General features: G+C 55.9%; 54 protein-coding genes (1 of these 54 running past the window's edge). 36 read left to right on the top strand and 18 right to left on the bottom strand.

Features of this window, described 5'->3' with window-relative positions; all coding sequences use genetic code 11:
• The 4 genes in view from fmt to FPT12_RS17005 are tightly spaced (at most 55 nt apart) and all read left to right on the top strand, a layout consistent with a single transcriptional unit that may run on beyond the window.
• Positions 1 to 204 carry the end of a methionyl-tRNA formyltransferase gene (fmt, locus tag FPT12_RS17020; RefSeq protein ID WP_145017678.1) on the top strand. Its footprint begins 756 nt before the window's first position, so 204 of the gene's 960 nt are visible here — the last part of the coding sequence; its start codon lies beyond the left edge, outside the window; the stop codon is at positions 202 to 204.
• Positions 201 to 1,511, top strand: a complete 1,311-nt coding sequence (rsmB, locus tag FPT12_RS17015; protein WP_145017676.1) for a 16S rRNA (cytosine(967)-C(5))-methyltransferase RsmB — start codon at positions 201 to 203, stop codon at positions 1,509 to 1,511. The genes fmt and rsmB overlap by 4 nt, the downstream gene beginning before the upstream one ends.
• 23 nt (positions 1,512 to 1,534) lie before the next feature.
• Positions 1,535 to 2,908: a Trk system potassium transporter TrkA gene (gene trkA, locus FPT12_RS17010; protein ID WP_054594890.1), complete on the top strand. Its 1,374-nt coding sequence runs from the start codon at positions 1,535 to 1,537 to the stop codon at positions 2,906 to 2,908.
• Positions 2,909 to 2,963: 55 nt separating this feature from the next.
• Positions 2,964 to 3,278, top strand: coding sequence for a tetratricopeptide repeat protein (locus tag FPT12_RS17005; protein ID WP_145017674.1), 315 nt, complete (start codon positions 2,964 to 2,966; stop codon positions 3,276 to 3,278).
• 16 nt (positions 3,279 to 3,294) lie between these two features.
• On the opposite strand, the gene FPT12_RS17000 is transcribed toward FPT12_RS17005, so the two are convergent.
• The 3 genes from FPT12_RS17000 to tag all read right to left on the bottom strand — a co-directional run bounded on the left by FPT12_RS17000 (position 3,295) and on the right by tag (position 5,108).
• Complete coding sequence (locus FPT12_RS17000) at positions 3,295 to 3,534, bottom strand: PilZ domain-containing protein (RefSeq protein WP_054594888.1); 240 nt, start codon at positions 3,532 to 3,534, stop codon at positions 3,295 to 3,297.
• 71 nt (positions 3,535 to 3,605) lie between these two features.
• Positions 3,606 to 4,493: a lysophospholipid acyltransferase gene (locus FPT12_RS16995; RefSeq protein WP_145017672.1), complete on the bottom strand. Its 888-nt coding sequence runs from the start codon at positions 4,491 to 4,493 to the stop codon at positions 3,606 to 3,608.
• Between the two features lie 51 nt (positions 4,494 to 4,544).
• Entirely contained in the window at positions 4,545 to 5,108 is a 564-nt protein-coding gene (tag, locus tag FPT12_RS16990) for a DNA-3-methyladenine glycosylase I (RefSeq protein ID WP_145017670.1), read from the bottom strand.
• Between the two features lie 81 nt (positions 5,109 to 5,189).
• On the opposite strand from tag, the gene glyQ reads away from it, so the two are divergent.
• From glyQ to FPT12_RS16970, 4 genes are all read left to right on the top strand, one after another.
• A complete protein-coding gene (gene glyQ / locus FPT12_RS16985; protein WP_031319418.1) occupies positions 5,190 to 6,143 on the top strand; it encodes a glycine--tRNA ligase subunit alpha in 954 nt (317 codons plus the stop codon).
• On the top strand, positions 6,140 to 8,194 hold the full coding sequence (gene glyS, locus FPT12_RS16980) for a glycine--tRNA ligase subunit beta (protein WP_145017668.1): 2,055 nt from the start codon (positions 6,140 to 6,142) through the stop codon (positions 8,192 to 8,194). Before glyQ ends, glyS begins: the two co-directional genes overlap by 4 nt.
• A 4-nt stretch (positions 8,195 to 8,198) precedes the next feature.
• Complete coding sequence (gmhB, locus tag FPT12_RS16975; RefSeq protein ID WP_178098794.1) at positions 8,199 to 8,738, top strand: D-glycero-beta-D-manno-heptose 1,7-bisphosphate 7-phosphatase; 540 nt, start codon at positions 8,199 to 8,201, stop codon at positions 8,736 to 8,738.
• 63 nt (positions 8,739 to 8,801) lie between these two features.
• Positions 8,802 to 9,572 (top strand): 1-acyl-sn-glycerol-3-phosphate acyltransferase, encoded by a 771-nt coding sequence (locus FPT12_RS16970; protein WP_145017664.1) that lies wholly within the window; start codon positions 8,802 to 8,804, stop codon positions 9,570 to 9,572.
• Positions 9,573 to 9,749: 177 nt separating this feature from the next.
• Here FPT12_RS16970 and FPT12_RS16965 read toward each other — a convergent pair whose 3' ends face one another.
• Positions 9,750 to 12,056, bottom strand: a complete 2,307-nt coding sequence (locus FPT12_RS16965) for a CHASE2 domain-containing protein (RefSeq protein WP_145017662.1) — start codon at positions 12,054 to 12,056, stop codon at positions 9,750 to 9,752.
• 18 nt (positions 12,057 to 12,074) lie between these two features.
• Positions 12,075 to 13,079, bottom strand: coding sequence for a FecR domain-containing protein (locus tag FPT12_RS16960; RefSeq protein WP_371922571.1), 1,005 nt, complete (start codon positions 13,077 to 13,079; stop codon positions 12,075 to 12,077).
• A 904-nt stretch (positions 13,080 to 13,983) separates the two neighbouring features.
• On the opposite strand from FPT12_RS16960, the gene FPT12_RS16955 reads away from it, so the two are divergent.
• A complete protein-coding gene (locus FPT12_RS16955) occupies positions 13,984 to 14,703 on the top strand; it encodes a response regulator transcription factor (RefSeq protein ID WP_145017658.1) in 720 nt (239 codons plus the stop codon).
• Positions 14,704 to 14,825: 122 nt separating this feature from the next.
• Here FPT12_RS16955 and FPT12_RS16950 read toward each other — a convergent pair whose 3' ends face one another.
• From FPT12_RS16950 to dnaA, 5 genes are all read right to left on the bottom strand, one after another.
• Positions 14,826 to 15,155, bottom strand: coding sequence for a hypothetical protein (locus FPT12_RS16950; protein ID WP_145017656.1), 330 nt, complete (start codon positions 15,153 to 15,155; stop codon positions 14,826 to 14,828).
• Positions 15,156 to 15,462: 307 nt separating this feature from the next.
• Positions 15,463 to 17,880 carry a DNA topoisomerase (ATP-hydrolyzing) subunit B gene (gyrB, locus tag FPT12_RS16945; RefSeq protein ID WP_019694408.1) on the bottom strand — a complete coding sequence of 806 codons (2,418 nt, stop codon included), beginning with the start codon at positions 17,878 to 17,880 and terminating at the stop codon, positions 15,463 to 15,465.
• A gap of 4 nt (positions 17,881 to 17,884) precedes the next feature.
• Positions 17,885 to 18,988, bottom strand: a complete 1,104-nt coding sequence (recF, locus tag FPT12_RS16940; RefSeq protein WP_019694407.1) for a DNA replication/repair protein RecF — start codon at positions 18,986 to 18,988, stop codon at positions 17,885 to 17,887.
• Between the two features lie 20 nt (positions 18,989 to 19,008).
• Entirely contained in the window at positions 19,009 to 20,112 is a 1,104-nt protein-coding gene (gene dnaN, locus FPT12_RS16935; RefSeq protein ID WP_044460382.1) for a DNA polymerase III subunit beta, read from the bottom strand.
• Positions 20,113 to 20,151: 39 nt separating this feature from the next.
• Positions 20,152 to 21,669, bottom strand: coding sequence for a chromosomal replication initiator protein DnaA (gene dnaA / locus FPT12_RS16930; RefSeq protein WP_145017654.1), 1,518 nt, complete (start codon positions 21,667 to 21,669; stop codon positions 20,152 to 20,154).
• A gap of 565 nt (positions 21,670 to 22,234) precedes the next feature.
• Between dnaA and rpmH the strand changes: the two genes are divergently transcribed.
• The 25 genes from rpmH to FPT12_RS16805 all read left to right on the top strand — a co-directional run bounded on the left by rpmH (position 22,235) and on the right by FPT12_RS16805 (position 49,032).
• The gene (rpmH, locus tag FPT12_RS16925; RefSeq protein ID WP_003213577.1) at positions 22,235 to 22,369 is read left to right on the top strand and encodes a 50S ribosomal protein L34; all 135 of its coding nucleotides are present in this window, start codon (positions 22,235 to 22,237) and stop codon (positions 22,367 to 22,369) included.
• A 16-nt stretch (positions 22,370 to 22,385) separates the two neighbouring features.
• On the top strand, positions 22,386 to 22,787 hold the full coding sequence (gene rnpA / locus FPT12_RS16920) for a ribonuclease P protein component (RefSeq protein ID WP_031319651.1): 402 nt from the start codon (positions 22,386 to 22,388) through the stop codon (positions 22,785 to 22,787).
• Positions 22,780 to 23,025 (top strand): membrane protein insertion efficiency factor YidD, encoded by a 246-nt coding sequence (gene yidD / locus FPT12_RS16915; protein ID WP_052966011.1) that lies wholly within the window; start codon positions 22,780 to 22,782, stop codon positions 23,023 to 23,025. The genes rnpA and yidD overlap by 8 nt, the downstream gene beginning before the upstream one ends.
• A gap of 2 nt (positions 23,026 to 23,027) precedes the next feature.
• Positions 23,028 to 24,710, top strand: a complete 1,683-nt coding sequence (gene yidC, locus FPT12_RS16910; RefSeq protein WP_145017652.1) for a membrane protein insertase YidC — start codon at positions 23,028 to 23,030, stop codon at positions 24,708 to 24,710.
• Between the two features lie 79 nt (positions 24,711 to 24,789).
• A complete protein-coding gene (gene mnmE, locus FPT12_RS16905; protein WP_145017650.1) occupies positions 24,790 to 26,160 on the top strand; it encodes a tRNA uridine-5-carboxymethylaminomethyl(34) synthesis GTPase MnmE in 1,371 nt (456 codons plus the stop codon).
• A gap of 605 nt (positions 26,161 to 26,765) precedes the next feature.
• Positions 26,766 to 28,658 (top strand): tRNA uridine-5-carboxymethylaminomethyl(34) synthesis enzyme MnmG, encoded by a 1,893-nt coding sequence (mnmG, locus tag FPT12_RS16900; protein WP_145017649.1) that lies wholly within the window; start codon positions 26,766 to 26,768, stop codon positions 28,656 to 28,658.
• A gap of 5 nt (positions 28,659 to 28,663) precedes the next feature.
• Entirely contained in the window at positions 28,664 to 29,299 is a 636-nt protein-coding gene (gene rsmG, locus FPT12_RS16895) for a 16S rRNA (guanine(527)-N(7))-methyltransferase RsmG (protein WP_178098792.1), read from the top strand.
• Positions 29,300 to 29,317: 18 nt separating this feature from the next.
• On the top strand, positions 29,318 to 30,115 hold the full coding sequence (locus FPT12_RS16890) for a ParA family protein (protein WP_019694399.1): 798 nt from the start codon (positions 29,318 to 29,320) through the stop codon (positions 30,113 to 30,115).
• A 9-nt stretch (positions 30,116 to 30,124) separates the two neighbouring features.
• A complete protein-coding gene (locus FPT12_RS16885) occupies positions 30,125 to 30,997 on the top strand; it encodes a ParB/RepB/Spo0J family partition protein (protein WP_103314861.1) in 873 nt (290 codons plus the stop codon).
• Between the two features lie 148 nt (positions 30,998 to 31,145).
• Positions 31,146 to 31,553, top strand: a complete 408-nt coding sequence (locus FPT12_RS16880) for a F0F1 ATP synthase subunit I (RefSeq protein WP_123427104.1) — start codon at positions 31,146 to 31,148, stop codon at positions 31,551 to 31,553.
• Between the two features lie 16 nt (positions 31,554 to 31,569).
• Positions 31,570 to 32,439: a F0F1 ATP synthase subunit A gene (gene atpB / locus FPT12_RS16875; RefSeq protein WP_054594856.1), complete on the top strand. Its 870-nt coding sequence runs from the start codon at positions 31,570 to 31,572 to the stop codon at positions 32,437 to 32,439.
• A gap of 133 nt (positions 32,440 to 32,572) precedes the next feature.
• The gene (gene atpE / locus FPT12_RS16870) at positions 32,573 to 32,830 is read left to right on the top strand and encodes a F0F1 ATP synthase subunit C (protein ID WP_019694395.1); all 258 of its coding nucleotides are present in this window, start codon (positions 32,573 to 32,575) and stop codon (positions 32,828 to 32,830) included.
• Positions 32,831 to 32,888: 58 nt separating this feature from the next.
• Positions 32,889 to 33,359, top strand: coding sequence for a F0F1 ATP synthase subunit B (locus FPT12_RS16865; RefSeq protein ID WP_054594855.1), 471 nt, complete (start codon positions 32,889 to 32,891; stop codon positions 33,357 to 33,359).
• Positions 33,360 to 33,371: 12 nt separating this feature from the next.
• Positions 33,372 to 33,908, top strand: coding sequence for a F0F1 ATP synthase subunit delta (locus FPT12_RS16860; RefSeq protein WP_145017645.1), 537 nt, complete (start codon positions 33,372 to 33,374; stop codon positions 33,906 to 33,908).
• Between the two features lie 21 nt (positions 33,909 to 33,929).
• Positions 33,930 to 35,474, top strand: coding sequence for a F0F1 ATP synthase subunit alpha (gene atpA, locus FPT12_RS16855; protein WP_145017643.1), 1,545 nt, complete (start codon positions 33,930 to 33,932; stop codon positions 35,472 to 35,474).
• Between the two features lie 50 nt (positions 35,475 to 35,524).
• On the top strand, positions 35,525 to 36,385 hold the full coding sequence (atpG, locus tag FPT12_RS16850) for a F0F1 ATP synthase subunit gamma (RefSeq protein ID WP_145017641.1): 861 nt from the start codon (positions 35,525 to 35,527) through the stop codon (positions 36,383 to 36,385).
• Positions 36,386 to 36,412: 27 nt separating this feature from the next.
• The gene (gene atpD / locus FPT12_RS16845; protein ID WP_145017639.1) at positions 36,413 to 37,792 is read left to right on the top strand and encodes a F0F1 ATP synthase subunit beta; all 1,380 of its coding nucleotides are present in this window, start codon (positions 36,413 to 36,415) and stop codon (positions 37,790 to 37,792) included.
• 45 nt (positions 37,793 to 37,837) lie between these two features.
• Positions 37,838 to 38,263 (top strand): F0F1 ATP synthase subunit epsilon, encoded by a 426-nt coding sequence (locus FPT12_RS16840; RefSeq protein ID WP_145017637.1) that lies wholly within the window; start codon positions 37,838 to 37,840, stop codon positions 38,261 to 38,263.
• 117 nt (positions 38,264 to 38,380) lie between these two features.
• Positions 38,381 to 39,748 (top strand): bifunctional UDP-N-acetylglucosamine diphosphorylase/glucosamine-1-phosphate N-acetyltransferase GlmU, encoded by a 1,368-nt coding sequence (glmU, locus tag FPT12_RS16835; RefSeq protein ID WP_145017636.1) that lies wholly within the window; start codon positions 38,381 to 38,383, stop codon positions 39,746 to 39,748.
• A 204-nt stretch (positions 39,749 to 39,952) separates the two neighbouring features.
• Entirely contained in the window at positions 39,953 to 40,729 is a 777-nt protein-coding gene (locus FPT12_RS16830; RefSeq protein ID WP_145017634.1) for a DeoR/GlpR family DNA-binding transcription regulator, read from the top strand.
• 1 nt (position 40,730) lies between these two features.
• Positions 40,731 to 42,563 (top strand): glutamine--fructose-6-phosphate transaminase (isomerizing), encoded by a 1,833-nt coding sequence (glmS, locus tag FPT12_RS16825; RefSeq protein ID WP_145017632.1) that lies wholly within the window; start codon positions 40,731 to 40,733, stop codon positions 42,561 to 42,563.
• A gap of 282 nt (positions 42,564 to 42,845) precedes the next feature.
• Positions 42,846 to 43,703, top strand: coding sequence for a TnsA endonuclease N-terminal domain-containing protein (locus FPT12_RS16820; protein WP_145017630.1), 858 nt, complete (start codon positions 42,846 to 42,848; stop codon positions 43,701 to 43,703).
• Complete coding sequence (locus FPT12_RS16815; protein ID WP_145017628.1) at positions 43,700 to 45,868, top strand: Mu transposase C-terminal domain-containing protein; 2,169 nt, start codon at positions 43,700 to 43,702, stop codon at positions 45,866 to 45,868. Before FPT12_RS16820 ends, FPT12_RS16815 begins: the two co-directional genes overlap by 4 nt.
• Positions 45,865 to 47,337: an ATP-binding protein gene (locus FPT12_RS16810; RefSeq protein WP_145017626.1), complete on the top strand. Its 1,473-nt coding sequence runs from the start codon at positions 45,865 to 45,867 to the stop codon at positions 47,335 to 47,337. The genes FPT12_RS16815 and FPT12_RS16810 overlap by 4 nt, the downstream gene beginning before the upstream one ends.
• Before the next feature lie 18 nt (positions 47,338 to 47,355).
• The gene (locus FPT12_RS16805; RefSeq protein ID WP_145017624.1) at positions 47,356 to 49,032 is read left to right on the top strand and encodes a TnsD family Tn7-like transposition protein; all 1,677 of its coding nucleotides are present in this window, start codon (positions 47,356 to 47,358) and stop codon (positions 49,030 to 49,032) included.
• Between the two features lie 62 nt (positions 49,033 to 49,094).
• Here the strand turns inward: FPT12_RS16805 and FPT12_RS16800 are convergent, their stop codons facing one another.
• From FPT12_RS16800 to FPT12_RS16780, 5 genes are all read right to left on the bottom strand, one after another.
• Positions 49,095 to 50,783 (bottom strand): TnsD family Tn7-like transposition protein, encoded by a 1,689-nt coding sequence (locus FPT12_RS16800; RefSeq protein WP_145017622.1) that lies wholly within the window; start codon positions 50,781 to 50,783, stop codon positions 49,095 to 49,097.
• A gap of 169 nt (positions 50,784 to 50,952) precedes the next feature.
• The gene (locus tag FPT12_RS16795) at positions 50,953 to 51,081 is read right to left on the bottom strand and encodes a hypothetical protein (protein WP_371922572.1); all 129 of its coding nucleotides are present in this window, start codon (positions 51,079 to 51,081) and stop codon (positions 50,953 to 50,955) included.
• A gap of 141 nt (positions 51,082 to 51,222) precedes the next feature.
• Positions 51,223 to 51,849: a hypothetical protein gene (locus FPT12_RS16790; protein WP_145017620.1), complete on the bottom strand. Its 627-nt coding sequence runs from the start codon at positions 51,847 to 51,849 to the stop codon at positions 51,223 to 51,225.
• 7 nt (positions 51,850 to 51,856) lie between these two features.
• The gene (locus FPT12_RS16785) at positions 51,857 to 52,894 is read right to left on the bottom strand and encodes an ImmA/IrrE family metallo-endopeptidase (RefSeq protein WP_145017618.1); all 1,038 of its coding nucleotides are present in this window, start codon (positions 52,892 to 52,894) and stop codon (positions 51,857 to 51,859) included.
• A gap of 30 nt (positions 52,895 to 52,924) precedes the next feature.
• A complete protein-coding gene (locus FPT12_RS16780) occupies positions 52,925 to 53,290 on the bottom strand; it encodes a hypothetical protein (protein WP_145017616.1) in 366 nt (121 codons plus the stop codon).
• A gap of 86 nt (positions 53,291 to 53,376) precedes the next feature.
• On the opposite strand from FPT12_RS16780, the gene FPT12_RS16775 reads away from it, so the two are divergent.
• Positions 53,377 to 54,030, top strand: coding sequence for a sce7726 family protein (locus FPT12_RS16775; RefSeq protein WP_145017614.1), 654 nt, complete (start codon positions 53,377 to 53,379; stop codon positions 54,028 to 54,030).
• Between the two features lie 151 nt (positions 54,031 to 54,181).
• Here FPT12_RS16775 and FPT12_RS16770 read toward each other — a convergent pair whose 3' ends face one another.
• Positions 54,182 to 55,210: a hypothetical protein gene (locus tag FPT12_RS16770; RefSeq protein ID WP_145017612.1), complete on the bottom strand. Its 1,029-nt coding sequence runs from the start codon at positions 55,208 to 55,210 to the stop codon at positions 54,182 to 54,184.
• 184 nt (positions 55,211 to 55,394) lie between these two features.
• Between FPT12_RS16770 and FPT12_RS16765 the strand changes: the two genes are divergently transcribed.
• Positions 55,395 to 55,751 carry an isoprenylcysteine carboxylmethyltransferase family protein gene (locus tag FPT12_RS16765; RefSeq protein ID WP_306108841.1) on the top strand — a complete coding sequence of 119 codons (357 nt, stop codon included), beginning with the start codon at positions 55,395 to 55,397 and terminating at the stop codon, positions 55,749 to 55,751.
• A 194-nt stretch (positions 55,752 to 55,945) separates the two neighbouring features.
• On the opposite strand, the gene FPT12_RS16760 is transcribed toward FPT12_RS16765, so the two are convergent.
• Positions 55,946 to 56,308: a copper-binding protein gene (locus FPT12_RS16760; RefSeq protein ID WP_145017610.1), complete on the bottom strand. Its 363-nt coding sequence runs from the start codon at positions 56,306 to 56,308 to the stop codon at positions 55,946 to 55,948.
• On the bottom strand, positions 56,305 to 57,671 hold a 1,367-nt coding region (locus FPT12_RS16755; RefSeq protein ID WP_145017607.1), incomplete at its 5' end, for an efflux RND transporter permease subunit. The genes FPT12_RS16755 and FPT12_RS16760, both read right to left, overlap by 4 nt.

Genomic DNA, 57,671 nt, shown 5'->3' with positions numbered 1-57,671 from the left:
CGCGCCGAAGGCAAGGGCGCACCAGGCGAGATCCTCGGCGCCAGCAAGGACGGCTTGATCGTCGCCTGCGGTGAACAGGCGCTGTGCCTGACACGTCTGCAATTGCCCGGTGGCAAGGCGCTGAATTTCAGCGACTTGTTCAACAGCCGTCGTGAGAAATTTGCCGTTGGCACCGTCCTGGGCCAAGCGGTGGACGCCCAATGAACCCGCGTCTGGCCGCCGCCAAGGCCCTGGCCGCCGTCCTCAACGGCAAGGCTTCGCTGAACAGTTCGTTGCCGACACAACTGGACAAGGTCGAAGACCGTGATCGCGGCTTCACCCAGGACCTGGCCTTCGGTACCGCCCGCTGGCAACCGCGCTTGTCGGCACTGGCAGCCAAGCTGCTGCAAAAGCCTTTCAAAGCCGCCGATGCTGACGTCGAAGCGCTGCTGCTGGTCGGCCTTTACCAGTTGCTGTACACCCGTGTCCCGGCCCATGCCGCCATCGGTGAAACCGTGGGCTGCGCCGACAAGCTGAAAAAACCGTGGGCCAAAGCCCTGCTCAACGCCGTGCTGCGCCGCGCCCAACGTGAAAGTGAAGCCCTGCTGGCCGAGCTTGAGCACGATCCGGTGGTGCGCACCGCCCACCCGCGCTGGCTGCAAAAATCCCTCAAGGCGTTCTGGCCTGAGCAATGGGAAGCCATTTGCGCCGCGAACAACGCGCACCCGCCGATGATTTTGCGGGTCAATCGTCGTCATCATACCCGCGATGCCTACCTCGCCTTGCTGAGCGATGCCGGTGTCGCGGCCAAGCCGTGCGTGTTTAGCCGTGACGGCATCGTGCTCGACACGCCGGGCGATGTGCGCCAGCTGCCGGGTTTCGCCGAAGGCTGGATCAGCGTGCAGGACGAAGCCGCGCAACTGGCGGCGGACCTGCTGGACCTCGCGCCGGGCCAACGGGTGCTCGACGCCTGCTGCGCACCGGGTGGCAAGACCTGCCACATCCTCGAAGTCGAGCCAGAACTGGCCGGCGTGGTAGCCGTGGACCTGGAAGCCAAGCGTCTGGTGCGCGTGCGGGAAAACCTTGAGCGGCTGGGCCTCAGCGCCGAATTGATCGCCGCCGACGGCCGCGACACTCAAGCGTGGTGGGACGGCAAGCCGTTCCAGCGGATCCTGCTCGACGCGCCCTGCTCGGCGACCGGCGTGATTCGCCGGCACCCGGACATCAAACTGACCCGCCAGCCAGATGACATCGCTGCGCTCGCGGTGCTTCAGGGTGAACTGCTCGACGCGATGTGGCCGACCCTCGACGTCGGCGGCATCCTGCTGTACGCCACTTGCTCGACCTTGCCGACCGAAAACACCGAAGTCATCGAAGCTTTCCTCGCTCGCACATCGGGTGCTCGCGAGCTGGATATCGCCAGCCAGGCCGGCATCAAGCAACCGCATGGCCGCCAGTTGCTGGCGCAAGAGGGCGGTCACGACGGGTTCTACTACGCCAAGTTGATCAAGATTGCCGCCGCGCGCGGTTAAGCGGATTTCAAGGGAGTGACCGGATGAAGATCATCATCCTCGGCGCCGGGCAGGTCGGCGGTACGCTGGCGGAACACTTGGCCAGCGAAGCGAACGACATCACCGTGGTCGACACCGACGGCGAACGCCTGCGAGACCTCGGTGACCGCCTCGATATCCGCACCGTGCAAGGTCGCGGCTCGTTCCCGACAGTGCTGCGCCAGGCCGGCGCCGATGATGCCGACATGCTGGTGGCGGTGACCAACAGCGACGAGACCAACATGGTCGCCTGCCAGGTCGCCCACACCCTGTTCCACACGCCGACCAAGATCGCCCGGGTGCGCGAAGCCGCGTACCTGACCCGCGCCGGCCTGTTCGACAATGACGCGATTCCGGTCGACGTGTTGATCAGCCCGGAACAAGTGGTAACCCATTACATCAAGCGCCTGATCGAACACCCCGGTGCCTTGCAGGTCATCGACTTCGCCGAGGGCAAGGCCCAGCTGGTGGCGGTCAAGGCTTACTACGGCGGGCCGCTGGTGGGGCAGCAACTACGGCAGTTGCGCGAACACATGCCGAACGTCGATACACGGGTGGCGGCGATTTTCCGTCGCGACCGACCGATCCTGCCGCAAGGCGATACGGTGATCGAAGCCGATGACGAGGTGTTTTTCATCGCGGCCAAAGCGAATATTCGCGCCGTGATGAGCGAAATGCGCCGGCTCGACGAGAGCTACAAACGCATCGTCATCGCCGGTGGCGGGCAGATCGGCGAGCGGCTGGCCGAGGCGATTGAAAGCCGCTATCAGGTGAAGATCATCGAGATGAACCCGGCGCGCTGCCGTTACCTCTCGGACACCCTCGACAGCACTGTGGTGTTGCAGGGCAGCGCCTCGGACCGTGATTTGCTGCTGGAAGAGAACATCGCCGATGCCGATCTGTTCCTGGCGCTGACCAACGACGACGAAGCCAACATCATGTCGTCGCTGTTGGCCAAACGCCTGGGCGCGAAGAAGGTGATGACCATCATCAACAACCCGGCTTATGTCGACCTGATCCAGGGCGGTGATATCGACATCGCCATCAGCCCGCAACTGGCGACCATCGGCACTTTGCTGGCTCACGTGCGCCGGGGCGATATCGTCAGCGTGCACTCGCTGCGTCGCGGTGCGGCAGAAGCCATCGAGGCAATTGCCCATGGTGACGCGAAGTCGAGCAAGGTCATCGGTAAGGCCATCGAAAACATCGTCCTGCCGCCGGGGACTACCATTGGTGCGATCATTCGCGACGAAGAAGTGCTGATCGCCCACGACGACACCGTGATCGAAGCCGGCGACCATGTGATTCTGTTCCTTGTGGATAAAAAGCATATTCGCGATGTGGAGAAGTTGTTTCACGTGGGGTTGAGCTTTTTCTAACGGCTCGTTCCCACGCAGAGCGTGGGAACGATCACTTAATGCAAAGGTGCTACCGATGATCGAATCGCTGGAAAAAATGCTCGCCAAGGGTGTGGATAACTCGCTGCTGCGCTTTGGTCTGGGCAAGGGTTATCTGGATCTGGGCGAACATGCCAAGGCGGCCGAGCATTTCAGCCGCTGCGTGGAATTCGATCCGAAGTACTCGGCGGCCTGGAAGCTGTTGGGCAAGGCTTATTTGGCACAGGCAAACCCTGCAGCCGCCCGTCAGGCCTGGGAGCAGGGCCTGGAAGCTGCCCGCGCGCATGGCGACAAGCAGGCGGAAAAGGAAATGACGGTGTTTCTGAAGAAGCTTGACCGGTTAGGCAACTGATCAAAAAACGCTCAACTCAAAGGTAACGCAGGCCGATGCCTTCCGCGTCGACCTGCACCACTTCCATGCGCACTCGCGGCGCACCGCATGGTAACCCCTGCACCTGACCATAGACGACCGCACCCTTGGCCAACGCCGCGAGCGTCGGATGCTTCACGTAGACGCCACTGGCGGAAAGGTTGCGAGTCTGGCCCAGGCACTCGCCGAAGCTCTCGTGCTGGATCTTGATTCGAAATGACTTACGGTGTTCGGACATCTTCTGCGCCCTTGATTGAACGGTTGTGGATAACCCCAGCCCAAGGTTATCCACAGATCATGCCAGCTGGATCAATACCAGCGCGCTTCGCCCGGCGGGCGTTTCTTGAAGCGCTTCATGCTCCACATGTATTGGCTCGGGTAAGCCCGCACGTACTTCTCGACAATCTGGCTCATGGCCGCGCAGGACGTCTCGGTATCGGTGCTGTACATCGCCTCGGGCGCGGCTTCCAGGATCACTTTATAGCCTGAACCGTCCGGCAGGCGCAGGGCGTGCAGGAAGACGCCGACCGCTTTGCCGCCCGCGAGCATGTTCGGCACGAACTTGCTGGTCAGGGCCTTGGTGGCGAAGAAGGGCACGAAGATCCCGGCGGATTCGGCCGGTTCCGGGTCAGCCGGAATCCCCACTGCACCACCTTTGCGCACTTCCTTGATGACGCTGAGGATGCCTTCCTTGGTGGACGCCGCCACGCGGTTGCCCAATTGCACCCGCTGTTTGCGCAGCAATTCATCCACCGCCTTGAGCTTGGGTGGACGGTAGAAAATGATCGGTTTGCACTGGCTGCAATAGAAGTGGTTCAACACTTCCCAGTTGCCCAGGTGGCTGGTGATGCCGACCACGCCTTTGCCGGAAGCCAACGCTTCCTTGAGCACATCGAGGCCTTCAACCTCACGCACCAGGTCGATGGAGCGCTGGGCCGGCCAGATCCAGGCGCAGGCGCTTTCGGTCAATGATTTGCCGATGTCCATCAGACTCTGTCCCACCAGACGCTCACGCTCGGCGGCGTCCATGTCCGGGAAACACTTGGCGAGGTTGATGCGCACCACGTCGCGGGAACGGTTGGGGGTTTTCCACATGACCCAGCCAATCGCCGCGCCTACCGCTTGCACCGCCCGCCACGGGAGCAGGGCAAACAAACGCAGAGCGCCTACCAGCAAGGCGCCTTTAAACTTATCCACAGGTCACTCCTGATCTTCTGAACCGACGTCATGAACCTTGTCGCGAGCCGGCTATTCTAACCGCCCACTGCGCAAGATGGCGTAACGATCACAATCGGTGGTGTGATCCATGACCATGCCCGAGGCCTGCATCAAGGCATAGCAGATGGTTGGGCCGACAAACGTGAAGCCGGCTTTTTTCAGACCTTTGCTCATCTCCACGGCGGCCGGCGTCACGGCCGGCACTTCGCTGCGATCCTTGAAATGATTGATATTCGGGACGCCGCCGACAAACGACCAGAGCAGCTCCACCGGGTCCTCCAGCGCCATCCAGGCCTGGGCATTGCGCCGTGCGGCGTTTAGCTTGAGACGGTTGCGGATGATTCCCGGATCAAGCATCAAATCGTCGATTTCGGCGTCGCTCATCTGCGCCACCCGTTGTACATCGAAGCCGAACAACACCTCACGGTAGCGCTCGCGTTTCCTCAGCACGGTGATCCATGACAGGCCGGCCTGGAACCCTTCGAGCAAAAGCAACTCGAACAAGCGCTGCGCATCGCGTAGCGGTACGCCCCACTCCTGATCGTGATAAGCCATGTACAACGGATCTTCGGAACACCAAAAGCAGCGTGGCATAAGGCTCCAGGGGGCGTGCGGACGAATGAATCGGGTATACTCCCGCTCTTTAAATCGCAGCCCAAGAAACAGGTGAATTTCGTGAGCCAGCCTACGCCAGCCGTGCGTACCTTCCAAGACTTGATCCTCGCCCTCCAGCAATACTGGGCCGAGCAAGGTTGTGTGGTACTTCAGCCCTACGATATGGAAGTAGGCGCCGGCACTTTCCATACTGCCACGTTCCTGCGCGCCATCGGCCCGGAAACCTGGAACGCCGCTTATGTGCAGCCCAGTCGTCGCCCGACTGACGGCCGCTACGGCGAAAACCCGAACCGTCTGCAGCACTACTACCAGTTCCAGGTAGTCCTGAAGCCGAACCCGGACAACTTCCAGGAACTGTACCTGGGTTCCCTCAAGCACGTGGGCCTGGACCCATTGGTGCACGACATCCGTTTCGTCGAAGACAACTGGGAATCGCCGACCCTCGGCGCCTGGGGTCTGGGCTGGGAAGTCTGGCTCAACGGCATGGAAGTGACCCAGTTCACCTACTTCCAGGCAGCGGGCGGCATCGAGTGCTACCCGGTAACCGGCGAGATCACCTACGGCCTCGAGCGTCTGGCCATGTACCTGCAAGGCGTGGACTCGGTCTACGACCTGGTCTGGGCTGACGGTCCGTTCGGCAAAGTGACCTATGGCGACGTGTTCCACCAGAACGAAGTGGAGCAGTCGACCTACAACTTCGAACATGCCAACGTCGAGAAGCTGTTCGAACTGTTCGATTTCTATGAAAGCGAAGCCAAGCGCCTGATCGAACTTGATCAACCGCTGCCGCTGCCAAGCTATGAAATGGTCCTGAAGGCCTCGCACACCTTCAACCTGCTGGATGCACGCCGGGCGATCTCGGTGACTGCGCGTCAGCAATACATTCTGCGTGTCCGCACCCTGGCGCGTTCCGTTGCACAAGCCTACCTGCTGGCTCGCGCCAAGCTGGGCTTCCCGATGGCGACCCCGGATTTGCGTGATGAAGTGTTGGCTAAGCTGGAGGCTGCACAATGAGTGCTCAAGATTTCCTGGTTGAACTGGGCACCGAAGAACTGCCACCCAAGGCCCTGAACACCCTGGCCGATGCGTTCCTCGCCGGTATCGAGAAGGGCTTGCTGGCCGCTGGCCTGGGCTTTGAAGCCAAACAGGTCTACGCCGCACCGCGTCGTCTGGCCGTACTGATCACCAAACTGGCCACTCAACAACCGGATCGCAGCATCAACCTCGACGGCCCGCCACGTCAGGCCGCGTTCGATGCCGAAGGCAATCCGACCCAGGCCGCCCTGGGCTTCGCCAAGAAGTGCGGCGTAGAGCTGAGCGAAATCGATCAAAGCGGGCCGAAGCTGCGTTACAGCCAAAGTATCGCGGGCAAGCCGACCGTCAGCCTGTTGCCGACCATCGTCGAAGACTCGCTGAACGACCTGCCTATCCCGAAGCGCATGCGTTGGGGTGCTCGCAAGGAAGAGTTCGTTCGCCCAACCCAATGGCTGGTGATGCTGCTCGGCGACCAGGTGGTCGACTGCACCATTCTCGCCCAGAAGGCTGGTCGCGATTCCCGTGGTCACCGCTTCCATCACCCGGAAAGCGTGCGCATCACCTCGCCGGCGAACTACCTGAACGACCTGCGTGCGGCCTACGTACTGGCCGATGCCAATGAGCGCCGCGAGCTGATCAGCACGCGTACCGCTGAACTGGCGACCCGTCAGGAAGGCACTGCGATCGTTCCGCCGGACCTGCTCGACGAAGTCACCGCGCTGGTGGAATGGCCAGTGCCACTGGTGTGCTCGTTCGAGGAGCGTTTCCTCGATGTGCCGCAAGAAGCCCTGATCACCACCATGCAGGACAACCAGAAGTACTTCTGCCTGCTGGATGCCGACGGCAAGTTGCTGCCACGTTTCATTACCGTGGCCAACATCGAAAGCAAAGACCCGCAGCAGATCATCGACGGTAACGAGAAAGTGGTTCGCCCACGTCTGACCGACGCCGAGTTCTTCTTCAAGCAAGACAAGAAGCAGAAACTCGAAACCTTCAACCTGCGCCTGCAAAACGTGGTGTTCCAGGAAAAACTCGGCAGTGTCTACGACAAGGCCGAACGCGTGTCCAAACTGGCCGCATTCATCGCCCAACGCATTGGCGGCAACGCCTCGTGGGCGGCGCGTGCAGGCCTGCTGTCGAAGTGCGACCTGGCAACCGAGATGGTTGGTGAGTTCCCGGAGATGCAAGGTGTCGCCGGTTACTACTACGCCCTCAACGATGGCGAGCCGGAAGATGTCGCACTGGCGCTGAACGAGCAGTACATGCCGCGCGGTGCCGGCGCTGAACTGCCGACCACCCTGACCGGTGCGGCCGTGGCCATCGCCGACAAACTCGACACTCTGGTCGGGATCTTCGGTGTCGGCATGCTGCCAACCGGTAGCAAAGACCCGTATGCCCTGCGCCGTGCTGCGCTGGGCGTGTTGCGGATCCTGATCGACAAGAAGCTCGACCTCGACCTGACCGACGCCGTGGCCTTCGCCGTTGCCGCGTTCGGCGCCAAGGTCAAAGCTGCCGGCCTGGCTGATTCGGTGCTGGAGTTCGTCTTCGACCGTCTGCGTGCCCGTTACGAAGACGAAGGCGTGGATGTCGCCACTTACCTGTCGGTTCGTGCCCTGAAACCGGGCTCGGCCCTGGACTTCGATCAGCGCGTACAAGCGGTGGAAGCGTTCCGTAAACTGCCGGAAGCCGCTGCACTGGCTGCGGTGAACAAGCGCGTATCGAACCTGCTGAGCAAACTCGAAGGCAGCGTGCCAAGCACCGTTGAAGCCAAGTACTTCGACAACGCCGCCGAATTCTCCCTGTACTCGGCGATCCAGCAAGCGGATCAAGCGGTGCAGCCAATGGCTGCAGCCCGTCAGTACAGCGAATCGCTGGCACGTCTGGCAGCGTTGCGCGAACCGGTCGATGCGTTCTTCGAAGCCGTGATGGTCAACGCGGAAGACGCCAAGGTTCGCGCCAACCGCTATGCGTTGCTGGCGCGTTTACGCGGTCTGTTCCTCGGCGTTGCCGACATCTCGTTGCTGGGCTGAGGAGCTGCTGTTGAAACTGCTGATTCTCGATCGGGACGGAGTGATCAATTACGACTCCGACGCTTACATCAAGTCGGTGGAAGAGTGGATTCCGCTCCCGGGCTCGATCGAAGCCATCGCGCAGTTGAGCAAGGCCGGCTGGACGGTAGCTGTCGCTACCAACCAGTCCGGCATTGCTCGCGGCTATTACGATGTCGCCACCCTCGACGTCATGCACGAGCGCTTGCGCACGCTGGTGGCGGAGCAGGGCGGCGAGCTCGGCCTCATCGTCTATTGCCCACATGGGCCGGACGAAGGCTGCGATTGTCGTAAGCCAAAACCCGGCATGCTTAAAACCATTGCCGCACATTACGACGTGGCGCTGACTGACCTATGGTTCGTCGGCGACAGTCTCGGTGACCTGGAGGCGGCAAAAGCCGTCGACTGTCAGCCAGTTTTGGTAAAAACCGGGAAAGGCGAAAAGACTTTGGGCAAGACCCTACCGGTAGGAACTTTGATTTTTGACGATCTCGCGGCGATTGCCGCAGAACTTATCCACAACTAGGGCGATTCTGACATCCTGATCAAGGATTGTTCGGGAGCGCACTTTTAATAGGCAAATGCCGCTATGTCGATCTTGCAGGCAATCAGAACCTTTCTTTTTTACCTGCTGCTGGGCACCAGCTCGTTGCTCTGGTGCAGCCTGAGCTTTTTTATCGCGCCTTTTTTACCGTTCAAGGCGCGCTACCGATTCATCAACGTCTACTGGTGCCGCTGCGCGCTGTGGCTGAGCAAGGTGTTCCTGGACATTCGCTATGAAGTCAAAGGCGCCGAGAACATCCCCGACCAGCCCTGCGTGATTCTGTCAAACCACCAGAGCACCTGGGAGACGTTCTTTCTGTCGGCCTACTTCGAGCCGTTGAGCCAGGTGCTCAAGCGCGAATTGCTGTATGTGCCGTTTTTCGGCTGGGCGATGGCCATGCTGCGACCGATCGCCATCGACCGCGACAACCCGAAAGCCGCGCTCAAGCATGTGGCGAAGAAGGGCGATGAGCTGCTCAAGGACAATGTCTGGGTGTTGATCTTCCCGGAAGGCACCCGCGTTCCGTTTGGCACGGTCGGCAAATTCTCTCGTGGTGGCACGGCGTTGGCGGTCAACGCGCAGTTGCCTGTGCTGCCAATCGCCCATAACGCCGGCAAGTTCTGGCCGAAAACCGGTTGGCTGAAAACACCTGGCACCATCACCGTTGTCATCGGTGCGCCGATGTATGCCGAAGGCAGCGGTCCACGGGCGATTGCCGAGCTCAACGACCGCGCTGCAGCCTGGAACGAACAGACCCAGCGGGACATGGGTTCGCTACCGCCACTGCCTGCTGCTGCGGATAAAGAGACTGCCTGAGGTTCTGTGGATAACCTGTGTACCGTTTCGTTGAAAAGCGTCTTATTTATTAGCTAAATTTATGATTTATATAGATATTTCTTAAGCTCATAAAACGCAGGAAAACGTGCATAAGTTTTCACGACGCAAAAAAACCGGCTATTTGCGCCGGTTTTTTTATGCCTGTTTAAAGGTCTTTCATTCTTCCAGCAACGGCAGTTGAACGCTGAACGTCGTACCCCGCCCGATCTGGCTTTCACAGAAAATCCGTCCACCGTGGCGATCCACCACGGCCTTGACCATCGACAACCCCAGGCCTAATCCCTCACTGCCCTGAGACGAAGCAAAGCGCCGGTACTGGCTGAACAGTTCCGGTAGTTCTTCGGCTGCAATACCTTTGCCCTGGTCGGCGATCTCGCAGGTCAGCCAACCCTGTGCACAACTGACCCGCACACTGACGTGCGAACCTGCCGGGCTGTATTTGATGGCGTTTTCCAGCAGGTTGAACAGTGCCCGGGTCAGCAACGACTGATCGGCCAGAACCACGCCTTCCGCCTCTTCATCCAGATCATGCATCAGTTCGATCTGCTTGAGTTGCGCGATACTCATCGCCTGATCAAACACGTCAAGCACCAACATCGCGAACATGCTCGGTTCGAACTGGTACGCCTCGGATTCGGCTTTGGCCAGCTGCACAAAGGCCTCGGTCAGGCTCAAGGCTTTGCGTACCTGCAACTCGATCCGGCTCAACAGCTGCGCGTCCCCCGTGCCTTGGTGATGCTGGACGTCGAGCAAGGCCAGAATCGCTGAATGGGGCGCACGCAGGTCATGGGAAAGAAACCGCAGCAGCACCGCGCGCTGTTCCTCGGCATCGCGCTCGACGCTCAAATCCGTCAGGCTGAGCAACCAGCCAATCGCCGTTCCGCCTTCAGCCGGCAGCAATGGCGCCAGGTCCAGGCGCAAACTTCGCCCTTGGGTGTCGCGAAACTCGCTGGTCTCAAGCGTCGACAACGCCGGACTTTCCTGCTCAAGCAGCCCCGGATAACCAATCTCCGTGAGCCGTTGCAGCAGGTCTTCGCCGACCAGATGACTGGCAAACACCCCCCGTGCATTTCGGTTGGCCAGCAGGATCCGACCGTTGGGATCACCGATCAGCGTCGCCACTGGCAAGTATTCCAGACCGTCGGCGATGAACCGTCGGGTATCGCGGGTCCGGCTCATCGCCTGTTCCAGCGCGACGATCTGCCCCTGCAATACATCGCCGGCCGGTGACGGTGTGCGGCGACGCTCTGGAAACACTTTCGGTTCACTATCAAGCCGTGCCAGTTCCCAGCCGAAGTAAGCGAGCACTGCGCTCAAGCGTCGCCAGTTCCAGATCAGATACCCCAACAGCATCCCCAGCAAACTGGCGGTGGGCGACCACCACCAACCGGCGCGGAGCAACAGCGCCGAGGCGACCAATGCCATCACCATGCAGCCCAGGGTCAACCACAAGGCGCGCCGTGGACGGAACAGCAGCAAGGCCAGCAGCAACGCAACGATGGCCGTCGACAACCCCACCGCCCAGCCGTCGGCAAGTACCACGATGCTGCGGTGTTGCAACAGACCGTTGAGGATGTTGGCTTGAATCTCGATGCCCGGTGTTGTGCCAATGCTTGCCGATTGCGGTGTCACATAACGGTCACCCAACCCCGGCGCCGTAGAGCCAATCAGGATCAGGCGATCACGCAGCAGTTCGGGTGGCACTTCACCTCGCAGCACGCTGACGTAAGGAACGCTGGGGAAACCCGCATTGGCGCTGATAAAGGGAATTAGAATGCCGTTGGTTCGTTGCCAGCCTTGAACCGTCAATGACAACGGCGAGCCGGGCAGGGTATCCAGACCGTCTGTGGTCATCTCATAAAGTAGCCAGGCCAGTTGCGCCCTTGGGTTGCGCTCAGGGCCTTCGCGCAGGTACACGCTGCGTACGATGCCTTCAGCGTCCGCCTCGGCGTTGATATGCCCGAGACCTTTGGCACAGAGCCTCAACGGCGCCACAGGTTCGATTTCACCCAGCGGCAGCCCATAACGGGCAACCCCTTCGCGCAGCAAAGGCACGAACACATTGCCGGCCCGACATGCAGCGTGTGCCAGGCGCAGGTCGTTGTCGGGAAGTTTGTCTGGCTCGCTGAAAATGACGTCGAACAGCGCACCCTTGACCTTTGCATCACTAAGCCGATCCAGCAGGTCGGCGTGCAAGGTTCGCGACCAGGGCCACTGACCGAGTTGCTGCAAGCTGTAGTCGTCAATGGTGACAATAAGGATTCGCGGGTCGACCGGTAGCGGACTTAGCCGACGCAGGTTGTCGTACAGCAGATTGCTCAGCGTCAGCCCATGGATCAAGGACAGAAGCGCCGTTAACGGCAGCAGGATCAGACTGACCCACAGCCATTCACGGACCATCCGACGAAACAGCTGCTGGGCCTGGGTCGGCTCGCGACCCTCCTTCCTTGGCCAGCGCTTCATCGACAATGAGCCGAGTCGTTATTGGACACGCCTGGTCCTGGGGTAATAGAAGATGTCATATACCCCGGTCTCTCCCTCAAGCCCCTGCTCGTCATACGCAGAGAGTCGAACATGGTAGAAAAACGCCTTCAACCCACTGAAGTTGATTTCTGGCGTGCTGGAAAACTGTTCCTGCTTGATGTTCAGGAAGTCCTTGTCGGTCGCCACTTGCGCCCGGTAGCGCGTGACCCCGTACAAGGGCTTCATGATCAGCTGCCAGACCGGTGCAGGACCGGTTTGACCGGCCTGCCCCAACAACTTCGGCGCCGGCAACAGCTCGATCGGCGTCAACTCGCCTTCCTTCTGAATGCGTAATCCCTGACGAGCCATGACCTGCACTTCATCTGCCGGTTTTTCGGCTTTTTTCGCAAGTGGTTTGCCCGTGCGTTTTTTCAGTGGTGTGTCAACGTTTTCACCACGATCGACAGCCACCTGGCCATTCAGCACTTCGATCAGCGATTGCCCATTGTCGTTGTTGCGCACTCGGAAGTGTGTGCCTCGGACCCCAAGCACGCCGACCGGCGTCACGATCTGAAAACGATCATAGTCGCTGGCGCGCTTGATCACATACGACTCGACCTGACCTTGCTCAAGAATCACCTGAGGGACGAGGAGTTCTTTGTTTAAACGCAACGTGACCTGCGAACTGGACGGCAGAACGACGCGTGATCCATCGCCCAGCGACAGGCTGACGAACGCCGAAGGGGAGGTCTTCACGCCTTCCTGCTCGTCAACCGTCATCCCTTCTTCGAGCGCCACCTGATTGCCCTTGCGATCGAGCTTCCAGGCTTCGCCCGTCAGGTGTTCGACGGTGGCGGGTAGAGGTTGTCCACGGCATTGCTGGTTGTCATCGATATACGGCAAGCGCTTTGAGCTGAAGAACGCTGCGGATGCGCTCTGGGTCAACGGATTCACCAGGCCGATGACCAGTAACAGGCAGGTGCCCAGGTGGCGACAATGCAAAAAAGAAGTCATTTGGCTCATTGGATTCGCTTTTCACGCTTTTATTAGAATCTGGCCGATCATCTGATTCATCAGCCTTACGCACCTTACCCGACAGGGCTCTACGGCAGATAGCCCACATCTATGCATAACGTCCACATCCATTACAAAAGCAGTCGCGGATATCCATAAAGACAAACAAATCGAAGAGGGGAGGAGGTGACACATCCATGTGTCGGAACCGAGTCAGTATCGATCCGGTTTTACAATGTGAGACGGCACTCCTTTTTTCCCCTGAACTGCAGACCGCAAGCGAACCGGCGATCGGCGGTCCCGCCAGGTTGGCGATGACACTCCCTGTGTCGGAGCACTTCCGAATGCTCCTGTGCCACTCAACACATGAGAATTTACCGACCCCGACGTTCGATGAGGCAATTCTCCACATTTGTTCAGAATTGCCGAGTCCGCGTTAGAACACCCAGTGTTGCTGCTCTTCAGGAAGCCGAAGTGGTGCCGGTTGCTCGCCGTCTGCAGGAGTGCTCACTGGTGCAAAGCCCCGTGAGTCACTGAACGCCACATTCACTACAGCTGGACTGAAATAGCGCTGTGTCACGTGTTCATTCGGTGCTTCGCTGATTGAGCTCACAGTCTGCGAAGCAACCCCTACATAAACCAAAAATGCCAACGACAGGCAGCGGGGCAGTGCCTGGTCCCTGGTCACCATCACGATCACGATCAGTGCACGAACATTCCGACTGTTCCTCATCGTTGCGTCCTCGAGTCTTCGAGCTGATATCTGCCGATTGCCGGCCAATTGACATCAGCCTACCCAGACGCAAGGAACCTGGAGCAATTCACCACAATTGTTCAGATTCAGACAATCAGCCTAAACTCCGCACACAGGATTTTTACCCATCGCACTCTACGAGATGAAGGAACGCCCCGCATGCGTGTCGCAATACTGGATGACGAACCCGCCGAACTACGCCGGGTGGAACAGACACTGCGACAGATTCCCGGAGCCGGGGAACAAGCGTGGACCTTGCACAGCTTCGAGCGCGGCGAATACCTGCTACGCCAGCTTCGACGCGAGACCTTCGATCTGTTGATACTCGACTGGCAGTTGCCTGATCTCAGCGGTCTATCGCTACTACGCTGGACCCGCGAACACATGGAGGCACCTCCCGCCGCCATCATGCTCACCAGCCGCGATGCCGAGAGTGACATCGTCCAGGCCTTGAGCGCCGGCGCCGATGATTACGTCAGCAAGCCCTTCCGCCCCAACGAACTCAAAGCCCGCGTCAGTGCTGTACTGCGCCGACATGGCTTGCCGCGCAGTTCGGCCAGCGAAGTGCTTACCTTCAACGATCTGAACTTCGATGACGCCGAACTGACAGTGACCCGCGCTGGAAAACCCATCAGCCTGACCGAACGGGAATACCGTCTGGCCCGCTGCCTGTTTGCCAATCTGGGCCGGCCGCTGTCGCGGGAATATCTCTACGAGCGTTTCTGGCCCCATGAAGAGAGGGTGTCCTCGCGGCCACTGGATACGCACATCTACCGCCTGCGCAACAAGCTGGGGCTGACGGCCGATCGGGGTTGGCAGTTGCTGACGATCTACGGGTATGGGTATCGACTGGAAAGTGTCGCAGCTGCGAGCGAGTAAATTTTCACAGGTTTCTCGTGAGCAAAAAAAGGCCAACGCTGAGCGTTGGCCTTTTTCAGTTTTGCAGGTTGTACCGGGTGCAGTCTCAAAACAGACACCGATTCAGTAGAAGAAAATTGAACCTAGCCGCCAATCTTGTGGCTTACCGCATTTTCTTGCTGGTTAAGGCTCTTTTGTTCCTGCTTGGTGATGTGGCCTTTATTCTGGCTAGCCATGTCCCGTTCTTCCTGACGAATCTGGCGGTCTTCCTTATGCAGATTGGCCGCCTGTCCCTTGGTCATTTCGCCTTCTTTGACTTCGTTATGGATTCGCTTGTTCTGGTTGGCCAGACGAGTATTTACCTCGGCTCGACGCGGGTGATCTTTTTTCCACTGGCCATCAGCAGCCATTGCATTACCGGCAACCATACCCACAACGGCGGACAACAAAACAGCAGCAAGCTTCTTAGACATGTTTGATTCCTACTGAACACTTTAAGGGCTGGCCCGGTTGATTTGATCAGTACCGCCGGCCATGTATTTACTGAGTCGTCCCTGGTTTCATAGACACGATTCAGTCTCGCCAGTTCACTATTACTGAAGCCAAAAGGGAGCTGTGCAGCATAGAAACTCTAAGGATAGTCGAGCCTCGATATTCAAAAAAAATGCAAAAAAAAAGGCCCGCGCGGTGCGCTGGCCTTTTTTCTGGCTCACCTCCTAGGGGGGAGCCGGACTCATTTATGGGTGTAAATGAGCAACTACTGTGTGAACCGACAACGGATCAGAAGTCCAGGTTAGAGACCGCCAAGGCGTTGCTTTCGATGAAGTCACGACGTGGTTCGACCGCATCACCCATCAGGGTGTTGAAGATCTGGTCCGCGCCAATGGCGTCTTCGATGGTCACTTTGAGCATCCGGCGCGAGCCTGGGTCCATGGTGGTTTCCCACAACTGATCCGGGTTCATCTCACCCAGACCTTTGTATCGCTGGATGGTATGACGCTTGGTGCTTTCGGCCATCAACCATTCAAGGGCTTCCTTGAACTCGGTGACGGCTTTCTTGCGCTCGCCGCGCTGAATATAAGCGCCTTCGTCCAGCAAGGTGCTCAACTGAGCGCCCAGGGAGACGACGGTCTTGTAGTCGTTGCTGCCGAAGAAGTCGCGGTTGAAGGTGACGTAGTTCGACAGGCCGTGGGAGATCAGTTCGACCTCTGGCAGCCAGACGTTACGTTCACGGTCTTCACGCAGGCTGGCTTTGTAGACCAGGCCGGATTTCTCGACGGTGCGCAGGCGAACTTCGTACTGAGCCAACCAGTTCTGCATCGCTGCGTGATCGGACAGTTGGTCCATGCTAACCGCTGGCAGATAGATGAAGTGCTCGGTCAGTTCCTGCGGGTACAGGCGCGACAGACGCTTGAGGGTCTTCATTACCAGACGGAAGTCATTCACCAGACGCTCGAGGGCTTCGCCGGAGATACCCGGTGCTTCCTCGTTCAAGTGCAGGCTCGCATCTTCCAGGGCCGACTGCGTCATGTACTCTTCCATGGCGTCGTCGTCTTTGATGTATTGCTCTTGCTTGCCTTTCTTCACTTTGTACAACGGCGGCTGAGCGATGTAGATGTAGCCACGCTCGATCAGCTCCGGCAACTGACGGAAGAAAAAGGTCAGCAGCAGGGTACGGATGTGCGAACCGTCGACGTCAGCATCGGTCATGATGATGATGTTGTGATAACGCAGCTTGTCGATGTTGTACTCGTCGCGGCCGATGCCGCAGCCCAGCGCGGTGATCAAGGTGCCCACTTCTTGCGAAGAGATCATCTTGTCGAAACGCGCCTTCTCGACGTTCAGGATCTTGCCCTTGAGGGGCAGAATCGCCTGGGTCTTGCGGTTACGTCCCTGCTTGGCGGAGCCGCCAGCAGAGTCACCTTCCACGAGGTACAGTTCGGACAGGGCAGGGTCTTTTTCCTGGCAGTCCGCCAGTTTGCCCGGCAGGCCAGCGATATCCAGCGCGCCTTTACGACGGGTCATCTCGCGGGCTTTACGCGCTGCTTCACGAGCACGGGCCGCGTCGATCATCTTGCCGACAACCAGCTTGGCTTCGTTCGGGTTTTCCAGCAGGAAGTCGGAGAAGTACTTGCCCATTTCCTGTTCGACCGCGGTCTTCACTTCGGAAGAAACCAGCTTGTCTTTGGTCTGGGAGCTGAACTTCGGATCCGGCACCTTGACCGAAATGATCGCGGTCAGGCCTTCACGGGCATCGTCACCGGTGGTGGCGACTTTGTGCTTCTTCGCCAGGCCTTCTGCTTCGATGTAGGTATTCAGGTTACGCGTCAGTGCCGAACGGAAACCCACCAGGTGAGTGCCGCCATCGCGCTGAGGAATGTTGTTGGTGAAGCACAACAGGTTCTCGTTGAAGCTGTCGTTCCATTGCAGGGCGATTTCCACGCCGATGCCGTCTTCACGCTGGACGTTGAAGTGGAACACCTGGTTGACCGGAGTCTTGTTGGTGTTCAGGTATTCAACGAACGCACGCAGGCCGCCTTCGTACTTGAACAGCTCTTCCTTGCCGCTGCGCTCGTCCTTGAGGACGATGCCGACACCGGAGTTGAGGAAGGACAGTTCACGAATCCGCTTGGCCAGGATGTCCCAGCTGAAGTGGATGTTCTTGAAGGTTTCAGCCGAAGGCTTGAAGTGGATCTGCGTACCGGTGGACCCGCTTTCACCAACAATTTTCATCGGCTCTTGCGGAACACCGTGGACGTAGGTCTGTTCCCAGATTTTGCCGCTGCGGCGAACGGTCAGGATCAGCTCTTCGGACAGGGCGTTTACAACCGACACACCTACACCGTGCAGACCGCCGGATACTTTGTAGGAGTTGTCATCGAATTTACCGCCGGCGTGCAGCACGGTCATGATGACCTCGGCCGCCGAGACGCCTTCTTCTTTATGCACGTCTACCGGGATGCCACGACCGTTGTCGCGCACGGTGATGGATTCGTCCGGGTGGATGATGATACTGATGTCGTCGCAATGACCGGCCAAAGCTTCGTCGATCGAGTTATCGACCACCTCGAACACCATGTGGTGCAGACCGCTGCCATCGTCGGTGTCACCAATGTACATACCGGGACGTTTGCGTACGGCATCCAGGCCTTTCAGCACTTTAATGCTCGTTGAGTCGTACGTATTTTCTTCGCTCATGCCTTCACTCCCGATGGTCGTGGGTCTGGGTGATACGGCCCTGTTCCACGTGGAACAGGGCGACTGGCGTTTCCGTCTGCCAGCCTTCCCTCAATAATTCGTGATCTACACAGGTGATAAACACCTGGCAGCGTAAGTCTTCCAGCAAACGGCAAAGCGCGCGTCGATGCTGCTCATCCAGCTCGGACGGCAAGTCATCCACCAGATAAATACATTGGCCGCGCCGGGCCTGGCTGACCAAATGCCCTTGGGCAATCCGCAATGCACAGACCACCAACTTCTGCTGACCACGAGACAAGATGTCCGCGGCATTGTGTGCGCCCAATCGAAGACGCAAATCAGCGCGTTGTGGTCCGGCCTGGGTATGCCCCATTTGCTGATCCCGGTGAACGGACGCAGCGAGCACTGCACTCAGCTCTCGCTCTTTGTCCCAACCCCGGTAATAGCTAAGCGTTAAGCCCTCGAGTTCGACGAGTTCGCTCAAGGTCTGTTCAAAGACTGGTTTCAAGGCTTTGATATAAGCGCGGCGGTATTCATCAATTTCAGCGCTGGCCTGGCACAATTCTCTGTCCCAAACCGCTTGCGAAACGGCGTCAAGTGTACCATGCCGCAGCCAAGAGTTTCTCTGGCGCAGGGCCTTCTGCAAGCGCTGCCAAGTGGACATGAAACGTGGTTCCACGTGGAACACACCCCAATCCAGAAACTGTCGGCGAATTTTCGGTGCGCCTTCCAACAGGCGGAAGCTGTCGGGGTTGATCAATTGCAGCGGCAGGATTTCTGCCAGTTGCGCAGCACTGCGGGCGTTCTGCCCGTCGATGCGAATCTGAAACTCCCCTTGGCGGTCCCGGGATATCCCCAATGCGCTGTGCCCGCCCTCGGCCAATTCCACCTGACCAAACACCGTGCACGCTAACTGCTCGTACTGGATGACCGGTAAAAGACGGGTACTGCGAAATGAACGGGCGAGCCCCAGCAGATGAATGGCTTCCAGAACACTGGTTTTGCCGCTGCCGTTGGCGCCGTACAGGATGTTGATGCGGGGGGAGGGGGAGAAGGTCACCGGGTGCAGATTGCGCACCGCGGTGACCGAGACACGACTGAGGGACATCTAGCGTCTGCTGAACATGTTTACAGGCGCATCGGCATGACAACGTAAGCCGAGTCGTCGTTGTCAGACTCTTGCACCAGCGCACTGCTGTTGGAGTCAGACAGGATCAAACGCACTTGCTCAGTGGTCATCACGCCCAGCACGTCGAGCAGATAGCTCACGTTGAAGCCGATTTCCAGCGAGCCACCGTTGTACTCAACGCCAACTTCTTCTTCCGCCTCTTCCTGCTCCGGGTTATTCGCCTGGATCTTCAACTGACCGTTGGCCAGTTGCAGACGAATGCCGCGGTACTTCTCGTTGGACAGAATCGCGGTACGGCTGAACGCTTCACGCAGTGCCTGGCGGTCGCCCAATACCAGCTTGTCGCCGCCTTTTGGCAGAACGCGCTCGTAGTCAGGGAATTTGCCGTCGACCAGTTTCGAGGTAAAGGTGAACTCGCCGGTGGTGGCGCGAATATGGTGCTGGCCCAAAACGATGCTGACATTGCCGTCCGGCTCGGTCAGCAAACGCGCCAGTTCCAGAATACCTTTACGTGGAACGATTACCTGATGGCGATCCGGCTGGCCGATGTCAGCCTGCATCGAGCACATGGCCAGACGGTGACCGTCGGTGGCCACGGCGCGGATGATGCCCGCCGAGACTTCCAACAACATGCCGTTGAGGTAGTAGCGAACGTCCTGCTGAGCCATGGCGAAGCTGGTGCGCTCGATCAAACGACGCAGTTTGCTCTGCTCCAGGCTGCAGGTCAGCGAGCCCGGGCCTTCTTCCACCGTCGGGAAATCGTTGGCTGGCAACGTCGACAGGGTGAAGCGGCTACGGCCGGCTTTCACGACGAGTTTCTGCTCATCGACCTTGATGTCGATCAGCGCGTCGTTCGGCAGGCTCTTGCAGATGTCCATCAGCTTACGCGCCGGGACAGTGATTTCGCCCGGCTCCGCCGGCTCTTCAAGTTGCACACGACCGACCAGTTCGACTTCCAGGTCAGTACCGGTCAGCGACAACTGCTGGCCTTCGACAACCAGCAGCACGTTGGAAAGCACCGGCAAGGTCTGTCGGCGCTCGACGACGCCTGCGACCAGTTGCAGGGGTTTCAACAGGGCTTCGCGTTGAATGGTGAAATGCATGGTCTAGTCCCTTGCCTTAATAAGCTGCGCTGGTGTTCATCAAGTGGTCAGTGTACGCAGCAGGTTCTTGTAGTCCTCGCGGATGTCCGCGTCGGATTCCTTAAGTTCGTTGATCTTGCGGCATGCGTGTAAAACCGTAGTGTGGTCGCGGCCGCCAAACACGTCGCCGATTTCCGGCAAGCTGTGGTTGGTCAGCTCCTTGGACAACGCCATCGCCACTTGCCGTGGACGTGCGACCGAACGCGAACGGCGCTTGGACAGCAAATCCGAAATCTTGATCTTGTAGTACTCAGCGACAGTACGCTGAATGTTATCCACAGAGACCAGTTTGTCCTGAAGCGCCAGAAGGTCCTTCAGGGATTCGCGAATCAACTCGATGGTGATATCGCGGCCCATGAAGTGCGAGTGAGCGATCACGCGTTTGAGCGCGCCTTCGAGTTCACGGACGTTGGAACGAATACGCTGGGCAATGAAGAACGCAGCATCGTGCGGCAGGTCGACTTTGGCCTGGTCGGCTTTTTTCATCAGAATCGCGACGCGGGTTTCCAGTTCCGGCGGCTCGACGGCGACCGTCAGGCCCCAGCCGAAGCGCGACTTCAAGCGCTCTTCAAGACCTTCGATTTCTTTCGGATAACGGTCACTGGTGAGGATGACTTGTTGGCCACCTTCAAGCAGGGCGTTGAACGTGTGGAAGAATTCTTCCTGGGAACGTTCCTTGCGGGCGAAAAACTGAATGTCATCGATAAGCAGCGCATCGACCGAACGGTAGAAGCGCTTGAACTCGTTGATCGCGTTCAGTTGCAACGCCTTGACCATGTCGGCCACGAAACGCTCGGAATGCAGGTACACGACCTTGGCATTCGGGTTCTTCTTTAATAGGTGGTTACCCACAGCGTGCATCAAGTGGGTTTTACCCAAGCCAACGCCGCCATACAGGAACAACGGGTTGTAACCGTGCTTGGGATTGTCCGCGACCTGCCAGGCTGCCGCGCGGGCCAGTTGGTTGGACTTACCTTCGACAAAGTTCTCGAAGGTAAAGGTGCGGTTCAGGTAACTGGTGTGCTTGAGCGCGCCTTCGACCTGCACGGTGCGTTGTTCTGCACGTACCGGCGCCTGTTGCGAGCTGGCGCCGGCCATTGGGTCGAAGCTGTCGCGGGACGGTTCCTCACTGACCTCGGCGTTTTTTTGCGTTGCACGTTTGGTCGGCGCGGCAGGTGCCGGTGCGCTAACGGGTGCTGGTGCAGCCGCTGCCTGGGCTTGAGACGCCGCTGCTGCCAACGGTGCATTCGGCGCAGCACGAGGTGCTGAACTGCGTTTGCTGCCTATTAATAAGGAAAGCGCCGGCGCCATGCCATTGCCATGCTCATCCAGCAACTCGAGCACGCGGCTCAGGTACTTTTCGTTGACCCAGTCGAGAACAAAACGATTCGGTGCGTAGACACGCAACTCGTCGCCTTCGGCTTCGACCTGTAGTGGACGGATCCAAGTGTTGAATTGTTGGGCAGGCAGCTCATCGCGCAAAAGCTCCACGCACTGCTGCCAAAGTTCCACTGACACGGATATCCCCTAAGTTGAAAGCCGGTGAGGCAAAAACAAGCGGCCATTGTAGCGACCAGACGCCGACTTATCCACACGTAGGTTGCTCACGGGTGTCGAAGAATCAACGCTTTATACGCAAAAAATACGACCAATGGTCTGTGCATAAGCTCTGTGGATAAACCCGCTTAAGCTCGTTGCACAAGTGGGGGGCAAACCCGGTGGATAACCTGCCTGTGGATAACCACTCATTCCACACACAGCTTATCCGACAGCGGAGCACAGGCTGAACACCGTTTTCCACTGTAGTTGTCATTCTCTGTACAGCACGTAATAGAAGGGCTTAAGGTAGTTATCCACAGAGGATGGCGGGTCTAGCTTTTATAAGCTTTACAGAAAAGCTTTAAATAATTCCCTTCTTTATTTTTATATCTAGCTGTCCACCTTTCAAGGACGAACCCTGCCGATATCCATTTAAAGGAAACGTTGGTTGGAAATTGACCTAGAGGCTTGCTTTCTCTAGAATCCCCGGTCTCTTAAAACGGGGGCCATTCCGGCCCGTTGTGGACGAACCAGGTAACACGACATGAAACGTACTTTCCAACCAAGCACTATCAAACGCGCTCGTACCCACGGTTTCCGTGCTCGCATGGCTACCAAGAACGGCCGTGCCGTCCTGTCGCGTCGTCGCGCCAAAGGTCGTGCGCGTCTGGCAGTTTGATAATCCGGTACTGGAGGTGAGTCAGGACTTCAGTCGGGAAAAGCGTTTGCTTACCCCCCGGCATTTCAAGGCAGTCTTTGACTCCCCTACCGGCAAGGTTCCGGGGAAAAATCTCCTGCTCCTTGCACGCACCAACGATCTCGATCACCCCCGTCTAGGGCTGGTTATCGGGAAAAAGAGTGTGAAGCTCTCCGTTGAGCGCAATCGCCTCAAACGTCTGATGCGCGAATCGTTTCGCCTCCACCAGGATTCTCTGGTTGGTTGGGATATCGTTATCGTCGCGCGCAAAGGTTTGGGCGATGTAGAAAACCCCGAATTGATTCAGCATTTCGGCAAACTCTGGAAACGTCTGGCACGCAGCACGCCGGTACCAGCAGTCAAAACCGAAACTGTAGGGGTAGACAGCACTGATGCGTAAACTGGCGCTCGTTCCGATCCAGTTTTATCGCTATGCCATTAGTCCTTTGATGGCCAGCCACTGTCGTTTCTACCCCAGTTGTTCCTGCTACGCGTATGAAGCCATAGAAAATCATGGCCTTCTGCGCGGTGGCTGGCTGACCTTTCGTCGTTTAGGTCGCTGTCATCCGTGGAATCCCGGTGGTTATGACCCGGTTCCATCTATCCCTACCTCCCGTTCTTCTTCGATGGCCGAGTAATCATGGATATTAAACGCACGATCCTGATCGTCGCCCTGGCAATCGTGTCCTACGTTATGGTTCTGAAATGGAACCAGGACTATGGTCAGGCTGCCCTGCCGACTCAGAATGTTGCTTCCAATCAGGCTGCCCCGGCTATTCCGGACACGCCACTTGGTAACAATGCTGCCGCCAGTGCCGATGTACCCAGCGCGAATACCGATATCAGTGCCCCTGCCGCAACGCCGGTAGTCACCAATAAAGATCTCATCCATGTCAAAACGGATGTGCTCGAACTGGCTATCGATCCTCAAGGTGGTGATATCGCCCAGCTGATGCTGCCGCTGTATCCACGTCGTCAGGACCATCCGGAAATTCCGTTCCAGCTGTTTGATAACGGTGGCGAACGTACTTACCTGGCCCAAAGCGGCCTGACCGGTACCAACGGTCCGGATGCTCGCCCTACCGGTCGTCCGGTTTACTCGACTGAACAGAAGACTTATCAACTGGCTGATGGCCAGAACCAGCTCAACGTTGACCTGAAATTCAGCGACGCTGGTGTTAATTACATCAAGCGCTTCAGCTTTACTCGCGGTCTGTACGATCTGAAAGTCACCTATCTGATCGACAACACCAGCGATAAAGCCTGGACTGGCAACCTGTTTGCCCAGCTCAAGCGCGATGCAAGTGCCGATCCTTCTTCCACAACCGCTACCGGTACTGCGACTTACCTGGGCGCTGCCCTGTGGACAAGTGCAGAGCCGTACAAAAAAGTGTCGATGAAAGATATCGACAAGGCGTCGTTGAAAGAAACCGTTAACGGTGGCTGGGTCGCCTGGCTGCAACACTACTTCGTGACTGCCTGGATTCCAGCCAAGAACGACAGCAACGTGGTGCAGACTCGCAAAGACAGCCAAGGCAACTACATCATCGGTTTCACTGGCCCGGTATTGTCCGTTGCGCCAGGTGCCAAGGCTGAAACCAGCGCTACGTTGTACGCAGGTCCGAAAAGCCAGGCGATACTGAAAGAGTTATCCCCAGGTCTGGAACTGACAGTCGACTACGGCATTCTGTGGTTTATCGCCCAGCCGATCTTCTGGCTGCTGCAACACATCCATGCGATCGTTGGCAACTGGGGCTGGTCGATCATCTTCCTGACCATGCTGATCAAGGGGATCTTCTTCCCGCTGTCGGCGGCCAGCTACAAATCCATGGCGCGCATGCGTGCAGTGGCGCCGAAACTGGCTGCGCTGAAAGAACAACATGGCGATGACCGGCAGAAAATGTCGCAAGCCATGATGGAGCTGTACAAGAAAGAGAAGATCAATCCGCTGGGTGGTTGCTTGCCAATCCTCGTGCAGATGCCGGTTTTCCTTTCGCTGTACTGGGTACTCCTGGAAAGCGTGGAAATGCGCCAGGCACCGTTCATGCTGTGGATTACCGACCTGTCGATCAAGGATCCGTTCTTCATTCTGCCGATCATCATGGGCGCAACCATGTTCATCCAGCAGCAGCTGAACCCGACTCCTCCGGATCCGATGCAGGCCAAGGTGATGAAGCTGATGCCAATCATCTTCACCTTCTTCTTCCTGTGGTTCCCGGCGGGGCTGGTGCTGTACTGGGTTGTGAACAACTGCCTGTCCATCACCCAACAGTGGTACATCACACGTAAGATTGAAGCGGCTACCAAAAAAGCGGCTGCATAACTTACTCTGTGGATAACCACTCAAAACGCCCCCTAGTGGGGCGTTTTGCTATCCGTCATTTTTATCTGGATATCGAATCATGAGCACTCCTCGTGAAACCATTGCCGCCGTCGCCACTGCTCAAGGCCGTGGCGGTGTCGGTATCGTCCGTATTTCCGGTCCGCTGGCGAGTGCTGCGGCGAAAGCCATCAGCGGGCGCGAACTGAAACCGCGATTCGCCCATTACGGCCCGTTTCTCAGTGAAAACGAGGAAGTGCTGGACGAAGGCATCGCCTTGTATTTTCCTGGACCGAATTCGTTCACCGGCGAAGATGTGCTGGAACTCCAGGGCCACGGCGGTCCGATCGTTCTGGATATGTTGCTGCAGCGCTGCCTGCAATTGGGTTGCCGTCTGGCCCGGCCGGGTGAATTCAGCGAACGCGCCTTCCTCAACGACAAACTCGACCTGGCCCAGGCCGAAGCCATCGCCGATTTGATCGAAGCGAGTTCTGCACAGGCTGCCCGAAATGCACTGCGTTCGTTGCAAGGCGCATTTTCGCAGCGTGTGCATAACCTCACCGAGCAATTGATTGCACTGCGGATCTATGTTGAGGCGGCAATCGACTTCCCTGAAGAAGAAATCGATTTCCTTGCCGATGGCCACGTGCTGAAGATGCTCGATGCGGTGCGCGATGAGTTATCCACCGTGTTGCGTGAAGCCGGGCAGGGCGCATTGCTGCGTGACGGCATGACCGTGGTGATTGCCGGTCGTCCTAACGCCGGCAAATCCAGTCTGCTCAACGCATTGGCCGGCCGTGAAGCGGCAATTGTTACCGAGATTGCCGGCACGACCCGGGACATCCTGCGCGAACATATCCACATCGACGGTATGCCGCTGCATGTGGTCGACACGGCTGGCTTGCGCGACACCGAAGACCAGGTCGAGAAAATCGGTGTGGAACGGGCATTGAAAGCCATCAGCGAGGCAGATCGGGTGTTGCTGGTGGTCGATGCCACTGCGCCTGAAGCGCTCGATCCTTTTGCCTTGTGGCCTGAATTCCTCGAACAGCGCCCGGATCCGGCCAAAGTGACCTTGATCCGCAACAAGGCAGACCTGACCGGTGAAGCGATAGCGCTGGAAGTCAGTGAAGATGGCCATGTCACCATCAGTCTGAGCGCCAGGTCAGCAGGTGAAGGCCTGGAGTTGCTGCGCGATCATCTCAAGGCCTGCATGGGCTATGAGCAAACCTCGGAAAGCAGCTTCAGCGCCCGCCGGCGTCACCTGGAAGCCCTGCGCCATGCCAGTGCTTCACTCGAACATGGCCGCGCGCAGCTGACCTTGGCCGGTGCCGGAGAGCTGCTGGCTGAAGATTTGCGTCAGGCACAGCAGTCGCTGGGTGAAATTACCGGCGAATTCAGCTCCGACGATCTGTTGGGCAGGATCTTTTCCAGCTTCTGTATCGGTAAATAACCTCACCTCTCCCTCCGTAGGAGCCGAGCTTGCTCGCGAGGCGGCGTGTCAGACACGCCGTGTTGCTTAAATCGCAGGCAAGCCAGCTCCCACCAATCCGTGTATCCCCCCAGATTTTTCGCATTGCCGAGCGGCATCGACCGCTTCGGTGGTTTTTCCGTGGGCGGAATTTGCCCTATTCAGCGCTTTTCTGTGGATTAAGCCCTGTGAATAACTGCCACTGAGCACAGTTGATAACAGGGCCTCAAAACTGAGGAAAATCACCTCTGTGGATAACCACCCCTTTAATCCACAGGCTTACACCGGTTATCCAAGGGCCTCATCGGCACATGACCACAGGGTTTTGAATCGCTGTACACATTGAAAATAAAGGGCTATATGAATCTATCCACAGAAAGGTAGCGCAGTAGAAATAAACATAAAAACAAAGATTTAATAAATTTCTCTCTTTTTAATTTCTATTACCCCGACTTCTCCACAGCTGGTTAAATTTTGTGCAAAGGGTTCTTTAGGAAGGGCGAAGTCCCTATACTTGTCGACCAGGTCCGAAAACCTGAGCTCAAACTATTCCTGATTACCCAACTGAAGCAGGCACGAGGTGCGTGGTGGATTTCCCTTCCCGTTTTGAAGTGATCGTCATCGGCGGCGGTCATGCCGGTACCGAGGCAGCACTTGCATCAGCACGTATGGGGGCAAAAACCCTGTTGCTGACGCATAACGTGGAAACCCTCGGAGCAATGAGCTGCAACCCCGCGATTGGCGGGATCGGCAAAAGCCATCTGGTCAAGGAAATTGATGCCCTTGGCGGTGCGATGGCCATGGCGACCGATAAAGGTGGTATTCAGTTTCGCGTCTTGAACAGCCGCAAAGGCCCAGCCGTGCGCGCTACTCGCGCCCAGGCCGACCGCGTTCTGTACAAGGCCGCTGTACGCGAGATTCTCGAGAACCAGCCGAACCTGTGGATATTTCAACAGGCGGCCGACGACCTGATCGTCGAACAGGAACAAGTGCGTGGTGTTGTCACCCAAATGGGCCTGCGGTTCTTCGCGGATTCAGTGGTGTTGACCACAGGCACCTTCCTCGGTGGACTTATCCACATCGGTATGCAGAACTATTCCGGCGGTCGTGCTGGCGATCCACCATCGATCGCCCTGGCACATCGTCTGCGTGAACTGCCTTTGCGCGTGGGTCGCCTGAAAACCGGTACGCCACCGCGTATCGATGGCCGTTCTGTGGATTTCTCGGTCATGACCGAGCAACCTGGTGATACACCGATTCCGGTGATGTCGTTCCTGGGTTCCAAAGAACAGCATCCCGCACAGGTCAGTTGCTGGATTACCCACACCAACGCCCGAACTCACGAGATCATTGCTTCGAACCTTGACCGTTCGCCGATGTATTCCGGAGTGATCGAAGGTATTGGCCCGCGTTATTGCCCGTCGATCGAAGACAAGATCCATCGCTTTGCCGACAAGGAAAGCCATCAGGTTTTCATCGAGCCGGAAGGTTTGACCACCCACGAGCTGTACCCGAACGGGATATCCACATCCTTGCCGTTCGACGTGCAATTGCAGATCGTGCAGTCGATTCGCGGCATGGAAAACGCCCATATCGTTCGCCCGGGCTACGCCATCGAGTACGACTACTTCGATCCGCGTGACCTGAAGTACAGCCTCGAAACCAAAGTCATCGGCGGCCTGTTCTTCGCCGGGCAAATCAACGGCACCACCGGTTACGAAGAAGCCGGGGCCCAAGGTTTGCTGGCCGGGGCCAACGCAGCATTGCGTGCCCAGGGCAAAGACAGCTGGTGCCCGCGTCGCGACGAAGCGTACATCGGGGTATTGGTCGATGACCTGATTACCCTGGGAACCCAGGAACCGTATCGGATGTTCACGTCCCGCGCCGAATACCGTTTGATCCTGCGCGAAGATAACGCCGACCTGCGCTTGACCGAAAAAGGTCGCGAACTGGGTCTGGTGGATGACGTGCGCTGGGCGGCTTTCTGCAAAAAACGCGAAAGCATCGAACTGGAAGAGCAACGCCTGAAAAGCACCTGGGTTCGCCCCGGTACGGAGCAGGGCGATGCGATTGCTGAAAAGTTCGGCACGCCGTTGACTCACGAATACAACTTGCTGAACCTGCTGACCCGTCCGGAAATCGACTACGCTGGTCTGATCTCGGTGACCGGCGCCGGTGCAGAAGATCCACAGGTCGCCGAACAGGTCGAAATCAAGACCAAATACGCCGGTTACATCGATCGCCAGCAAGATGAAATTGCTCGCCTACGGGCCAGTGAAGACACCAAATTGCCTGTGGATATCGATTACACAAACATCTCCGGTCTCTCCAAAGAGATCCAGAGCAAGCTCGGTGCGACCCGTCCAGAGACCCTGGGCCAGGCTTCGCGGATTCCGGGCGTGACCCCGGCAGCGATTTCGCTGTTGATGATTCATTTGAAAAAACGCGGCGCGGGCCGTCAATTGGAGCAAAGCGCTTGAGTTCGATGGTCACCTCGCAACACGCCGAAGAGTTATCCACAGGTGCTCGCCAGCTCGGTGTGAACCTGACAGAAACCCAGCACGCGCAGTTGCTGGGTTATCTGGCCCTGTTGATCAAATGGAACAAGGCCTACAACCTCACGGCCGTGCGTGATCTGGACGAAATGGTTTCGCGGCACCTGCTCGACAGCCTGAGCGTGATGTCCTTCATCGAAAACGGCCGCTGGCTGGATGTTGGCAGCGGCGGCGGCATGCCGGGTATTCCACTGGCGATCCTGTTTCCCGAGTCGCAAGTGACGTGCCTGGACAGCAACGGCAAGAAAACCCGCTTCCTGACTCAGGTCAAACTCGAACTCAAACTGGATAACCTGCAAGTTATCCACAGTCGCGTCGAAGCCTTCACGCCTGAACTGCCGTTCAAGGGGATCATTTCCCGGGCATTCAGCAGCATGGAGAACTTCAGCAACTGGACTCGCCACTTGGGCGATAGCGATACACGTTGGCTGGCAATGAAGGGCGTTCATCCCGCCGATGAGCTGGTAGCATTGCCGGCAGACTTCCACCTCGATAGCGAACACGCCCTGGCCGTACCCGGTTGCCAAGGCCAACGCCATCTGCTGATACTGCGCCGCACGGCATGATTGGGAACACAAGCAAGAATGGCTAAGGTATTCGCGATAGCGAACCAAAAGGGTGGTGTGGGCAAGACCACCACCTGCATCAACCTCGCAGCATCCCTGGTCGCGACCAAGCGCCGGGTGTTGTTGATCGATCTTGATCCACAGGGCAACGCCACCATGGGTAGCGGTGTGGATAAACACGGTCTGGAAAACTCGGTCTACGACCTGTTGATCGGCGAATGCGATCTGGCTCAGGCCATGCACTTCTCCGAACACGGTGGTTACCAGTTGTTGCCGGCCAACCGCGATTTGACCGCGGCTGAAGTCGTTCTGCTGGAAATGCAGATGAAGGAAAGCCGTCTGCGCAGCGCTTTGGCGCCGATCCGTGAGAACTACGATTACATTTTGATCGACTGCCCACCGTCGCTGTCGATGCTTACGCTCAATGCTCTGGTTGCCTCCGACGGGGTGATTATCCCCATGCAGTGCGAGTATTTCGCGCTCGAAGGCTTGAGCGACCTTGTGGATAACATCAAGCGCATCGCTGAACTGCTGAACCCGAACCTGAAAATCGAAGGCCTGCTGCGGACCATGTATGACCCGCGCCTGAGCCTGATGAACGATGTGTCGGCGCAGCTCAAGGAACACTTCGGCGAGCAACTGTACGACACCGTGATACCGCGCAACATCCGTCTGGCCGAAGCGCCAAGTTATGGCATGCCGGCGTTGGCCTATGACAAACAATCCCGTGGCGCACTGGCCTATCTGGCCCTGGCGGGCGAGATGGTTCGTCGTCAACGCAAAAATTCACGCATTGCCGCTGCTCAGGCAACTTAAGGAATCCCCATGGCCGTCAAGAAACGAGGTCTCGGACGTGGACTGGATGCACTGCTGAGTGGTCCGACCGTCAGTTCGCTTGAAGAGCTGGCGGTGCAGGCCGATCAGCGTGAGCTGCAACACCTGCCGCTGGACCTGATCCAGCGCGGCAAATACCAGCCGCGTCGGGATATGGATCCCCAGGCGCTGGAAGAACTGGCGCAGTCGATCAAGGCTCAAGGCGTGATGCAGCCGATCGTGGTTCGTCCGATCGGTGCCGGCCGCTTTGAAATCATCGCCGGTGAACGCCGCTGGCGCGCCAGCCAGCAGGCTGGTCAGGAAACCATTCCGGCGATGGTGCGCGATGTGCCGGATGAAACCGCGATCGCCATGGCGCTGATCGAGAACATTCAGCGCGAAGACCTCAATCCGATCGAGGAAGCGGTAGCCCTGCAGCGTTTGCAGCAGGAATTCCAGCTGACTCAGCAGCAAGTCGCCGAGGCTGTGGGCAAATCCCGCGTGACCGTGGCCAACTTGTTGCGCCTGATTGCATTGCCGGAAGTCATCAAGACCATGCTGTCCCACGGCGACCTGGAAATGGGTCATGCCCGTGCATTGCTCGGTTTGCCGGAAAATCAACAGGTCGAGGGGGCGCGACATGTTGTCGCACGCGGCCTGACCGTGCGTCAGACCGAGGCCCTGGTTCGCCAGTGGTTGAGTGGTAAACCGGCGCCTGCCGAACCCTCAAAACCTGACCCGGATATCGCTCGTCTCGAACAGCGCCTGGCAGAGCGCCTAGGCTCTGCGGTGCAGATCCGCCACGGGAAGAAGGGCAAAGGGCAGTTGGTGATTGGTTACAACTCCCTAGACGAGCTTCAAGGCGTCCTCGCGCATATCCGCTGAAACATTTCCTCATGTAGCGCGACGTTCGAAATCACTACCTGACAGTTGAATAGGGGCTGAACCGCCCCTATACTCTGCGCGCATTTTGTCGGCACAAATTATGCCAAGTTATTGAATTCTGGCAGCCGGCCTTTGAGGAGCAAAAGTGATGGAAACCCGCACGCCAAACCGCTTGCCGTTCCATCGCTTGGCGGTTTTTCCCGTGTTATTGGCACAATTTGTCGTTTTGCTGCTTGCCGCTTTGGCGCTCTGGCGATGGCATGGAGTCGTAGCCGGATACTCAGGACTCTGCGGAGGTCTGATAGCCTTGCTTCCCAATGTTTATTTCGCTCACAGGGCATTTCGGTTTTCCGGCGCCCGAGCAGCTCAAGCCATTGTCCGGTCTTTTTATGCCGGCGAGGCGGGCAAACTGATTTTGACGGCAGTGCTCTTTGCATTGACGTTCGCAGGTGTGAAGCCACTGGCGCCGCTAGCTGTATTCGGCGTCTTCGTGCTGACCCAACTGGTCAGCTGGTTCGCTCCCCTGCTGATGAGAACAAGACTTTCGAGACCTTAGGGCGTTTGAGGCAACCATGGCAGCAGAATCCGCTTCGGGCTATATCCAGCACCACTTGCAAAACCTGACCTTCGGTCAGCTACCTACCGGCGGCTGGGGCTTTGCCCACACCGCAGCAGAAGCCAAGGCAATGGGCTTCTGGGCTTTCCACGTCGATACCCTCGGCTGGTCGGTCGCGTTGGGTCTGATCTTCGTTCTTCTTTTCCGCATGGCGGCGAAGAAGGCGACTTCCGGCGTACCAGGTGCCTTGCAGAACTTCGTTGAAGTATTGGTCGAGTTCGTCGACAGCAGCGTGAAAGACAGCTTCCATGGCCGTAGCCCGGTGGTTGCACCTTTGGCACTGACCATCTTCGTCTGGGTGTTCATGATGAACGCCATCGACCTGGTACCGGTCGACTGGATCCCGCAACTGGCTGCGGCCATTTCCGGCAACCACGAGATCCCGTTCCGCGCCGTATCGACCACCGATCCGAACGCTACGCTGGCCATGGCCTTCTCGGTGTTCGCGCTGATCATTTTCTACAGCATCAAAATCAAGGGCATCGGCGGTTTTATCGGCGAACTGACCCTGCACCCGTTCGGCAGCAAGAACATTTTCGTTCAGGCGCTGCTGATTCCGGTGAACTTCCTGCTGGAATTCGTGACGCTGATTGCCAAGCCAATCTCGCTGGCACTGCGTCTGTTCGGCAACATGTACGCTGGCGAGCTGGTGTTTATCCTGATCGCCGTGATGTTCGGCAGCGGCCTGCTCTGGCTTAGCGGCCTGGGCATTGTGCTGCAGTGGGCGTGGGCTGTGTTCCACATCCTGATCATCACCCTGCAGGCGTTTATCTTCATGATGCTGACCATTGTCTACCTGTCGATGGCGCACGAAGAGAACCATTAAGACCGGCTTCGGCTAGTCTGATGTCCCTCTCGCCTCGGCGAGAGGGGGCCCGTACCGGGCTCGATGAAACGATTTGTTTTACCGCTTTAATCTAAAAAACCTAAACCATACGACGTAAAAGTCGGGAGGAAAGATGGAAACTGTAGTTGGTCTAACCGCTATCGCTGTTGCACTGTTGATCGGCCTGGGCGCACTGGGTACCGCAATTGGTTTCGGCCTGTTGGGTGGCAAGTTCCTGGAAGGCGCAGCGCGTCAGCCAGAAATGGTTCCAATGCTGCAAGTTAAAATGTTCATCGTTGCCGGTCTGCTCGACGCCGTAACCATGATCGGCGTTGGTATCGCTCTGTTCTTCACCTTCGCGAACCCTTTCGTTGGTCAACTCGCTCACTAATCACTCGGATTTTCGAGTTGAGCAAGTCTGATGGACAACGAACGAGCGAGGTGTTGGCGTGAACATTAATGCAACCCTGATTGGCCAGTCCGTTGCGTTCTTCATTTTTGTACTGTTTTGCATGAAGTTCGTGTGGCCTCCGGTCATCGCGGCTTTGCACGAACGTCAGAAGAAGATCGCGGATGGACTGGACGCTGCCGCCCGAGCAGCTCGCGACCTGGAATTGGCCCAAGATAAAGCGGGTCAACAACTGCGCGAAGCTAAAGCTCAGGCAGCCGAAATCATTGAGCAAGCCAAGAAGCGCGGTAATCAGATCGTCGAAGAGGCTGTTGATAAAGCCCGTGTCGACGCTGAACGTGTGAAATTGCAGGCTCAGGCCGAGATCGAACAGGAACTGAACAGTGTCAAAGACGCGCTGCGTGCCCAACTGGGTGCACTGGCCGTTGGCGGCGCCGAGAAGATCCTGGGTGCCACAATCGATCAAAACGCGCACGCGGAGCTGGTAAACAAACTGGCTGCTGAAATTTAAGCGAGGGCGATCATGGCAGAACTGACCACGTTGGCCCGACCTTACGCTAAGGCAGCCTTCGAGCATGCCCAGGCCCACCAGCAACTGGCCTCTTGGTCAGCCATGCTCGGCCTGGCTGCAGCAGTGTCGCAAGACGACACCATGCAGCGCGTGCTCAAGGCCCCGCGACTGACGAGCGCAGACAAGGCCGCCACGTTTATTGACGTGTGCGGCGACAAGTTTGATGCCAAGGCACAGAACTTCATCAACGTCGTTGCCGAAAACGACCGTCTCCCGCTTTTGCCGGAGATATCCGCTCTGTTCGACCTGTACAAGGCCGAACAAGAGAAGTCGGTAGACGTTGAAGTGACCAGTGCTTTCGCATTGAACCAAGAACAGCAAGACAAACTCGCCAAGGTTCTCAGTGCACGACTCAACCGGGAAGTGCGCCTGCAAGTTGCGGAGGATGCCGCCCTTATTGGTGGTGTCATCATTCGCGCCGGCGACCTGGTAATCGATGGCTCGATTCGCGGCAAACTCGCGAATCTTGCCGAAGCATTGAAATCTTGAGTTTGAAGGGGCAGCAGAGCAATGCAGCAACTCAATCCTTCCGAAATAAGTGAAATTATCAAGGGCCGCATCGACAAGCTCGATGTGACCTCCCAAGCCCGTAACGAAGGCACTGTCGTCAGCGTATCTGACGGTATCGTGCGGATTCACGGTCTGGCCGACGTCATGTACGGCGAGATGATCGAGTTTCCGGGCGGCGTCTTCGGTATGGCTCTCAACCTGGAGCAAGACTCCGTAGGTGCCGTTGTATTGGGCGCTTACCAGTCTCTGGCTGAAGGCATGAGCGCCAAGTGCACCGGCCGCATCCTCGAAGTTCCGGTGGGTAAGGAACTGCTGGGTCGCGTAGTCGACGCACTGGGTAACCCGGTTGACGGCAAAGGTCCGCTGAACAACACCGAGACCGATGCGGTCGAGAAAGTTGCTCCGGGCGTGATCTGGCGTAAGTCGGTAGACCAGCCTGTACAGACTGGCTACAAGGCTGTTGACGCCATGATCCCTGTCGGCCGTGGCCAGCGTGAGCTGATCATCGGTGACCGTCAGATCGGTAAAACCGCTCTGGCAATCGACGCGATCATCAACCAGAAAGACAGCGGCATTTTCTGCGTCTACGTAGCGATCGGTCAGAAGCAATCGACCATCGCCAACGTGGTTCGCAAGCTGGAAGAAAACGGCGCCCTGGCCAACACGATCATCGTGGCTGCCAGTGCTTCGGAATCTCCTGCGCTGCAATTCCTGGCACCGTACTCCGGTTGCACCATGGGTGAATTCTTCCGCGACCGCGGTGAAGACGCACTGATCGTTTATGACGATCTGTCCAAGCAAGCAGTGGCTTACCGCCAGATTTCCCTGCTGCTGCGCCGTCCACCAGGCCGTGAAGCTTACCCAGGCGACGTGTTCTATCTCCACTCCCGTCTGCTGGAGCGCGCATCCCGCGTTTCTGAAGAATACGTAGAGAAGTTCACCAACGGCGCAGTGACCGGCAAAACCGGTTCCCTGACCGCATTGCCGATCATCGAAACCCAGGCTGGCGACGTTTCCGCGTTCGTTCCGACCAACGTGATTTCGATCACCGACGGTCAGATCTTCCTGGAATCGGCCATGTTCAACTCCGGGATCCGTCCTGCTGTGAACGCCGGTGTTTCGGTATCCCGTGTGGGTGGTGCCGCTCAGACCAAGATCATCAAGAAGCTCTCCGGTGGTATCCGTACCGCTCTGGCTCAGTACCGTGAACTGGCGGCATTCGCCCAGTTCGCTTCTGACCTGGACGAAGCGACCCGTAAGCAACTTGAGCATGGTCAGCGCGTTACCGAGCTGATGAAGCAGAAGCAATACGCACCAATGTCGATCGCTGACATGGCGCTGTCGCTGTATGCCGCTGAGCGTGGGTTCCTGACTGACGTTGAAATCGCCAAGATCGGCAGCTTCGAACAAGCGCTGATTGCTTTCTTCAACCGCGATCACGCCGATTTGATGGCGAAGATCAACGTGAAGGGTGACTTCAATGACGAAATCGACGCTGGCATGAAAGCCGGTATCGAGAAGTTCAAGGCCACCCAAACCTGGTAAGCCGCAGCGGGAGCCGCAAGGCTCCCGCTTGCTAACCTGATAGGTGTTACATGGCAGGCGCAAAAGAGATTCGCAGTAAGATTGCGAGCATCAAAAGCACGCAAAAGATTACCAGCGCCATGGAAAAAGTGGCGGTCAGTAAAATGCGCAAGGCACAAATGCGCATGGCTGCTAGCCGTCCTTATGCGGAGCGCATCCGCCAGGTTATTGGCCATCTGGCCAACGCTAACCCGGAATATCGCCACCCGTTCATGATCGACCGTGCTATCAAGCGCGTCGGTTATGTCGTCGTGAGCAGTGACCGTGGTCTGTGTGGTGGCTTGAACACCAACCTGTTCAAGGCCTTGGTCAAGGACATGGCGAAAAACCGTGAAAACGGCGTCGAGATCGATCTGTGTGTTGTTGGTAGCAAGGGTGCGGCTTTCTTCCGCAACTTCGGCGGTAACGTCGTAGCAGCTATCAGCCACTTGGGTGAAGAGCCATCGATCAATGATCTGATTGGCAGCGTCAAGGTGATGCTGGATGCCTACCTGGACGGCCGTATCGACCGTCTGAGCGTTGTGTCCAACAAGTTCATCAACACCATGACGCAACAGCCAACTGTGGAGCAATTGATTCCACTGGTGGCAACCCCGGATCAAGAACTCAAGCACCACTGGGACTATCTCTATGAACCGGATGCCAAAGAGCTGCTTGACGGCTTGATGGTCCGTTACGTGGAGTCGCAGGTCTACCAGGCGGTGGTCGAGAACAACGCAGCTGAACAAGCGGCGCGGATGATCGCGATGAAGAACGCTACCGACAACGCCGGTGATTTGATCAGCGATTTGCAGCTGATCTACAACAAGGCGCGTCAGGCTGCGATCACCCAAGAGATCTCGGAAATCGTCGGCGGCGCTGCCGCGGTTTAACGGTTCAAATATTCAGAGGATCCAGCTATGAGTAGCGGACGTATCGTTCAAATCATCGGCGCCGTTATCGACGTGGAATTTCCACGCGACAGCGTACCGAGCATCTACAACGCTTTGAAAGTACAAAGCGATGCCGGCACCACCCTGGAAGTTCAGCAGCAGCTGGGCGACGGCGTGGTTCGTACCATTGCGATGGGTTCCACCGAAGGCTTGAAGCGCGGTCTGGAAGTCACTGACTCTGGCGCAGCCATCTCCGTACCAGTCGGTAAAGCGACCCTGGGCCGGATCATGGACGTTCTGGGCAACCCGATCGACGAAGCTGGCCCGATCGACACCGAAGAGCGCTGGGGCATTCACCGTCCTGCGCCAACCTTCGCTGAACAAGCTGGCGGCAACGACCTGCTGGAAACCGGCATCAAGGTTATCGACCTGGTTTGCCCGTTCGCCAAGGGCGGTAAAGTCGGTCTGTTCGGTGGTGCCGGTGTAGGCAAAACCGTAAACATGATGGAACTGATCCGTAACATCGCCATCGAGCACAGCGGTTATTCCGTGTTCGCCGGTGTGGGTGAGCGTACTCGTGAGGGTAACGACTTCTACCACGAGATGAAGGATTCCAACGTTCTGGACAAAGTGGCACTGGTTTACGGTCAGATGAACGAGCCGCCGGGTAACCGTCTGCGCGTAGCACTGACTGGCCTGACCATGGCCGAGAAGTTCCGTGACGAAGGTAACGACGTTCTGCTGTTCGTCGACAACATCTATCGTTACACCCTGGCCGGTACTGAAGTATCCGCACTGCTGGGCCGTATGCCTTCGGCAGTAGGTTACCAGCCGACCCTGGCTGAAGAGATGGGCGTTCTGCAAGAACGTATCACTTCGACCAAGGAAGGCTCGATCACTTCGATCCAAGCGGTATACGTACCTGCTGATGACTTGACTGACCCGTCGCCAGCGACCACCTTCGCCCACTTGGACGCCACCGTCGTTCTGTCCCGTGACATCGCTTCCCTGGGTATCTACCCAGCGGTCGATCCACTGGACTCGACTTCGCGCCAGCTGGACCCGAACGTGATCGGCCAGGACCACTACGACACCGCTCGCGGCGTTCAGTATGTTCTGCAGCGTTACAAAGAACTGAAGGACATCATTGCGATCCTGGGTATGGACGAGCTGTCGGAAGCCGACAAGCAGTTGGTAAACCGTGCTCGTAAGATCCAGCGTTTCTTGTCGCAGCCGTTCTTCGTGGCTGAAGTCTTCACTGGTGCATCGGGTAAATACGTTTCCCTGAAAGACACCATTGCTGGCTTCAAAGGCATCCTCAACGGTGACTACGACCACCTGCCAGAACAAGCGTTCTACATGGTCGGCGGCATCGAAGAAGCGATCGAGAAAGCCAAGAAACTGTAATCCAGGCGCCCGGCGACGGGCGCTAATTTAGGTTGAGGCAAGCAGATGGCTATGACAGTCCATTGCGACATCGTCAGTGCGGAAGGGGAAATCTTCTCTGGTCTGGTCGAGATGGTGATTGCGCACGGTGAGCTGGGTGATCTTGGTATCGCTCTGGGTCACGCTCCGCTGATCACTAATCTGAAACCAGGTCCGATCCGCTTGATCAAGCAGGGCGGGGAAGCCGAGGTGTTTTACATCTCCGGTGGTTTCCTCGAGGTTCAGCCGAACATGGTCAAGGTTCTTGCCGACACTGTGCAACGTGCTGCCGACCTGGACGAAGCCTCCGCTCAGCAAGCCGTTCAGGCTGCCGAGAAGGCCTTGCATGAAAGAGGCGCCGAGTTCGACTACGGTTCCGCTGCCGCACGTCTGGCCGAGGCGACAGCTCAGCTGCGCACCGTCCAGCAGATCCGCAAGAAGTTCGGCGGCTGATAAGCCTCCCGCTTGTTGTGTGATTGATTAAAAAGGGTAGCCTCGGCTACCCTTTTTCTTTTTCTGCAAATTACCTCTTGGTCGCAGCCGCTGACCTCCCAGGATTGGTAGCCAGTCATGTCTCTAGAAATCGTTATTCTCGCTGCCGGTCAAGGCACTCGCATGCGTTCGGCGCTGCCAAAGGTGCTTCACCCGGTGGCAGGGAACTCCATGCTTGGCCATGTTATCCACAGCGCCCGCCAACTTGATCCACAGCGTATTCATGTGGTGATCGGCCATGGCGCCGATGTGGTACGCGAGCGTCTGGCTGCAGATGACTTGAACTTCGTGTTGCAGGACAAGCAACTTGGCACAGGTCACGCAGTGGCCCAGGCTGTACCGTTCATTACCGCCGATACCGTGTTGATTCTTTACGGTGACGTGCCGCTGATTGAAGTCCCGACCCTGCAACGCCTGCTCAAGCTTGTGGCGCCGCTGCAGATGGGGCTGTTGACCGTCGAACTCGATGACCCGACGGGTTATGGCCGTATCGTGCGCAATGCCGATGGTCGGGTGACCGCTATCGTCGAGCACAAAGATGCCAGCGAAGCCGAGCGTACGATTACTGAAGGCAACACCGGCATTCTGGCGGTACCGGCCAGTCATCTGGGCGACTGGATGAGCCGGCTCTCCAACAACAACGCCCAAGGCGAGTACTACCTGACCGACGTGATTGCCATGGCAGTCAGCGACGGTCTGGTGGTGGACACCGAGCAGCCTCACGACGCGATGGAAGTGCAGGGCGCCAACGACCGTATACAGCTCGCAGAGCTTGAACGTCATTATCAGTTGCGCGAAGGCCGTCGCCTGATGGCCCAGGGCGTGACGTTGCGCGATCCGGCACGGTTTGATGTGCGCGGTGAAGTGACTGTCGGCCGTGATGTGCTGATCGACATCAACGTGATTCTCGAAGGCCGGGTGGTCATCGAAGACGACGTGGTCATTGGTCCGAACTGCGTGATCAAGGACAGCACCCTGCGCAAGGGCGTGGTCATCAAGGCCAACAGCCACATCGACGGCGCGGTATTGGGCGAGGGCAGCGATGCCGGTCCGTTTGCACGCTTGCGTCCGGGCACCGTGCTGGAAGCCCGCGCCCATGTGGGTAACTTTGTCGAACTGAAGAATGCCCATCTGGGTGAAGGCGCCAAGGCCGGCCACTTGACCTACCTGGGCGATGCCGAAGTCGGCGCGCGGACCAACATTGGCGCCGGCACCATCACCTGCAACTATGATGGCGTCAACAAGTGGAAGACCGTCCTGGGTGAAGACGTATTCATTGGCTCCAACAACTCGTTGGTAGCGCCTGTGGATATCCTGGACGGCGCGACCACTGCGGCAGGTTCGACGATTACCTCAACTGTGGATAAATCCCAGTTGGCCGTTGGTCGGGCTCGGCAGAAGAATATCGACGGCTGGAAGCGTCCGGTGAAAGTCCAGAAGAGCTGAGTTATCCACAGATCGTAATATCAAAAGATCGCAGCCTGCGGCAGCTCCTACGGAATAGGTCTACCCGATCCTCGTAGGAACTGCCGCAGGCTGCGATCTTTTTATGGGTTATCCACAGATGTTTTTTCGCGCTCCGGCTTGACGAAGTTTCGCCGATAGGTTTTGATTGCTTTCGTTATATTTCGAATCGAAACTTACCAGCTCATGTCAAAGCGCAATACACCACAACGTCGCCACAATATCCTTGCCTTGCTCACTGAGCAGGGTGAAGTCAGTGTGGATCAATTGGCCAAGCGTTTTGAAACCTCTGAAGTTACAATTCGCAAAGATTTGGCGGCACTTGAAAGCAATGGCTTGTTGTTACGCCGTTACGGCGGTGCGATCACCATGCCGCAAGAGTTGGTCAGTGACGCGAGCCAATCCGTTTCCCTGTACAAACAAGCCATTGCGCAAGCCGCGGTGGCGCGGATTCGCGAACATGCGCGGATCATTATCGACAGTGGCAGCACCACGGCGGCGATGATTCCACAACTTGGCCAACAGCCGGGCCTGGTGGTCATGACCAATTCGTTGTACGTCGCCAATGCGTTGGGCGAACTTGAACATGAGCCTGTGCTGTTGATGACCGGGGGAACCTGGGACCCGCATTCCGAGTCATTCCAGGGGCAGGTCGCCGAGCAGGTCCTGCGCTCTTACGATTTTGATCAGTTGTTCATCGGTGCCGATGGCATTGATCTGGTACGAGGTACCACGACCTTTAATGAATTGCTCGGTCTAAGCCGAGTGATGGCCGACGTGGCCCGTGAAGTGATCGTGATGGTCGAATCCGACAAGATCGGCCGCAAGATTCCAAATCTGGAGCTGCCATGGAGCAGCATCCATACCCTTATTACCGATGATCGCCTGCTGCAAGAGGCTCGTGATCAGATTCAGGCCCGCGGCATTAACGTGATATGCGCGGCAATCAGCCAGGAGAAATAGCATGTGTGGAATTGTCGGTGCAGTCGCGGAACGTAATATCACCGCTATTTTGCTCGAAGGTCTGAAGCGCCTTGAATACCGCGGCTACGACAGCGCCGGCGTGGCGGTTTACACCAACGGTGAAAAACTCGAGCGCATGCGTCGCCCGGGCAAGGTCAGCGAACTGGAACAAGCTCTGGCGCAAGAGCCGCTGGTTGGCCGTCTGGGCATCGCCCACACCCGTTGGGCCACTCACGGTGCACCCTGCGAGCGTAATGCTCACCCGCATTTCTCCGGCGATCTGGCGGTGGTGCACAACGGCATCATCGAAAACCATGAAGCCCTGCGTGAGCAGCTCAAGGCAATGGGTTACGTGTTCACCTCGGACACCGATACTGAAGTCATTGCCCATTTGCTGAACCACAAACTCAAAGAACTCCCTGACCTGACCGTCGCTCTCAAGGCCACCGTCAAGGAGTTGCACGGCGCTTACGGGTTGGCCGTTATTAGCGCGCAACAACCGGATCGTCTGGTCGCAGCTCGCAGTGGCAGCCCACTGGTGATCGGCCTGGGTCTGGGCGAGAACTTCCTCGCGTCCGACCAGTTGGCATTGCGTCAGGTCACTGACCGTTTCATGTACCTGGAAGAGGGCGATATCGCGGAGATCCGCCGCGACAGCGTGCAGATCTGGGATATCGACGGCAACGTTGTCGAGCGCGAAGCGGTGCAGTACCGCGATAACACCGAATCCGCCGAGAAGGGCGAGTTCCGTCACTACATGCTCAAGGAAATCCACGAGCAGCCGTCGGTCGTGCAACGGACCCTGGAAGGCCGCCTCAGCCAGAATCAGGTCTTGGTGCAAGCATTTGGTCCGCAAGCTGCCGAGTTGTTCGCCAAGGTCCGCAACGTACAAATCGTCGCCTGCGGCACCAGCTATCACGCCGGTATGGTTGCGCGTTACTGGCTGGAAGAACTGGCCGGGATCCCGTGCCAGGTTGAAGTCGCCAGCGAATTCCGCTATCGCAAAGTGGTCGTTCAACCCGATTCGCTGTTCGTGACCATCTCCCAGTCGGGCGAAACCGCTGACACCCTTGCGGCACTGCGCAATGCCAAAGAGTTGGGTTTCCTCGCCAGTCTGGCGATCTGCAACGTTGGCATCAGTTCCCTGGTGCGTGAGTCCGATCTGACCTTGCTGACCCAAGCCGGTCGCGAAATCGGTGTGGCATCGACCAAAGCCTTTACCACTCAGTTGGTGGGCTTGTTGCTGTTGACACTGTCGCTGGGTCAGGTGCGTGGCACCTTGGCTGAAGGCGTGGAAGCGACACTGGTCGAAGAGCTTCGCCGTTTGCCTGCCCGCCTGGGTGAAGCGTTGGCCATGGACAGCATTGTGGAGAAAGTCGCCGAGCTGTTTGCCGACAAGAAACACACGCTGTTCCTGGGTCGTGGCGCACAGTACCCGGTGGCGATGGAAGGCTCGCTGAAGCTCAAGGAAATCTCCTACATCCACGCTGAAGCCTACCCGGCCGGCGAACTCAAGCATGGTCCGTTGGCGCTGGTCGACGACGACATGCCAGTAGTGACGGTGGCACCGAACAACGAGCTGTTGGAGAAGTTGAAATCCAACCTGCAGGAAGTTCGCGCCCGTGGTGGTCAGCTGATTGTGTTTGCTGACGAAAAAGCCGGCATGAGCAATGGCGAAGGCACGTATGTGGTCAACATGCCGCACATCCACGACATCCTGTCGCCGATCCTCTACACCATTCCGCTGCAACTGCTCTCGTACTACGTCGCTGTGCTTAAAGGCACTGACGTCGACCAACCGCGTAACCTGGCAAAATCGGTGACGGTGGAGTAAGTCATTGCGGCGATCAGGAGCTCGTGGTTGAGAACAACATAGTTTGTCTCCAGACAACATAGTGTGTCTCCGAACAACATAGTCTGTCACAATGGCTAACCCCCTGAATTCAGGGGGTTTTCTTTTTCTTAAAGCGCCATTTGTCCAGATTCACTGCTTCATTTCACTCAAGGGGTAAGCTGGAGAACGCTGATCACCATCTCGAGATGGTGCAGATTTTTTCCTATACCTATTTTTCGAGGCGAAGGTTTGCAGTGCGGCAGGGAGCGCAGGAGGTAGGGGTTGCGCGGTCGCAGGTTTGCCACAGAAGCCGACATTGATCGGCACATTTCAAATGGATTCGGCCAAGGGGCTGGAGCCAGCTACGTCCCGTGGCTACGTGTGCAGGATGTGCCCTCTCAAGGACATTCTCGAAAAGTCCAAGGAATCAAAGTCGATCGTCTGCACCACCTACTTTCTAATCTTGAATACGGCTACTTTTTAATCTGCGAATTTTCGGAAGATGTGGTCGACATCCGCGAACAATACCCGTTGCTTCCAAGAGCTAGCGCACAGGCCCTGGCTAGCGCAATGGGCTTGAAGTACCCCAAATACCCAAAGACCTCAGTCCCGTATGTGATGACGACGGATTTTCTCTTGACGGTCAAAAAACCAGATGGGAGCTCTGGAACCGTAGCCCGAACCGTCAAATACGAAGGAGATCTTGTGGGTGAGGGAGCCATCAGGACGCGCGAGAAGCTAGAGATCGAAAAGGAGTTTTGGAATGCGCAAGGCGTGGATTGGACAATAGTTACGGAAGCTGGCTTTACCGTTGAGTTGGTTCAAAATCTAGGTTTACTGCGAAAATTTGCTCAGATACCTCGTGCATTAGCACAACCTACGGTGGTGACAGACTTTCTCCGCAGCCTAAGAGAATTTCAGGGTTATCCTTGGACCACCGCTCAAGTTTTGAAAAAAATTTCAACGAAATTGTTCATTTCGTATCAGGATTCAAGAACTCTATATCATTACTTGATCTGGCATAAGCGTATTAAACTCGACTTGATACGTGCGCCTTTACAGATGGGATTACCTCTTCCAGAGCTGGTAATAGTCGAGGATACATCTCCCTATCGGAAGACAGCGGAGGGCGCACTATGAAAATCAAAATCAATGACGTTTTGGAGCCTGTAACTGAGCACTCGGCTATAGCTGCTTTGGTCCGAGTTTTGTGGCTAGATGAGATGCAAGACGCAGTTTGTCTGATCGAGATAACGGCAAATCCACCTCGGTTACCCTTTATATTGGGGTTGCAACAAATAAAGGCATCTATTTTAGCCGGAGATACGAAGACTGCTGCGATAAAAACACCGGAGTATTTACTGGTGCTAGAAGAGTCTCTCGACGAGAAACAAAGGTTAGATCGGGATAATAAGTGGAATATTATTTCACCGCTGATTATCTCTGAAGTTCCGGGTCAGATATTTTTTTCCGACGAACTGGGAAGGCTCGTGACAGCACGCGCAGCCGAGCTTAAGATGCACCGCAAACAAATTTATCGGCTTCTATGTAAGTACTGGATAAATGGTCAAATACGAAATGCTCTTCTGAAAAATTACACAAGCGTTGGAAAATCTGAGCGAGTGTACGATCCAGAGAAGCCCCCAGGCAGGAAGCCCAGATTTCAGGGAATTGAGTTGCAGCGGAACAAGTTTTTGGAGTCTGTGGATAAGAGCTGCATCAAGGTAGGTTATGCGCTCTATGTAGACAATGAAGAAGCGTCTCTAACTGACGCCTACCATAAAATGCTAGCCAAGTTTTACACGGAGAAGGATCTCTCGAAGAATCCTGAAGCCGGTTCACGTTTATTACCCTCAACAGAAATACCTTCTTTTCGTCAGTTCGATTATCAGGGCAAGAAGTTCTTCGATGTGGTGGCGACTGAGCGCGGTCGTATGGGAGAAAAAAAATGGTTGAAAGACCGTCGCCCTTTATCAGGTGCCGTCCAGGATAAGCTTCGCGGACCATGTCATCAGTTTGAGATTGACGCGACGATTGCCGACGTCTACTTGGTGAACAGTTACTCTCGCCACATGCTCATCGGGCGTCCAGTGATTTATGTGGTCATCGATAGCTTTTCTGGCCTGATCGTCGGCCTCTATGTAGGTTTGGAAGGTCCGAGCTGGAACGGCGCACGCCAGGCGCTTTTCAATGCTTTTACATCAAAGCAAGACTTCTGTGCTCTGAATGGCGTCACAATCGAACCTGCTGATTGGCCCTGCCACCACCTACCTCACGAGGTGTTCGCCGACCGGGGGGAAATGCTTGGGACAGCAGCCGAGGGACTTGCTACGGGTCTCGGCATCGAACTGGGTATCGCACCGCCGTATCGCCCAGATTGGAAGTCGATGGTGGAAAGCAGGTTCAACATCCTGAACTCTTTGACGGGCATCCGGTGGTTGCCCGGTGGCGTGGCAGCACGGGAGAAGGAAAGAGGGGATCGGGATTATCGCTTGGACGCGACCCTTAATATGAAAGAATTCACCAAAATCATCATTAAGTGTGTGCTTCACTACAATAGATTCAATCGCCAGCCTAAAAGACTCACAAAGCAAATGGTTGCTGACGATGTTGCACCTACCCCTTTGTCCATTTGGAACTGGGCATTGGAAAATGATTTTGTCGAGCCTAATTATCGGTCCGATGATCTGATTTATCTACATTTACTCCCGAGGGACAATGGGACGGTTCAAAAGGGAGGTGTGTTGTTCAAGGGTATGTATTACATAAGCGACATGGTCGTTGATAAAAACTGGCTTGCAAAAGCGCGAAGTCAAGGCGTCTGGTCGATTCAATGTTGGTACGATCCAAACTCAGCGGACCACATTTGGATTCAAGGGGGTGATAAACAATTTGTTCGCTGCGATTTAAGATATTCAGATCGCAAATATGCGAGTTATCGCACTGATGAAATCTACGATATGCTCGAGGCTTATCGTCAAACTCCGCCAACGCATAAACGGTCTGAGCTTGAGAGTCGGATCTCTCTTAACGATGAGATTGATGGTTTGGTAAACACTGCCTTGAAAGAGAAGAAAGAGGCGACAGCTCCTAAAACGAAAGCTGAGCACATCGGCAATATTCGTGAGAATCGTGCGGAAGAGCGTTTCCGGGAACGAGCAGAGGCTCAGGTCCCAGAGGGTGTCCGCAGCGTCGGTGTCGATGCGCCGCAGTTCCCTGAAGATCCTCCTGAGCATTACGCCGGTGCTCGCAGCGCCCAAGTGATAGACATGCTCAAACGAATTCGCCCCGGTAAGAAGCCATGAACGGCGTCCAAATTTTTGCCAGCTATACCAAGCAGCCGATTCCGGAGTACGCAGGCAACCCGCTCATCGAAGCGTTGCCGCCAATCCTCTCGGATGAAGCGGCGATGGGTCTCATCGCTAATCTTCCATATGAAGCGACTCCAGAGGAGCTGGCACTGGAACGCTCAATACGAATCCATTGCATCGATCGGTTACGGTCTGTCATCCAGCCAATGATGATTCACTTGGAACTTGAGTCGTTGTTCTCGCTGTTGATCCGGCGAGGCTACGTGGGGCGCAACCCGACCTCACCAGCGACTGTCAGGCACCTTCACTCGCTCTCTGGGGCTCAGCGGTACCATGATGGATTCAAATCGACTGCGGAGACATTCAGCTTGGTTGGGCTGAGCGGCATCGGAAAATCCACGGCGCTATGGGCCATCCTCAGCCTTTACCCCCAAACCATCAGGCATGAACGCTATGAGGGTAAACAGTTCGTTCATACACAGATCACTTGGTTGAAGCTTGATTGTCCTCGGGACGGTTCTCTTGCCGGGTTCTGTCAGGAGTTCTTTATCGCTGTTGGGAAAGCGTTGGGTGATGAGGATTACCATAAGCGGTTCCGAGCCAGGAACATTAATGACTCGCTGCAGATGATGGCCCAGGTAGCGAGCACATTCTTCATTGGTGCGCTGCTCATCGATGAGATTCAGAATCTGCATTTTGCCAAGACAGGCGGTAAAGACAGCATGCTGAATTTCTTTCTGCACCTGGTAAATAATATCGGTATACCGGTCGTCTTCATCGGCACCAATTCGATGGTCAGCCTGTTTTCAGGTGTGTTGAGAAACGCACGCCGCTGCTGCGATGCTGGAATCATCGAATTCAAGCGGTTTGAAAAGGAAAGTGACGAGTGGAAAATGCTGGTCGAGAACCTCTGGAGCTACCAATGGTGCCAACAGCGAGCTGACTTGACTCACGACATCTACGATGCGCTCTACGACCATACGCAGGGTGTGACGGATTTCCTGGTGAAGCTGCTAGTGCTCACACAACGCTACGTGATTCAAAGTGGCTCAGAATGCATAACGGCGGCAGACATCAGGCTCGTCAGCGACTCCAAGATGCAGATACTGAAGCCCGCGCTGTCTGCATTGCGCAGCCGCGACCCAAAGCGGATGAGTCAGTTTGAAGATCTACTTCCGATTGACGAACAGCTGGCTGACATGATGGCTTTTGACTTTGTGCCCCGGCCGGATCGTCTAGCATTGCTGCGCAGCTTCAAGAAGCAGGGCCCTAGCATTCCACCAAGCATGACTGATGCAGCGAAGAGCGTCATCAGGGTGACCACTCCCGCCGCTGTTGTGGTTACTGAAACATCAATGGCCCGAACTATAAGCAGCAGCGAAGACCCACTAAGGGCTATGCAAAATGCAGGATGGCTGAATCAGGACTTGTTTGAGTTTTCGCCGCTGTACCGCAAGGGGTAAACAATAGAGGGATGTGAAATGAAGCACAGCTTTCATTTCTTTCCTGAGCCCTTCCCTGACGAAACGCTGCACAGCGTTTTGTCTAGGTACGTTCGGCTTTATGGTTTAGGGGCACGCAGCGAGATATTCGCCAGTACTCTGTGGGAAGGAAGCTTTTCGGAGAATGTCCCTTTTCCCTGCCACCTCGCTAAGCTCGTGGACGAATTGCCACACAGTGTCGGCTTGACCGTGGCCCAGGTAATTGAACGTCACACTCTCCTGCCGTATTACCAGCCCTTCCTGTCCGTACATCAGTTTCAACATGCCCGAGAGCAGATGGCACATCGGGGAGGTGGAGGACTCAAACTCAGGTTGGGGTTGATCGCAAGTCGCCTTGAAAATGCGTCGAGAGTTCGATTTTGCCCCACCTGCTTAGATCAGGACGATGCGAGTATGGGGGTCGCTTATTGGCATCGTGTACATCAGCTTCCAGGCGTCTTCATCTGTCCCCATCACGTGGAGCCGTTGGTGGTCCTGGATCACCGCAGTTTGACTTGTTGCAGGAAGAGGCTCTTGCTTCCCGAGGACGATGCCGTCCAATCGCGCGCTTTGCCCTTAGAAATCCCCACAGATCGACGCCGCGAGCTATTAGAGATTGCTCAACGTTCACTTGAGGTGCTTCAGGCCAATGCGTCCCCGCAGTCTGCGAACAAAGTTCGAAGGTTACTTCTAGAAGGTGCGGCGGCTCTGGAGCTGGCCCATCATGGTCGGCTGCGTTTGGGGCCGCTGGCGCGACACATGGACGCGTATTTCCACCGTCTTCCAACCACCGGCGAATTCTCCATTCTTGCAAGCGATCCGAATGAAACTCCTGCGTCTTGGGTGACCAAGCTTCTGCGAAAACCGCGAGGCACTCACCATCCTCTGAAGTTCATCCTCCTTGCCAGTGCGCTGAACGTAGACGTCACCCAACTTTTCATCAGGGAAGACATTGCTCTAAACGCGATGGCCATGGGAACTTCGCCGCCAGTCCCTTTACCGATTCCCGATCTACCTGGCGAACAAGCTGCGCAATGTAAATCTGGTACTGAAACTGCTGTGCAGCATTCGATTTTGGCTTGGGCGGAAAAAGGAATGGATGCGACAGAAATCGCATCAAAATTGGGTATATCCCTAGCCAGTGTTTATCGCGGCATTCGAGCGCACGAGCAGGGTACTGAGCGGTGGAAACAGTGCAAGTTTGAAAGATGTCTTGCTCAACGGCGGGATCATTTTGAGAGCCAGTATCAAGATCGTCTGGCTCATGAGTGTTCTGATTATATGTGGCTATACAGGCATGATCAGGCATGGCTTACCCAGCGGTGCAATCTGCTTAGTCGTCATGGAAGCAATCGGCGACGGAACAGTCCGTTTCGTCAGCTTGACCCTTACCTTGCATCCAAAATCTTTGATTGTGCAGAAAGTCTTCGCGCGCTGCCCGGCAAGCCGATTCGGATTACTCAAACCCGGATTGGTCGAGAACTGGATACCATTGCTCGATTCGAGAAGCAGCTTAAGAAACTTCCGATGTGCGCGGCTGCACTGACGTCAGTTTGCGAGAGCCGTGACAACTTTCATCAGCGCCGATTGCAATGGGCGGAACAGCAATTGATGCGAGAAGGTAAACCCGTCACTACAGCATGGCTCTACAAAACTGCGTGCATTAGACCTAATTGATTGGAAATCAAATCCAGGCTTTTGGCGTAAGCGATTTCTTGCATAAATTATTGCACCCACCGTTAAAAATAGTCTGGAGCACCTGCCTTCCCTGATTTTATCGCAATATAAGACCTACCCCCCATAGGCCCATGGTGACCTGGAGGGCCTTTCCACTGTCGGCTAACATTGGTTGTTGCAAGTAGCGACTCAGGATTGACACCTGTGCTCATCAATTTTTCTAGATCCCACTCGAAATGATTGATTAATGCACTCCAAGCCTGGATAGGTACGGAGGTCAATAATTGTAGACTGGATGTATTAGGGGGGAGCTTTAAACGGGACATTTCCGACAACGCCCAAATGGCTCTTCTTAAGTGAAAATGCCATGAAGATTCGTGATGGATTTCCAACTGTTGAGCTACGCGCGGAAACAGAATTTTCCGATCTGCAGGGCTTGGTGGAACCCTACTCGGCAATAAAGCTATCATGTTGGTTATATTAACTCGAATCTGTTTTTGGCTGAAAATATAGAGCTCTTCGACCCGTTCAGCGATGACCTTCGCATATGCTTCATCACGACGATCAGCAGGTTGCTCAGTCTTTGCTTTTGTTACAGGGCCATTCGCAAGGATTTCCGTAAGCCATGGTTTATCGTTAGCAATAAGCCAGAGCGTCGCCTGATATGCATTGGCCCACAAGTAGTCTAAGCTCAGTCCAGGTCTCGCCTCGATGAGCTGAGTCACTTTTTGGCGGTGAAGTTTCCGCTTGCTTAACGAAGGGGCCTTTGGTTGTGTCTGTAGCCCTTTCTTACAACTAAAGAGTAATGACTCAGTTGCGAGTTTTTTCTCAAAGCTATCCACAGTTTGAAATAAATGGTAAGCCATGATGAGATGCCGTGTGATCGGCATATCGAGCAAGCCATTAACTGTCGTAGTTCGGATCCATTGATTATGCTTACCTGCGGCATATGCGTTATCAATTTTTGCTAACCATTTAGGTCCGAATGTTGATTGGATGCTTTCAAATAATTTGGCGCGCGACATGAACTGCCCATGGGTAAAGCCCATTTTTTTTGCTTGGCGGGTATAAAATGCCGCCAAGACTTCGCTTTTCACTGCTGGTAGATTGCGATCAAGCAATTCCTTAGCAAATAGCGCAAAATTCTGTTCGAGTTCTAGCCCCGTTTCGGGTAAGTGTGAGCTTAATGGGCTCCATCCGCAGACACATTGAGCTGCGAGACTGGGTAATAACTTATTCGAACGATAAAATGGATGCGAGCATTTTGGGCAAGCCTGAAGTAACACTTCCCCATGTCGCCAACAAGCTGTTACTCCAGGTATATGGTGCGCTCGGTGCCAATACGAATGACCTGTTTCAATAAGGTCATCTTGCACACATGACAGACATATTTTTGCCATGCTATGGGCGCTGACTTCTCTTCGAGGAATTCTTGCTACCGCAGAAATAATACTTTCATCACGGAGTTCATCATTGCCTTTTGATATGCCTAAAAACGGTTTGTATACAGGCAATATGGTGTTGGAAAGAAGTAACTCATTAAGATTGAGTTCTTTGTCTCCAGGTAAGCGAGAAGCCAGATCATCAATCCTATTTGGGATGATTTTCATTGCAAATGGAGCGGTATCGAAAATATCCCTGAATGTTTCATTTTCGGATCTGTTTCCAGATAGCATGTGGTATCTGGAGATACGAGACTGGAGTGTTTCGTCAGGCATTGAAGCGGGAAAGAATAAAATACTTGCTGACATATTTATCAATGTTCTAGATCTATATCCATGCTCAGGTCTTTTACTGCCATTACAACCTGAACCTCCAGTAGTCGCGCAATACTGATAGCATGAATCCCCATCAGAGCGATAGATCCCGATCCACTTTTCTGCGCGGGAGAATTATTGTCTACGTTACTATCTGTTCGAGTCACTCATACCCATACCTATTCATCGATTTAGGAAATTTGGCTTCAATGTGGCTGTAGCCTTGATCGAGCACGAGGCTTGCGGCATCGCGTTTGAATTCAGCGGAAAAGGAACGACGTTGCTTGGTCATCAGATACCTCTATCTGGCGAGCATTCTCGCCTAAATGGGTGTCCGGTTTCATTAGACCACTACAGTGTGCGGCCAGCACGAATGGGAACCTTCGATCGCTCTGGTAGGTGCTGCGCGTACCTGCCCCTTACGTTCGAACCTTCATATGGGGGATATGTACTTTCCACCTGTGGAGGATCGTAGATTTTCCATATAGCTTTCGAGTCCAGTTCTGACGCATGCGTAGTCATTCGGCGCAGCCCGCCCAAAAATGATGCTCAATGCAGTGTCCACCTCAGGTCTCGCTCGGATTTTTTCCGAGACTACAGCGAGACCCACACTTTCCAGAATGATGAACAATGCTTCCTCAAGACAAATCAAACGAGCCCAAAGCGCGTCGATCACAGGCTCGTCATCAATCTGAGCGAGAGCTACGAATGCTCTCTTGTCACCACTGATTACTGAGTCCTCTTCGGCTTCATGCAACGCAGCAAACAGCGTCGCTTCTCCAGTATCCAGATCAGGCCGATTCAAGCTGAGTATGGGATTAGCAGTATCAGCTACCACGACTACTTCCGATGCCGCGGCGATCAATTGGCTAGCGAGTTCAACCGCTTCAGCCGAGCCCAATTTAGCTAAAGCAGAAGCAGGATTGGCCAACTTGAGTTGGAATCGAAGTTGAGGGAGGACAGCGAATCCATCAAGCCCGCGCCTGAGTGCCGTAGCCAGCTCATTTAGCAGATGGTACTGGCAGATTTTGCGGGCCACATCGCTGTCGAGTAAGTACAAGGAATACCTACCTCCCAAATCCCTGGATGAACAAAACATGTTCCTGGTTTTCTTCGCTCAGAGAATCCAAGGCTGTGTTAGCCCTGAATTTTTGCTCCACAAGCTCAATGGCTCCAACCGGGTTGGGCATGAAGTTAAGTGCTTGGTTAGCTCTAGCCCAGTCATCATGTTCTTTGGCGTAAGAAAGAATCAGATGACCTGGATCAATCGCGTGCGCCCGGCCAACTGACATCGCGCTCGATGCAAGCGTAGCAGCGGAATCTGGACGGCCCATTTCGCGTACAGGATTAGGGTGCCCGTTTCTCAACAAAACGAGAGCAAATGCATCTGCCTCACGCTCCTCGCCATCCTTTCTAACCGCCTGGCTCCCCAGAAGGGTATCGGCAACACCCGAGATGTCCTCATCAATGAGGACACCATTATTTTCAAGATGGCCGCATAGAATGTGGGCCAACTCGTGGGCCAAAACAAAGAGCTGCCTGGAGTGCTGGGCGGTATTGAAGCCCAAAATGATTGCAGGCCGGCCGTCAACGTTCACCGTCATTCCGGTCATACGTTTTGTGTTTTTTGGCATTCCTTTTAAAAAAAGAACCGGAATCCCACAGGCCCAACATAAGTCCAAAAGCCCCTCAAAATCGACAAAGGGTTTGTTCGACTTGGACAGCACCAAAGCACGAATAGCCAATGGATCAGCTTGTGGAGGTTCATAAGGCATAGACGTGCAGAAAATTGCTAGCCTCGCTAAGGCTATGCCCAGGCTGGCAGCTATGTTCAGTTCTTCTTCATGGGTGTCACTACGCCGTTTGTAGCGCGCCTGTGGCGCTGCCATTTGGATCTCCAGCGCTCCGTCCTGACCGAACTGAACGTTCAGGCCCAACCGCTGCTTCAAGATCATCGCAAATTGGAAAGCGCCCGCACTCGTTTTGAAAAGACTGTTGTCCCACCAATCAGGCAACAGTTTCTCTACATAGGGACGTGGGTATCCAGCTGCTTTCAAGCTATCAAACGCAGATTTCACCGTTATTGGAGTCGTGGCCTCACGCATTGCATCCTCCTATAACGCATTTTTCGAAAATCATTTTCCCATACTCGCTCGACGATGGGCGAAAAGCAGGTCTGCTAATCGACGAGCGTGTTCTTCACTTCCGTCCCAGATAACGCCTAGGGCATCCATCAAGACCTGGGAAGTTGCAGGATTAACCGGATCAACCACAATCGAAACATTCGCATAAATGCATAGCTGACGGATGGTTTTCGTCAGTCTCTTGGGTTGACCGAAAAGGTTGCGATAGATCTGAGACTGAGAAATTCCTGTGAGCTTAGCTATGCCAACGCTGGATGTCACACCTTGGTCAGCAAAGAATTTCTGAAGCTCCGAGACTACCTGAACTGTGGATTTATGCATATTCATGCAATAATAATAGACTATTTGCATAGTCATGAGGATGCTCAGATATCAATCAAAGATGGCTAATTGGGTTATGCTGACCCGCTTTTTTGGCGCCCTGCCAAATCCTGGGACATGAAATGCGCGAAGCCGAGATAAAACGAGCTCTGGCACTGCACCTCAATAATTTGCCGGAAAATCTTCCTGGCTCATTCCTTGAAGAGGTTGAGCTGAGCGGCGGTGAGATACGTGCCGACCTCGTGCATGTGATGGATATGCACTGCTATGAAATCAAAAGCGAAGCGGACACCCTCAAACGTTTGATAGGTCAGGGGGCTCGTTATGCAAGAGTTTTCGATCGAATTACACTGGTAACGGCAGAACGACATTTGAAGAAAGCCCTGCCGATTCTTCCCAGCTGGTGGGGAATTCTCATCCTGCCGGATGAAACCACAGACAAATTCAAACAAATCCGATCGGCAAAACCCAACAAGCGGCACCAACCTGACGTGCTTGCCACACTGCTCAAGCGTGATGAGGCGCTTCACCTGCTCGATAAGCTTGGCAAGCTACGGGGATGGAAAAGTAAAAGTCTTTACCAGATTCAAGCCTACATTGCTCAGATCCTGAGCCTTGATGAGTTACGTCAGCAGGTTCGAGAGTATCTTCTGAAGCGGGTTGGCCTTTCTCAACCTATTCACTGCCAGGAAGAGCTCATCGACGAGATCGAAAGCCTCACAACGGACCTTTGCCCTGCCAACGTGGACGAAAAGCCCCGTACCTTCTCTATATAGAAGGAAGGGGCAATTGCTCTCATTCATACGTAAAAGACTCACCTTTTGCGCGAAAAAATTCCGACAGGTACCTGGAGCAGGGCAACAGCGCAGTCCTTATCTCCTAGGGAATGCGCTGAACATATCGATCCTCGCAGCCGGATATGCCTGGTCAGTACTGCTCCTTGACCACCACCGCAATGTGATGGCTCCAACCTTCCGTGATGTGGTAATGGCCACAGCGTTTTTTGGTAAGCAGTACTGCCGGGTCCGCACGCTCAGCCAAGAGTTCGTCACCGAATGAATATGCTGGGCCCTTGAAGTCAGCTGCGTAAGCGTTAACCATGATTTCAGAAATCGCGACGGAGTCCGTTTTTTTCTTACCGTCGGCCCGAAGAATGAGCCAATCGTTATTCCGCGTATAACGGATTGCCACCCGGGCGCCCCGACGTGTTAAAGCCTCTTCAGTCCAAACAGGAGAAAGAACTCCGTAATCGCTGAAGCCGATTCTCATGCCAGGAGCTGCGGCGTTAAGATCACTCCAGAACGACCAATCTCGCCGGTTGAAAACCCCCACACCAGTTTTTACCGCAGCGAGGCTTTCAGGGTAAGCGCCGGACGCGACATGGATGCTGGTGAAGTCAAGCTGCTGGAACTGCGACAACTCCGTGGAGAATCGCTGAGTATCTGCGTTTGTCCATGTTTGCGGAGCAACGCCGAGGTCAATGATCAAACTCATTCGTAGTCCATGAGCAGCTAGGGCGTTGTAAGCCGCCGTAACATTGGCCACATGATCAGCAGTGATTGATAGCGCAGCTACCCGTAAGCGCAGTGCAGCTTCACCAAAGGAGGCTGCCAAAGTCTGGAGTGGTGCACCAAGCCCCGGCACATCGTAAGGATTGAACACAGGAACGATGGGGAGCCCCAGCCCGTTTGCTGAGGCCAGGAAATCATGCAACTCGCGTTTTCGATTTGCCGTCAAAACTCCTTTAGGATCGGCATAATCGACCAACGCCGAACTATCCCACGTACCATTAAACGCACCCATGAGATTTATGTGTTGTGCAGAATCTCTGACTTCTACGCAAGGAAGCACATGCCTCCCTACATCGGCAGCGACCTTTTTAAGCGCCTTCTGCTCGTAGGACTGCCACTTAATAATGGGAATGTACGGGGGATGCTCAGGGAAATTTGTCGCCATGTTATTACCGCTCCTTGGTTCATCTTGGTGGCAAAGGAATATCACGGCGCTCCGGGCATTTCCATCCTCTGATTGTCGATTGCTCGCCACCACAAGGCTAATATTTGTAACAGCCGAACTGAATTACGAATCAATCGCGAGGCCCTATTAATCCGGGGCTGGGGTTCAGGTTTACCGCACATGTCTGGAGGGGAAGCTGGCGACACAGGGTGTCTACGGTCTGATCCGCCACCCGCAATACACCGGGATCATGCTAGCGGTTTTTGGACAGGTCATTCATTGGCCGACAGTTATCACATTATTATTTCCCCTGATCGTGTTGGTTTATGTCCGTCTAGCGAAGCGGGAGGAGTCGGCCTTGCCGAGCGCTTTGGTGAGGAGTATCAGACCTATCGGCAGCGGGTGCCCATGTTGTTCCCACGTCTGCGGAATTGGCGGGAGTTCATCCATTCACTGCTCTTTGCTTATCCGCAGTAGCCTGATGCAACCGAGTCTAAGTGGCGATCACATCATCGCGAAACGGTTTACACGGACTATATGAGCGAAAAAAGGCGCCTAATTCAGGCGCCTGAATCCATCCTCCAAACCAAAGGAGCCAAACAGGAGGACGGTGGAGCAATCAACTCTTCATTCACGCTGCATTGCCGCAAGCCTTTCGCTGATCTGTGCGCCTATCAATGGTGGATGGGCTGGTCCGGTACCAGCTTGTGAATACCGAACCCAGCCATACCATTGTTACTTCAGGGGCTTGATCGACACGATGGTGGCTGCCATGCCTTCGGCACGAAACTCAAACGCTACTTGATCCCCAGCCTTCAAGCCTGCCAGTTGTTTGGTTGTTGCGTTGAATGCCATGGTCATGGCGGGCCACTGCACGGCTGGAACGGCGCCATGGGCGATAGTCACCGTATGTTTCGTGGTGTCGATAGCCTTGATCGTGCCCTCGGCTTTGGCCACTGGAGCCTGCTCGGTCTCCTGCGCCATCTGCATGCCCTTCATGGGCATAGCGTCCATCTTCATACCCGGCATGTCTTCTGCCTGAGCAGAAAGAGACAGTGCGACAACGGTGCTTGCAACGGCGATCAGGGTCAGTTTCATACGACTTTTCCTTGAGGGGTGGTGGATACAACGGGGAGGTGCCGACGGCGCATCAAACGGTAGGCCGCCGGAATAACGAATAGGGATAACAAGGGCGCAGTGACCATGCCGCCAACCATAGGCGTGGCGATGCGACTCATCACTTCGCTGCCGGTGCCGCTGCCCAACAGGATGGGTAACAGGCCGGCGATGATGACGGCCACGGTCATGGCCTTGGGTCGAACGCGTTGCACGGCGCCTTCACGAATCGCGGCGACCAGCCCACGCTCGGTGCTGTCGCCGAGATCTTCACGTTCGGCCCAGGCGTTCTTCAGGTAGAGCAGCATGATCACGCCAAACTCGGCAGACACACCTGCTAGCGCGATAAATCCGACTCCAGTGGCCACCGACAGGTTGAATCCCAACAGATAGAGGAACCATGCGCCACCAGTGAGGGCAAATGGCAGAGTGGCCATGATCAGCAAGGCCTCGTCGAAGCGGGCGAAGGTCAGGTAGAGCAGCACGAAAATGATCAGCAACGTCGCCGGCACCACCAGCTTGAGTCGTGCGTTGGCCCTTTCGAGAAATTCGAACTGCCCCGAGTAGCTCAGGCTCATGCCGGGCTGCAACTTGACCTGCTCACTGACGACCCGGCGTAGGTCGGCGACCACCGAGGCAATATCCCGGCCACGCACGTCGATATACACCCAGCCGGAAGGCCGTGCGTTCTCGCTCTTGAGCATCGGCGGCCCGTCACTGACCTTGACCTTCGCTACAGTGCCGAGGGTGATCTGACTACCCAGTGGGGTGTAGATCGGCAACTGTTCCAAGGCACCGAGCGAGTCACGCCACTCACGGGGATAACGGACGTTGATCGGGAAGCGGGCGAGCCCTTCAATGGTCTCCCCGATGTTTTCACCACCGATAGCACCGGCGACGATTGACTGCACATCGGCGATGTTTAGTCCGTAGCGTGCAGCGGCTTGACGATCGATATCCACATCAATGTAACGGCCACCGGTCAGGCGTTCGGCCAGGGCCGAACTGACACCGGGCACGTCCTTGGCTACGCGCTCGACGGCCTGAGTCGCCGCATCGATTTCTGTCAGGTTGGTGCCGGCAATTTTTACCCCTATCGGGCTCTTGATTCCGGTGGCGAGCATGTCGATTCGATTGCGGATCGGCGGTATCCAGATGTTAGTCAGTCCAGGCACGCGAACCACCCGATCCAGCTCATCCACCAGTTTTTCCTGGGTCATACCAGGGCGCCACTGCTCATGCGGCTTGAACTGGATAGTGGTCTCGAACATCTCCAGCGGCGCCGGGTCGGTGGCTGTTTCGGCGCGGCCCGCTTTACCGAAGACGTGGTCGACTTCAGGAACCG

The organism is Pseudomonas sp. H3(2019) (assembly GCF_007713465.1).
Classification (GTDB): Bacteria; Pseudomonadota; Gammaproteobacteria; order Pseudomonadales; family Pseudomonadaceae; genus Aquipseudomonas.
The sequence above is the reverse complement of the archived record's forward strand: the minus strand, read 5'-3'. Positions and strand labels throughout refer to the sequence as shown.

Bases quoted from the DNA above. Each gene is read 5' to 3' on its own strand.
- rsmB (WP_145017676.1), top strand. From the start codon at position 201: ATGAACCCGCGTCTGGCCGCCGCCAAGGCCCTGGCCGCCGTCCTCAAC.
- trkA (WP_054594890.1), top strand. From the start codon at position 1,535: ATGAAGATCATCATCCTCGGCGCCGGGCAGGTCGGCGGTACGCTGGCG.
- FPT12_RS17005 (WP_145017674.1), top strand. From the start codon at position 2,964: ATGATCGAATCGCTGGAAAAAATGCTCGCCAAGGGTGTGGATAACTCG.
- FPT12_RS17000 (WP_054594888.1), bottom strand. From the start codon at position 3,534: ATGTCCGAACACCGTAAGTCATTTCGAATCAAGATCCAGCACGAGAGC.
- tag (WP_145017670.1), bottom strand. From the start codon at position 5,108: ATGCCACGCTGCTTTTGGTGTTCCGAAGATCCGTTGTACATGGCTTAT.
- glyS (WP_145017668.1), top strand. From the start codon at position 6,140: ATGAGTGCTCAAGATTTCCTGGTTGAACTGGGCACCGAAGAACTGCCA.
- FPT12_RS16970 (WP_145017664.1), top strand. From the start codon at position 8,802: ATGTCGATCTTGCAGGCAATCAGAACCTTTCTTTTTTACCTGCTGCTG.
- FPT12_RS16965 (WP_145017662.1), bottom strand. From the start codon at position 12,056: ATGAAGCGCTGGCCAAGGAAGGAGGGTCGCGAGCCGACCCAGGCCCAG.
- FPT12_RS16960 (WP_371922571.1), bottom strand. From the start codon at position 13,079: ATGAGCCAAATGACTTCTTTTTTGCATTGTCGCCACCTGGGCACCTGC.
- FPT12_RS16955 (WP_145017658.1), top strand. From the start codon at position 13,984: ATGCGTGTCGCAATACTGGATGACGAACCCGCCGAACTACGCCGGGTG.
- FPT12_RS16950 (WP_145017656.1), bottom strand. From the start codon at position 15,155: ATGTCTAAGAAGCTTGCTGCTGTTTTGTTGTCCGCCGTTGTGGGTATG.
- gyrB (WP_019694408.1), bottom strand. From the start codon at position 17,880: ATGAGCGAAGAAAATACGTACGACTCAACGAGCATTAAAGTGCTGAAA.
- recF (WP_019694407.1), bottom strand. From the start codon at position 18,988: ATGTCCCTCAGTCGTGTCTCGGTCACCGCGGTGCGCAATCTGCACCCG.
- dnaN (WP_044460382.1), bottom strand. From the start codon at position 20,112: ATGCATTTCACCATTCAACGCGAAGCCCTGTTGAAACCCCTGCAACTG.
- rpmH (WP_003213577.1), top strand. From the start codon at position 22,235: ATGAAACGTACTTTCCAACCAAGCACTATCAAACGCGCTCGTACCCAC.
- yidD (WP_052966011.1), top strand. From the start codon at position 22,780: ATGCGTAAACTGGCGCTCGTTCCGATCCAGTTTTATCGCTATGCCATT.
- yidC (WP_145017652.1), top strand. From the start codon at position 23,028: ATGGATATTAAACGCACGATCCTGATCGTCGCCCTGGCAATCGTGTCC.
- mnmE (WP_145017650.1), top strand. From the start codon at position 24,790: ATGAGCACTCCTCGTGAAACCATTGCCGCCGTCGCCACTGCTCAAGGC.
- rsmG (WP_178098792.1), top strand. From the start codon at position 28,664: ATGGTCACCTCGCAACACGCCGAAGAGTTATCCACAGGTGCTCGCCAG.
- FPT12_RS16890 (WP_019694399.1), top strand. From the start codon at position 29,318: ATGGCTAAGGTATTCGCGATAGCGAACCAAAAGGGTGGTGTGGGCAAG.
- FPT12_RS16885 (WP_103314861.1), top strand. From the start codon at position 30,125: ATGGCCGTCAAGAAACGAGGTCTCGGACGTGGACTGGATGCACTGCTG.
- FPT12_RS16880 (WP_123427104.1), top strand. From the start codon at position 31,146: ATGGAAACCCGCACGCCAAACCGCTTGCCGTTCCATCGCTTGGCGGTT.
- atpB (WP_054594856.1), top strand. From the start codon at position 31,570: ATGGCAGCAGAATCCGCTTCGGGCTATATCCAGCACCACTTGCAAAAC.
- atpE (WP_019694395.1), top strand. From the start codon at position 32,573: ATGGAAACTGTAGTTGGTCTAACCGCTATCGCTGTTGCACTGTTGATC.
- FPT12_RS16860 (WP_145017645.1), top strand. From the start codon at position 33,372: ATGGCAGAACTGACCACGTTGGCCCGACCTTACGCTAAGGCAGCCTTC.
- atpA (WP_145017643.1), top strand. From the start codon at position 33,930: ATGCAGCAACTCAATCCTTCCGAAATAAGTGAAATTATCAAGGGCCGC.
- atpG (WP_145017641.1), top strand. From the start codon at position 35,525: ATGGCAGGCGCAAAAGAGATTCGCAGTAAGATTGCGAGCATCAAAAGC.
- atpD (WP_145017639.1), top strand. From the start codon at position 36,413: ATGAGTAGCGGACGTATCGTTCAAATCATCGGCGCCGTTATCGACGTG.
- FPT12_RS16840 (WP_145017637.1), top strand. From the start codon at position 37,838: ATGGCTATGACAGTCCATTGCGACATCGTCAGTGCGGAAGGGGAAATC.
- glmU (WP_145017636.1), top strand. From the start codon at position 38,381: ATGTCTCTAGAAATCGTTATTCTCGCTGCCGGTCAAGGCACTCGCATG.
- FPT12_RS16830 (WP_145017634.1), top strand. From the start codon at position 39,953: ATGTCAAAGCGCAATACACCACAACGTCGCCACAATATCCTTGCCTTG.
- glmS (WP_145017632.1), top strand. From the start codon at position 40,731: ATGTGTGGAATTGTCGGTGCAGTCGCGGAACGTAATATCACCGCTATT.
- FPT12_RS16815 (WP_145017628.1), top strand. From the start codon at position 43,700: ATGAAAATCAAAATCAATGACGTTTTGGAGCCTGTAACTGAGCACTCG.
- FPT12_RS16810 (WP_145017626.1), top strand. From the start codon at position 45,865: ATGAACGGCGTCCAAATTTTTGCCAGCTATACCAAGCAGCCGATTCCG.
- FPT12_RS16805 (WP_145017624.1), top strand. From the start codon at position 47,356: ATGAAGCACAGCTTTCATTTCTTTCCTGAGCCCTTCCCTGACGAAACG.
- FPT12_RS16800 (WP_145017622.1), bottom strand. From the start codon at position 50,783: ATGTCAGCAAGTATTTTATTCTTTCCCGCTTCAATGCCTGACGAAACA.
- FPT12_RS16795 (WP_371922572.1), bottom strand. From the start codon at position 51,081: ATGACCAAGCAACGTCGTTCCTTTTCCGCTGAATTCAAACGCGATGCC.
- FPT12_RS16785 (WP_145017618.1), bottom strand. From the start codon at position 52,894: ATGCGTGAGGCCACGACTCCAATAACGGTGAAATCTGCGTTTGATAGC.
- FPT12_RS16780 (WP_145017616.1), bottom strand. From the start codon at position 53,290: ATGACTATGCAAATAGTCTATTATTATTGCATGAATATGCATAAATCC.
- FPT12_RS16775 (WP_145017614.1), top strand. From the start codon at position 53,377: ATGCGCGAAGCCGAGATAAAACGAGCTCTGGCACTGCACCTCAATAAT.
- FPT12_RS16770 (WP_145017612.1), bottom strand. From the start codon at position 55,210: ATGGCGACAAATTTCCCTGAGCATCCCCCGTACATTCCCATTATTAAG.
- FPT12_RS16760 (WP_145017610.1), bottom strand. From the start codon at position 56,308: ATGAAACTGACCCTGATCGCCGTTGCAAGCACCGTTGTCGCACTGTCT.